This is a genomic window from Streptomyces sp. BRA346 (assembly GCF_052851135.1).
The window spans coordinates 1-56,430 of sequence record NZ_JAIWIH010000015.1; the positions used below are offsets into that span (position 1 = coordinate 1).

Below are 56,430 nucleotides of genomic sequence, written 5' to 3' on the forward strand. Positions count from 1 at the left end.
TCGGCCTCGTAGTGGGCCTACTCGGTCGATTCGGCAACGCCGCAGATGGCCGTGCCAGGGCGGCGAGCGGGGTGAACCTTGGCTGACGCGGCACTAGGTTGGTGGCGCGGTCGACTGACGCACCGACAGATGTACGGGGAGGTCGGCGAGGCCGTCCGGACGGGCCCGGCCCTCGATCCGGGCCAGCAGGACGTCCAGCGCCCGCTCGGCGAGGGCCTGGAAGTCCTGCCGGACGGTGGTGAGCGGCGGGGCCAGATACGCGGCCGCGGGGATGTCGTCGAAGCCGACGACGCTGATGTCGCCGGGCACCGAAAGATCCGCCTCGGAGAACGCCCGCAGCGCCCCGATGGCCATCTCGTCGTTGGCCGCGAACACCGCGGTCACGCCCGGCGTACGGGACAGCCACAGCCCCGCCGCATGACCGGCGGCGGGCGACCAGTCACCCGCGTCGGGCAGCGGCGGCTCGGGCGCCCCGGCCGCCGCCAGCGCCTCCCGCCAGCCGCGCAGCCGGTCCCGGGCGGACCACCAGTTCTGCGGGCCGGGAATGTGCCAGACCGTGCGGTGGCCGAGGGAGAGCAGATATTCGGTGCCCGCCCTGGCCGCCGCCACGCCCTCCTTCCCGACCACGTCGAGGCTGACCACGGGCACGTCGGCGGTGAGGGACGAGGGGGCGCCGTCGTCGATGGGATCGGACAGGACGATGCCGTCCACGCCCTGTTCCAGCAGGGATTCCACGGCCGCGGCGTAGCCGCCGGGATTCTCCAGGGTGCTGGCGAGGGCGAAGGAGTAGCCGGTGCGGCGCGTCGCCTGTTCGAGGGCCATCAGGACCGAGGCGGGTCCGGACAGCGCGCTGCCCAGGGAGACGACGCCGATCCGGTGGTAGGTGCCGCGGATCAGGGCGCGGGCGGCGTTGTTGGGGCGGTAGTCGAGTTCGCGGATGACCCGCAGCACCCGGTCGCGGACCTCCGCGCTGACGTAGGGCTCGCCGTTGACCACCCGGGAGACGGTCTTCTGGGAGACCCCGGCGGCCCGGGCGACCTCGTTCATCCCCGGCCCGCGGCTCCTGCGCATGCGCGTTCTCCCTTCTCGGGCCGCCCGACTGCGTAGTCATGACTACGTAGTCAGGAGTGTTCTCGGGGCCCGTAGCCGACGTCAAGAGATCGCGCAGCCCCTGATGGCCGAATGGGCGAAATGCACCATACTTGGAAAATGAGCCCATATGGGTGTCTCGCTTCAATGGCAGGAGGAGGAGCGATCATGAAGAACAGCCAGGTGGCACTGGCGTTCACCGGCGGCTACCTCTTCGGGCGTGGCCACAGGGTGGGCCTGGCGCTCACCCTCGCCGGGATGGCGGCGGGCCGGCGCCTCGCGTCCGGACACCTCCCGGGCGGCGTGCAGGAACTGGCGTCCTCCGAGATCGGGCGGCTGCGCGGCCAGTTGGTCTCCGCGGGGCGGTCGGCGGCGCTGTCGGCGGCCAGTCACCGTATGGACGCGCTGAGCGACCGGCTGGAGCGGCGCGCCTCGTCGCTGCGTCCGAACGGCCACGGTCCGGACGGGCACGCGGAGGACGACGAGGAGCAGGAGCGGCGCGGGAACGGCGGGCGGTCGCGCGGTGAGACATCCCGCGGCGGACCGTCGCGCGGTGCGTCCCGAGGGGAGTCCCGCGGTGAGTCCCGTGGCGAGTCCTCCCGTGGTGCGTCGTCGCGCGGGGACCGGACGCGTCCCTCGGGAGACCGCGGTCCGGAGCGGCCCCGGAAGCGGGCCGCGTCCGAGGGCGGCCGCGGCGGCGAGACCCGAAGCAGCAGAAGCGACAAGGGCGACAAGGGTGATCGGTGATGGCTGAGGGACCGGACCAGGGGCGCGCGGGCGCCCTCGGCACGCTCGCCAAGGAGCTGCCCACCGAGCGGCTCATGAAGGAAGCGCAGAACCTGCTCACCGCGCTTGGTGAGAAGGCCCTGACGTCGGTGACCCACCTGGGCGACGGCGGGCCCGACATCCCGGTGAAGCCGCTGGTCAAGGCCGGACTGCACCAGGTCAAGGAGCAGACCGTGGACAAGGCCAAGGAAGCCATCCCGGGCCTCGGCGGCGGCAAGGACGGTGGCAAGGACGGCGACAAGGACAAGAAGCTCAAGGTCACCAACATCGTCGAGGAGATCGACATCGGCGCCCCGATCGACCTCACCTACGACCTGTGGACCCAGTTCGAGGACTTCCCCACCTTCATGAAGAAGGTCGAGGACGTCCAGCAGGAGTCCGACACCGAGATGGAGTGGAAGGCCCAGGTCTTCTGGTCGCACCGCAAGTGGCGCGCCGAGATCGTCGAGCAGGTGCCCGAGAAGCGGATCATCTGGAAGTCGCGGGCCGAGAAGGGCCACGTCAACGGCGCGGTCACCTTCCATGAGCTGGGCCCCGAGCTGACCCGCGTCCTCGTCGTCCTCCAGTACTACCCCCAGGGCTTCTTCGAGCGCACCGGAAACATCTGGCGCGCCCAGGGCCGCCGGGTGCGCCTGGAGCTGAAGCACTTCCGCCGCCATGCGATGGCCGAGGTGCTGCTGAACCCCGACGAGATCGAGGGCTGGCGCGGCGAGATCCGCGACGGCGAGGTCGTGGAGGGCGAAGAGCACGAAGAGGAGGCATCCGAGGAGGAATCCGAGGAGGCCCCCGAGGACGAGTACGGCGAGTACGGCGACGAGGACGCCTACGAGGAGGAGTACGAGGAGGACGAGGAGCCGGCGCGGCCTTCGCGGCGCTGACGGGTCCCGCCCCCGGAACAGGTGAGCGTGGTGACCGTAGCAAGCCAGCAGAGTCAGTATCTGGACCGGGCCAGTTCGAGCGCCCTGGTCGACGTGGTCGACCTGATCCTGGACAAGGGACTGGTCATCGACGTGTACGTCCGGGTCTCCCTGGTGGGCATCGAGATCCTGACCATCGACGCCCGCATCGTCGTCGCCAGCGTCGACACCTATCTGCGGTTCGCCGAGGCGACGAACCGCCTCGACCTCGCCCGCAGCAGCACCGAGACCAAGGGGCTGCCCGGCCTCATGGACGAGATCCAGGAGAGCGGCGGGCGGAAGAAGACCAAGGGCGCCCTGGAAGGCGTCAAGGACACCGTCTCCGATCTGCTCCAGGGCGACGAGGAGTCCGACGAGGCCGAGGAGGAGTACGAAGAGGCGGGGGAGCGGCAGGAGACGCGACGACGGGAATCCGGTGACCGGCCCCGGCACCGGCGGAGTGCGAGCAGGGAGCGCGAGCGGTGATGGCGGAAGACGGACGTGCCTGCTACGTATACGGGGTCGTCACCGACGACCGGAGTGACGACGCGGTGAAGGACCTGGGCGCCGTCGGCGATCCGGACGCCGCGGTGACCCTGGTGCGCCACGGCGGCCAGGCCGCCGTGGTCAGCGAGGTGCCCCTCGACAAGCCGCTGGGCACCCCCGAGGACCTGCGCGCCCACGCCCGGGTGCTGGACTCCCTGGCGGCCAGGTCCTCCCCGGTGCTGCCGTTCCGGTTCGGCACGGTGGTGCGCGACACCACCGCGGTGACCGATGAACTGCTCGGCGAGGGGCACGACGACTTCGCGCGCGCCCTCGACCGGCTGCGCGGCCGCGCCCAGTTCACCCTGCGCGCCCGCTATGTGCAGGACGCGGTGCTGCGCGAGGTGCTGGCCGAGCAGCCCGAGGCCGTACGGCTCCGCGAGGAGCTCCAGGGGCTGCCGGAGGAGGCCGGGTACGACCAGCGCGTCCAGCTGGGCCAGCTGGTCATGGACGCCATCGCCGCCAAACGGGCCGTGGACGTGCTCGAAGTGGACCGCAGGCTGGGCCCGCACGCGCTCGCCTCGGTGAGCTCGGAACCGTCCTCCGCCGAGGGGATGGTGAATGCGTCCTTCCTGGTGGAGGACGAGCGGCGGACGGCGTTCGAGCAGGCCGCCGAGGAGCTGGCCAAGCACTGGAACGGCCGGGTCCGGCTGCGTCTGCTCGGGCCCCTCGCCCCGTACGACTTCGTGGCCGACGCGATGAACCCGGCCAAGGAAGGCGAATAGCCATGGGACTGTTCACCGGACTGGTCACCTGGCCGCTGGCCCCGGTGCGCGGCGTCGTCTGGATCGCCGAGCAGCTCCACGACGAGGCCCACCGGCAGCTGTACGACCCCGCGGTGATCCAGCAGCGCCTGGAAGAGGTCGCGGAGCAGCGGGAATCCGGGGAGCTGAGCGAGGAAGAGGCGGCCCGGCGGGAGGACGAGCTGGTCCGCCGGCTGATGGCGGGCGGCCCGCCCGGCGGAGGCCTGGAGGTGTGAGCCGTGGTCCGCGAGGAACGGGACGGACGTGACCACGGCGAGGAGCGGGAGCGGCCCCGGCGCGCCCGGCGCCCCTCCGCCGACGCCCGGCGTCCCGCGTCCGAGGCCCGGCGTCCCGCGTCCGAGGCCCGGCGTTCCGCGACCACCGCCCGGTCCGCCGCCCGCAGCGCCGCCCGCGAGCTGCGGGACCTGACCGGACACGATCCGGAGAGCATCACCTCGGTGGAGCGCCACGAGGACGGCTGGCTCGTCGGTGTCGAAGTGCTGGAGACCCATCGGATCCCGGACTCCACCGACATCCTCGCCGAGTACCGGGTCGAGGTCGACGGCGAGGGCGGACTCGTCTCGTACCACCGCGCCCGGCGCTACTACCGCGGCCGGTCGGAGGAGCGGACATGAGCCAGGGCGCCGACTGGAACGTGCCGAGCCGGCGCATGGGCGCCCCGCCCGAACCGGCCCGCCGGGAGTCGGCCAGCCTGGCCGACATCCTGGAGCGGGTGCTCGACAAGGGCATCGTCATCGCGGGGGACATCCAGATCAACCTGCTGGACATCGAGCTGCTGACCATCAAGATCCGGCTGCTGATCGCCTCCGTGGACCGGGCCAAGGAGATGGGCATCGACTGGTGGGAGCACGACCCCACGCTCTCCTCCGGCGCGCGCGACGTCCTGGACGAGAACGAGCGGCTGCGGCGGCGCGTCGGCGAGCTGGAGTCCGGCCGGGACGCCCAGCGGGAGCGGGGACGGGAGGACGGACCGTGACCGAGGAGGCCCTGGCCACCTGGCTGTACGCGGTGACCGCGGTCCGCGACGAGAGCGGCGCCCCGCCCGGGCTCACCGGCGTGGCGGACGAACCGGTGCGCCTGGTCGAGAACGCCGGACTGGCCGCCGTGGTGGGCTCCGTACCGCTGGCCGACTTCGGCGAGGAGCCGCTGCGCGCCCATCTGGAGGACCTGCCGTGGCTGGAGCGGGCGGCCAGGGCCCACCACCGGGTCATCGGCCGGGCGGCCGGATACGGCCAGGTGATCCCGCTGCGCTTCGCCACGATCTACCACGACGACGACCGGGTCCGCACGATGCTCCGGGAGCGGCGGGACGACCTGACGGACACGCTGGCGCGGGTGGCCGGACGGACCGAGTGGGGCGTCAAGGCGTACGTCGACCCGCGCGCCTTCCTGCCCGACCCGGGCGACGAGGAGCCGTCCGGCGGCGACAGCCCCGGCACCGCCTACCTGCTGCGCCGCCGCGCCCAGCGGGACGACAAGGAGACCGCCCATCTGCGGGCCACCGAGCGGGCGGAGGAGATCCACACCGCCCTCGCCGGGCTGGCCGCGGCGAGTGCCGCGCATCCGCCGCAGGACGCGCGGCTGGCCGCGTACGAGGGCTGGATGGTGCTCAACAACTCCTATCTGGTGCCGGACGACCGGACGGAGGAGTTCACCGCCGCGGTGACCGGGCTGGGGGAGCGGTACCCGGACGTCGACCTGGAGCTGAGCGGGCCGTGGCCGCCGTACTCGTTCACCGCGCCGCCCGAGCGTGAGGAGGCGTCGTGACCCATGCGATCGAGCGGCGCGAGGTGGCCCTGGTCGATCTGCTCGACCGGGTGCTGGCCGGGGGCGTCGTGATCGCCGGGGAGATCACCCTGAGCATCGCCGACATCGATCTGGTGCGCATTTCCCTTCGCGCGCTGATCGCTTCCGTACGGATGGAAGACATGGAAGACGCAGATGAGCATCGAGCGCCGCCCGGACGACCGCCGCCCTGAACACCCCCGCGACCATGCCCGTGACCCTCGTGACCACCGCGACCGCCCCCGCCGTCTCGAGGTGGACGAGGAGTCGGTCCGCAAGAGCCTGGCCGGTCTGGTGCTGACCATCGTGGAACTGCTGCGCCAGCTCATGGAACGGCAGGCGCTGCGCCGCGTCGACCAGGGAGGCGTCAGCGACGAGCAGATCGAGAAGCTCGGGCTCACCCTGATGGCGCTGGAGAAGAACATGGAGGAGCTGCGGGAGCACTTCGGGCTCACCGAGGACGACCTGAACCTGGACCTCGGACCGCTGGGCCCCCTCCTGCCCCGCGACTGACCGACTTCCCCCGCCCGTGTCCGGCGGTACGCTGCGCGGGTGGGGATCACGTTCAACCTCCGGTCAGCGCGCGCCGCCGACGTCCACGTCGGGCGCTCGCCGCTCGCCGAGCTCATGTCGGTGCTGCACATCCTGGCCGAGCCGGACCACCACCCCGAGGCGCAGCGCTGGACGCGCCGCCTCGGCACGACCTTCGACGTGGCGCTCAGACAGGAGATGAGCGCCCTGTCGCCCCTGTGGGCGCGGTTGCGCTGCCGACTGCTGTTCCCGCTGGCCCTGCCGCTGGACCAGTCCTTCGAGGACGAGCTGCGGCTGCTGGAGAAGCTGCCGCTGGAGGAGTTCACGGAGCTGTGCGCGCAGGGGGTGCTGGGCTTCCGGGAGCGGGTGCCCGACGCGCACAGCCTGCTGAACGCCCCGGAGGCCGCCTGTCGCTTCATCACCCAGTGCGAGCGGCGCTCGTTCCGGCGCGGCGAGCTGGCGCACGAGCTGATGGCCTCGCCCGAGGGGACGCGGACCCGGCTGATCGACTTCCTGGAGCGCTGCGGCACCGCGTTCTTCGCCGCCGAGTGGCGCTCGGTGTACGACCGGCTGGAGACGTCCGTGGCGCGGTTCCGCACCGATGTCCGCAGAAGCGGCCTGGCCGAGGTGCTGGCCGGGCTCAGCCCCACCGCGGTCGTCTCCCAGGGCGGTACGCGGGTGCGCTACGACAAGCTGGCCGTCGCCGAGATCGAGATCGGCCCGCGCCCGCTCTTCCTGGTCCCCTCCGTCCATGTCTGGCCGCATCTGACCGTCAAGGACGAGGAGTCCCATCCCGTCGTGCTCCAGTTCGCCGCGCTGGAGGGACAGGCCGACGGGCAGCTCACTCAAGCGGAACTGCGGGCCCGGATGTCCGCGCTGGCGTCGCTGGGCCGGATGGAGCTGTGCCGCCATCTGCTGGGAGAGCCGATCACCACCTCCGAACTGGCCCAGCGGCTGGGCCTGGACGATACGCAGGTCTCGCGCACCCTGCGGCAACTGCGGGACGCCGGGCTCGTGGAGTCCGAGCGCGAGGGCAAGTACGTGTACCACCGGCTGGCCACCGGCACCCTGCTCCGGCTGGGGCAGGACGTGCTGGCCACCATCATGCGCTGACCCCCTGCGTGGTTGTGCGCCGCGCCCGGTCAGCCGGGCCGCGTCCACAGCAGCACCGCCGAGGGGTGCTGCGCGTCCATGTGGACGCGGTTGGTGGCGACCACCTTGCGCCGGGTGACGGCCTCGGGTGCACCGGTGTTGGAATTGACATCGAAGCGCGGGAAATTGCTCGACGAGATGTCCACCCGCAGCCGGTGTCCGGCCCCGAAGCGGTTGGCGGTGTCCGGCGCCGGGATCTCGATCTCGTACACCTCGCCCGCCACCAGCGGCTCGGGCCGCTCGAACGACGCGTGGAAGCGGCACCGGAAGATGCCCTCGGTGAGGTTCATGGCGAACCCGTGCGGATAGTCCTCGTTCGGCGGGTGCACATCGACCAGCTTCACCGTGAAGTCGGTGTCCGGGGCGGTCGAGGAGATGAACAGCCGGGCGGTGACGGGACCCGCCACCTCCAGCGGCTCGTCCAGGGGCAGGGTGACCAGCGAGATCACATCGGGCCGCGCGTTCAGCGGCAGATACGGCTCGCGCGCCCCGTAGAAGCGCTCGTCCGGCACCTGGTCGAAGGCGCCCCCGACCATCACCGGCTCGCCCGAGGTCACTTGTCCGCCCAGGGTCGGCACCGGGTCGCCGGGGTCGAAGTCGTACTCGACCCACGCGTCCCGGTCCGCCGGTCTCTCCCGGCTCAGTTCACCCGAGGTGTGGCAGTAGAACGCCGTCTCCCGGGTCCCGGACGGCGGCCACCGGGTGTCGGTGTGCCACCGGCCGCCGTGCCGCATCCGCCCCGCCGCGTCGCGGCGGCCGTCGCCGCCGCCCATCAGGAAGTACCGCACCCGGGGGATCGCCCCGAGGTCACCGCCGCGCAGCACCGCGTCGAACCAGCGCTGCCGGAAGGTCAGATACGAGGTGTCCACGTTGTCGCTGAACGTGGCGGCGGGCCCGAAGTCCACGTCACCGGCGAAGGTGACACAGCGCGCCCCGTGCGTCCACGGCCCCATCACCAGGTACGCCGGGGACGTCTTGAGCCGCCCCATGGCCGTGAAGTTCTCGATGGTGGAGCGCACATACGGGTCGTACCAGCTCGCCATGTGCAGCGTCGGCACGTCCGGGAAGCGGTCGTAGTGCCCCCGCCCGTAGATCGCGGGCTGCCGCCAGTACGCGCCGAAAGTGTCGTGCCGCCACTGCTCCAGCAGGTACCGCTCGTAGTGGCCGACCTGCGACAGCGGGGAGACGCCGGTGCGCCACGGGAGCACGGAGAACCAGTCCCGCAGATCGGTCCCGGCGAACGCCTTGCGCACCAGCGGGTCCCGCTCCGCCTCCGGGCTCTCCTCGCCGTGCCGGAACGCCCAGGTGACCTGCTTGAGTTCGAAGGCGCCGCCCATCCGCATGCCCGCCTCGTACGCGCTCGCGAAGCCGCCGGAGTCCATGAACATCGCGGCCAGCGGGGCGGGGGACTCGGCCGCGGCCGCCGTCTGGGCGTGCGCCGAGTAGGACACGCCCATCATCGCGACCCGTCCGTCGCACCAGGGCTGCGCGGCGATCCACTCGAGGGTGTCCGCGCCGTCCGGGCCTTCGCCCAGGTACTTCACGAAGGTGCCCCCGGAGTCGCCCCGGCCCCGGCAGTCCTGCCGCACCACGTGGTATCCGGCCCGGACGAAGAACGCGGACGTCTCCTCCGGGGTCGGAACCGGCTCGTCGTGGCGGCAGCGGTCCGACTCGCGGATGTCGCGGCGGCCGTACGGGGTGCGCTCCAGGATCACCGGCCGGGGACCGGGCCGCTCCTCGGGCGCGTACAGGTCCGCGGCGAGGACCACCCCGTCCCGTAGGGGTACGCGCAGCAGGTGCCGCCACACTCCTCCGCCGAGGTGTTCCGCCGCCTCGGTCCGCCCGGTCGGTGCCATGGGGGTGGTGCTCACGTGGCCTGGGACTGCTTCGAGCCGTTGAGGAGCATCTTCGACCGGGTGATGGTGGACAGCGGCATGCCCCAGCCGCCGAACAGCTTCGCGTAGGTGCCCGACTCCTGCATCTCCCGCAGCGCCTTGACGATCACGGCGGCGAGACCGGTGCCCTTCTTGGCCTGGATGCCGTAGATCGCCGTCGCCGCGGGGAGGCTGAGCATGTCCTCCAGCTCCAGCGTCTCGAACGTGTCGTCCGAGTTCTCGCTGACGCTGGTGTTGGAGGCGCTGGGCGCGACCACCGCGTCGATCCGCTTGCTCCGGAGGGCCAGGCTCGCGGCGGCCAGATCCGCGTACGCCTGCGGGGTCACGGCCTTCTTGCCCTTCTTGGCGCACCGCTTGCTGAGGCCCGCGAGGACGTTCTCGGTGCCCGCGCCCTTCTCGACGCCGACCTTGTGTCCGCAGATGCCGATGCCGGACTCCGGGCGGAACCCGCTCTCCTTGTTCACCATCACGGTCACCTGGCTCTGCGCGAAGTCGGCGAAGTCGACCTCCTTCTGGCGCTCGACGAAGTCACCGGAGGGCGCGCTGAGGTCGATCCGGCCGGACTTCAGCCCCGGGATCACCGCGTCGAACGGCGTCCGCACCACCTTGATCTTGATGTCGAGCTGGGAGGCGAGCTGCTTGGTCAGATCCGGGACCAGGCCGGTGATCTTCCCGTCGGAGCCGATGGTCACATACGGGTCGTACTCGCTGACGCCCATCAGCAGGGTCTTCTTCTTGTACGCCGCGGGCACCTCGGCCGCCAGGGCGTCGTCCTTCGGCTCCAGGGCGAGGGTCGGCGTGGGCATGGCCTCGTCGGACTTGCCCTTGTCGTCCGGCGTGTCGTCCACCGAACAGGCGGTGAGGGTGAGCGCGAGGGACATGAGCAGGGCGCACCCGGCGGCGGGAGATCGGTGGCGCATGACTGGGCTCCGTTTCGGTGGGGGGTAAGGGGCGGGGACGGTCAGCGGCCCCAGACGGTCTCGGCGACGCGCCGCACGTTGCCCCCGGCGAGCTTCGCCACGTCCTCGTCGGAGTAGCCGTGGTCGAACAGCCAGCGGATCATGTTGCCGACGGCCTCCGCGGGGTTCTCACAGCCGTGGACGTAGTCGACCGGCTCGTGCGGCGGCGGCTGTGCACTCTGGCCGTCGAGCGCGTCGTCCTTGCCGAACAGCGGGGCGAACGTGTGGTGCCAGGCGGTGTGATCGCCGAAGTTGGTGTCGGGGCCGAAGGCCACATGGTCGATGCCGACCAGGTCCAGACAGCGCTCCACGTGTTCCATCACCGACTCCAGGCTGTGCCGGGGGTGCCGGGTGGTGACGGTGGTGTGCGGGGCCGCCTCGACGCCGATGAATCCGCCGGAGCCCGCGCACGCCCGGATCACATCGTCGGGCTTCATCCGCGGGGTCGGCCACAGCGCCCGCGACCCGGCGTGGGTGATCACCACGGGGTCCGTGGAGCGGCGCACCGCGTCCAGCGCCGTGGCGTCCCCGGAGTGCGACACGTCGACGATGATGCCGAGGTCGTTCATGCGCCGCAGGGCGCGGCGGCCGAGCACCGTCAGCCCGGTGTCGCCGGTGTCCGCGAGCCCGGAGCCGAGCTGGTTGCTCTCGCTGTACACCAGCCCGAGCAGCCGCACGCCCAGCCCGTAGAGCAGATCGAGCCGGTCGACGTCGTTGCCGATGGGGGTCGCGGACTCCAGGGTCAGCACGACGCCCACCTGGTTTCCGGCCCGGGCCCGCTCCGCGTCCTCCAGGGTGCGCACCGGGGCCACCAGGCGCTGATGGGCGAAGTCGGCCTGGCGCATGGCCAGATCGCTCACCGCGTCGTCCCAGTCCCAGGGGGTGTGCGAGCGGATCATGCTGACGGCGGCGGGGCCGCCGTCGAAGAACAGGTCCACGCCCGAGTGGGCGATGCCCTCGTACGGAATGGCCTCCCGGCCCTGGCGGCGGAACGCGGCGAAGTCACCCGGGTCCGCGGGCCGCAGCGACAGGTGGTCGTGCGCGGAGATCACCAGATGGCGTTCCTCGAAGTCCCGCGCCCGGGCCTCGACGTCCTCGCTCCACACCGGTGCCGAGCCGGGCACCCGGCCCACCGCGGGCACCAGCTCGAAGTCCCGGAAGTCCGCGCCCGGCTCCAGGTAGTGGTACGAGCGGTAGCCGTCCCACAGGTCCAGCCGGGCGCGGGTCTTGGCGGGCAGAGGGCGTCCGGTGCTCATGCGCTGACCTTCGACAGGAACGTGCGGGTGCGCTCGTGGGAGGGGGAGCCGAACAGCCGGTCCGGCGGACCCTCCTCGACGATCCGCCCGTCGTCCATGAACACGACGCGGTCGGCGACCTCGGCGGCGAAGCCCATCTCATGGGTGACGACCATCAGCGTCATGCCCTCCCCGGCCAGGTCCCGGATGACGCTCAGCACCTCCTGCACCATCTCGGGGTCCAGGGCGGAGGTCGGCTCGTCGAACAGCATCACCTTCGGCCGCATCGCCAGCGCCCGGGCGATGGCCACGCGCTGCTGCTGGCCGCCGGAGAGCTGCTCGGGGTAGCTGTCCAGCTTGTGGGCGAGCCCGACCCGGCGCATCAGCTCCTCGGCACGGTCCCCGGCCTTCGCCTTCGACAGCCCGAGCACCCGGCACGGCGCCTCCACGATGTTCTCGCGGGCGGTGAGGTGCGGGAACAGATTGAAGCTCTGGAAGACCATGCCCATGACCGCGCGCTGCCCGGCCAGTTCGCGGGGGCCGAGCTGGTGCAGGGAGGTGCCGCGCAGCCGGTAGCCGATGACGTCGCCGTCGACCACGACCAGGCCGTCGTCCGGGACCTCCAGGTGATTGACGCAGCGCAGCAGCGTGCTCTTGCCCGATCCGGACGGGCCGATGACACAGACCGTCTCACCCCGGTGGATATCCAGGGAAATGCCGTGCAGCACCTCGGTGGAGCGGAACGACTTGACGATCCCGCGCAGGGAGACGATGGGCTGCGCTTCCCTTTCCGATGCCACGCTCATACCGAGTGCTCGATCCTCTTCACTTTGGTGACCTTTTCGGCCGGTATCAGGGTGTGCCGCCCCAGACGCCGCTCCAGGCGCTGCTGGAGGAGGGTGATGACGCCGGTGATGATCATGTACCAGATCGCGGCCACGATCAACAGGGGAACGGTCTGGAAGTTCTTCGAGTAAATCAGCTGCACCGAATAGAGCAGATCCGCCAGAGAGATCACGCTGACCAGAGATGTGGCCTTGAGGAGAGATATCAGCTCATTTCCCATCGGCGGAACGATCACGCGCAGCGCCTGGGGGAGGGTGATGCGGAAAAAGATCTGAGTCGGCGTCAAGCCGAGCGCGGCAGCCGCCTGTTGCTGACCCTCCGGTACGGACAGCAGACCGGAACGGATCAACTCCGCCACGTATGCCGTTTCATGCAGGGTCAATCCGATGACCGCGGCGGTAAGCGGACCCAGCAGGGAATTCGCGTCGAAGGTGATGAACTGCGGGCCCCAGGGAATGCCGAGGGACAGGGTGGGAAACAGTGCCGCCAGGTTGTACCAGAAAAGCAGCTGCACCAGCATGGGAATCGACCGGAACACCCAGATGAACATGCCCGCGGCCGCCGACATCAGCCGCGAGGAACCCATCCGCATGAGCGCTACAACGGTGCCGAGTACCAGGGCGAATGCCATGGTCGCGGCGGTCATGCCGAGACTGACACCGATGCCCTTCATGATGCGGATCTCGAAGAAGTATTTCCCGACGGTGTCCCATTCGAAGCGCGGGTTGGTGAATATCGTGGTCACGGCCATGGCGGCGAACAGCACCACCACGGCATTGGCCACCAGCAGTCCTGGGCGCCGTCGCTTCACGCGTTTGAGCCGCGATGGCTCGGGTAGAGCGTCAAGATTCAGGACTTTGCTCATGGAGGGCCCTCGGGCGGTTCGTCGTCACGGCTGCGGAATACCGCATCTTAAAACCGCACTCCGGAACCCCCTCGAACAGTTGACACAGAACCGTCAACCGTCGGTGCCGAGGTGTCCGTAGGTGTCGCGCAGCTCCCGTTTGAGGATTTTGCCGCTGGGGTTCTTCGGCAGGGACGCCGCCACCACCACGTACTTGGGCACCTTGAACCCGGCCAGCCGCTCCCCGCAGTGCGCCACGAGCTCCTCGGCCGACACCCGCTCGCCCGGCCTGGCCACCACCACCGCCGTCACGGCCTCGATCCAGTACGGATGCGCCACCCCGAACACCGCGGCCTCCGCCACCGCCGGGTGCGCGTGCAGGACCTCCTCCACCTCGCGCCCGGACACGTTCTCCCCGCCGCTGTTCACCATGTCCTTCTTGCGGTCGACGACCGTCAGATAGCCCTCCTCGTCCATGACCCCGAGATCGCCGCTGTGGAACCAGCCGCCGCGGAACGCCTCAGCGGTGCGCTCGGGGTCCCGCCAGTAGCCGAGCATGGCGTGCGGGCCGCGGTGCACGATCTCCCCGACCGTGCCCGGCGGTACGGGACGGTCGTCCTCGTCCACCACCCGCGTCTCGACGTTGAGCCCGGCCCGCCCCGCCGACCCGGCCTTGCGCTCCTGGTCGGCCGGGCCCAGGACGGTCACGATCGGCGACATCTCGGTCTGCCCGTAGAGGTTGTACAGCGCGAGCCCCGGCAACCGGCGCCGCAGCTCCGCCAGCACGGTGACCGGCATGGCCGCGGCGCCGTAATACCCCTTCCGCAGCGACGACAGATCGCGCGTCCCGAACTCCGGATGCCGCAGCAGCGCGATCCACACCGTGGGCGGCGCGAACAGCTTGGTCACCCGCTCCGCCTCGATCGTCGCCAGCAGCGCCGCCGGGTCCGGGCCGGGCAGGATGATCGAGGTGGCCCCCAGATACACGTCCGGGGTGAGGAAGACATGCAACTGGCCGCAGTGGTACAGCGGCAGCGCATGGACCTCGATGTCGTCGGCGGCCATTCCGCCGTCCACGATCGTCGTCAGATACTGCGAGATCAGACTGCGGCTCGTCATGATCGCGCCCTTGGGCCGCGACTCCGTCCCCGAGGTGTACATCAGCTGGACCGGGTCGTCGTCCTCCAGCGCGGGGTCGGGCACGGGATGACCGCGCTCCTCGCCCAGCGCGGCGAAGTCCTCCCAGCCGTCCCGCCTCTCCCCGCCGATGGCCGCGCGCAGCACGAGGCGGGGCGGCGCGGCCTCGGCGAGAGCCGCGTCGGCCGCCTCCAGCAGACCGTCGCCCGCGATGACACCGACCGCGCCCGAGTGGGCGAGGAGGTACGCGACCTCCGGGGGCCTCAGCATGAAGTTGACCGGCACCGACACCGCGCCCAGCCGCGCCAGCGCGAAGTACGCCACCACATAGCCGTGCGAGTTGCGCGCGTACAGCACCACCCGGTCGCCCTTGGCGACACCGCGCGCCGCCAGCGCGCCCGCCGTCCGGCTCACCAGCGCGTCCAGTTCCGCGTACGTCTGGCGCAGCGCGCCGTACACCACGGCCGTCTTGCCGGGCAGCCGGGCGGCGCTGCGCGCCAGCAGATCGGCGATGCCATGGCGACGGGCGCGCACGATGTCCACGGGCAGGGAGGGGGATGCGGTCACCAGAAGTCTCCCGAATGGTCGGACGGGCCGGACGGTTCGTCACGCTGACACGGCGTCGGGTGGCGTTCAAGGCCATCCGCGACCCGCGCGTGGCCGGGCGATGCACCTGACCGGGTGGCGCGGCAGGCCGCTCGTGCGGGCCGCCTTGCCCAAAAGTGATCATTTACGTGGAATGACCGGTCAGGGCTCCGGGAAGTCCGGGGCATCCCGCGAGCCTGGAGGTTCCATGATCAGTTCAGCCGTTCGCGGCGCCGTCGCCACCACCGCCCTGACCACCGCCTGTGTGCTGCTCCCCGCCTCCGTCGCGCTGGCGGACGCGGGCGACGAGGACATCGAGCAGGTCACGGTGACCGGTGTGACGGTGGCGGAGAACAGACCCGATGACCGCGCGGCCGGCGACAGCTGGACGACCTACATGAGGCTGTACACCCCCCAGCGGAAGCACGCCGGTGACGGCACCTCCCAGTGCACCGCCGTCAAGGTCACCGCCCGCAAGCGGGTCGTCCAGTGCACCCGCGTCCTGCGGCTGAAGCGGGGCTCGCTGGTCCTCGCCGACCTGATCACCCACCAGGGCCGCGCCACGGTCACCGCGAAGACCGCCATCCTCGGCGGCACCGGCCACTACAACGACGCCGAGGGCCAGGGCACCGTCACCGTGCGGCGGGACCGGATCCGCTTCTCCCTCGCCGTCGACGACTGAGGTTCCCGTACGAACTCGCCCGCCGGTCACATCCCCCACCCCGAGCCTGGAGGTTCCATGATTCCGTCAGCCGTCCGTGGCATCGTCACCACCGCCGCCCTGGCCACCGCCCTGACCCTGCTCCCGCCGTCCGCGGCCGGGGCCGCCGGGGGCGGGGACATCGAGAAGGTCGACCTGCTCGGCGTCACCATGATCAGCACCAAGCCCCGCCACGTCGAGCCCGGTGACAGCTGGAAGACCCGGCTGAACCTGTACACCGAGAAGAAGAAGACGTACGCCGGTAACGGCACCTCGCGGTGCGACACCGTCCGCGTCACCGCCCACAAGCTGGTCGTCCAGTGCACCCGGGTGCTGCGCCTGGAGAAGGGCTCGCTGGTGCTCAGCGACCAGGTCACCCACAAGGGCCATGCGACGGCCACCGCCAAGACGGCGATCGTCGGCGGCACCGGCCGCTACCACTCCGCCTACGGCCAGGGCACCATCACCCTCGCGGGCCCGCTGCACCACTTCGCGCTCAGGGTCGACGAGTAGGCCCGGTATGACGCCCCGTCCGGGAATCCCCCGGGCGGGGCGCCGCCGCCGGTCTAGCCGGTGCACTCCATCGACGCCGGGTCCTCCGCCGCGCGGATCAGGGACCGGTGCGCCTCGCGCAGCCGCTCCACATCGGGCTTGACCTCTCTGCGGTCATAGGTGATGAGCCCGTTCAGCTCGCCCTCCACATCCGTGATCTGCGTGTAGACCGCGCCGCTGTTCCCATGGCAGGCGACCTGCTGCCGCACCTTGTCCAGCAGCTTCAGATACTCGGCCGTGTACTGCTCCTGGTCCACGCCCACATAGGTGTGCTGCACCGGCCACGCGTGCCCCGGTACGGCAAGCCCCAGACCGCCGTACTCCCCGATGACGCCCGCCCGCTGGGCGTCGGGGCGCGGTTCGCCGGGGCCCGGATAGGTGTGGATGTCGGCGAGGTCGCCGTTGCCGGTGTCGTTCCAGCCGCTGGCGCCGTCGATGAGCCGTGACGGGTCCCAGCCCTTGGCGAGCGCGGGCACCTTCGGCCCGCCGTACTGGCCCCACCCCTCGTTGAAAGTGACCCAGATGCCGATCGACGGGCTGCTGACGTGCTGGTCGACCATGGCCTTCATCTCGCGCTCGTACTGGGCCTGCGCCTGCTCCGAGGGTGCGATGGTGTTCATGGCGGGCATGTCCTGCCACACCATCAGCCCGAGCCGGTCGGCCCAGTAGTACCAGCGGTCGGGTTCGACCTTGATGTGCTTGCGCACGGAGTTGAACCCCATCCGCTTGTGCATCTTCAGGTCGTACGCCAGGGCCTGGTCCGTCGGCGCGGTGTGCAGACCGTCCGGCCAGAAGCCCTGGTCGAGGGTGGCCATCGAGAAGAAGGGCTTGCCGTTGAGCACCATGCGCTTCTTGCCGTCGACCTCCTCGACCGCGATGCTGCGCATGCCGAAGTAGCTCGTCACCCGGTCGGCCTTCGCGCCCCGCCCGACGGTCACCTTCAGCCGGTACAGATACGGATCGTCCGGCGACCACAGCCGGGGCGAGGGCACCGGCACGGTCAGCGCCGAGCCGGTGCGCCCGGTCGCCGTGCCGACCGCGCGCTTCCCTTCGTACGCGGTCGCGGTGACCGGCACGCCGTCCCGTACGCCGCGGACCTCCGCGGTGAGCGCCTTGCCCGGCACGTCCGGGGTCAGCTTGAGGCTGTCGGCGTGGTCGGCCGCCACCGGCTCCATCCACACGGTCTGCCAGATGCCGGAGGAGGGGGTGTAGAAGATGCCGCTGGGGTCCAGCCGCTGTTTGCCCATCGGCGGGTTCTCGCCGTCCTCGGCGTCCGTCGGGTCGTACACGCCGACCAGCAGCTCCTGGGTGCGGCCGGGGCGCAGGGCGTCGGTGACGTCGGCGCCGAACCGGTCGTAGCCGCCGCGGTGTTCGGCGACCCGGGTGCCGTTGACATAGACCTGGGCCTGCCAGTCCACGGCGTCGAAGTTCAGCTTCAGCCGCTGCCCGTCGCCGATCTTCCAGCTCGCGGGGACGGTGAAGGTGCGCCGGTACCACATGCGGTCCTCGTGGCGCTCCAGCCCGGACAGGTCGGACTCCACCGGATACGGCACCAGGACGTCTTCCCGCAGCCGCTGCCCGAACGGGGGCGCCTGGCCCTTCTCGGCGGCGGCGAACTGCCAGGTGCCGTTGAGGTTCTTCCACCGCTCGCGGGTCAGCTGCGGGCGCGGGTACTCGGGGTGGGCGTTGTCCGGGCCGACGTCCTTCGCCCAGGGAGTGCTGAGCTGATATGTCGACGTGTTGCCGCCGAAGGCGAGGAACTGCCCGACGGCGCCCTGGTCGTTCGTGAGGCCGCCCTCGCCGTCGTAGCGCACGATCGCCTCGCCGCCGCGGCCCACCACCGGCTCCTTCAGCGTGAGCAGCAGCCGCGAGCGGTCGGCCGGGTCCAGCCGGGCCGGGCCCAGCGGCCAGGCCGCGCCGCCGATGACGGCGGTGAGGTGGCCGGCCAGCCCGGCCGGGGGAGCGGCGAGGGGGCGGGCGAAGTCCATCAGCAGCGTCCGGCCGTCCGGCTGGACGGCGCTGCTCACCGGGCCCTCGTAGCCGAAGTCCGGGGGCAGCCGGAACGCCGACGCCGGAACCGGCTCCTCGGCCTTGCCTGGCGGGGTCCAGGCGAGGTGGAAATTGGAGCCGCCGTAGTGCTCGAAGTACTCGACCTTGATGTCGTACGCGCGGCCCGCGGTCAGCTCGACCGGGCCGGAGACCTGTTCCTTGTCCCAGTCGTCGACCCAGTGGTCGATGACGGGCCGGCCGTCGATCCACAGCCGGAAGCCGTTGTCGCCGGTGATCGAGAAGGTGTGCGTCCCGGAGCGTTCGGGGACGAGTCGGCCGGTCCACCGGACGCTGACGTCGTCGGACCGCCCGGTGGCGGTCTGGAGCCGCGGCTCCAGGTTGTCGAAGTCGAGGGACGAATCGAGGGTGGTCGCCTTGAGTTCGTGGAAGTCGAAGGCGCCCGGGGCGGACTGGAGGTAGTAGTCGCCGCGCAGACCGTTGACGACGGGGTCGGGATCGCGGTCGTCGGACGCGACGGCCGCGGCGGGGCCGGGGCCGGTCAGCAGACCGAGGACGCCGAGCGCCATGACGAGCGCCGCGACCACGGGTCTGGTGAGAGCCGAACGTAAACGCACAGGTCCTCCTTGCCGGAACAGCTGTTGGAACAAGCTGGGGCGCCGATCATTCGGCCATTGCCGACAGAACCTGTCAATACTGAACGCAAGCCAACACCCTTGACGAGAAAGCCCTTTCTGCTTAGCGTGCGGTTCACGCATATGATCGAGATTCAATGATTTGCACGATGGAGGCCGTAATGGGGCGACGGATCGTGGTGTCGGGCGGCGGTACGGGCATCGGTCTTGCGACCGCGGAGTCCTTCGCCGCGGACGGCGACCGCGTCGTCATCGTGGGACGCCGAACCGAGGTGCTGCGCGCCGCGGCCGGCAAACTGAACGCCGCCCATGGCGACGGCCTGGTCACCTGGACCGCCGCCGACCTGAGCGACCCCGGGCAGACCCGCCGCGCCGCCGACGACATCGCCGCCGACGGCCCCGTCGACGTGATCGTCACCAACGCGGGCGGCAATGTCGCGCCCGGCAACGACGGCACCCTGGAAGGCATCGCCGACCAGTACCGGCGCAACTTCGCGGCCAACGTGCTCACGGCCGTCCTGCTGACCGAAGCCCTCATTCCGCATATCGCCCGCCCCGGTGGCCGGATCGTGCACCTTTCCTCGGTGGCGGCGCTGCGCGGCCCCGGTTCGTACGGCGGCACCAAGGCCGCCCTGCACACCTACACCTTCGAACTGGCCAAGCGGCTGGGCGCGGAGGGCGTCACCGCCAACGCGGTGGCGCCCGGCTACGTCGAGGACACCGAGTTCTTCGGCGAGCGCGGCACTCCCGAGTTCATCGCGCAGCAGATCGGGCAGACGCTCACCGGGCAGCCGGGCGTGCCCGCCGAGATAGCCGCCGCCATCCGCTATCTGGCCTCTCCGGAGGCCGCGTATGTCACCGGGCAGGTCCTGCACATCAACGGCGGGGCGCAGTACGGCCGCTGACGCGCCCCGCATCAACCCCGGCGTGCCGCAAGGGCCGGACGGCCCCGGATCAGGGGCCGCGCAGCCCTGCCGCCACGGAGCCCCACGGTCCACTCTGGTTGCCCACACAGGTGGGGGAAAGACGGACGGACGGCCGCACCGAGGGAGTCACCTCGTGACTCCCAAACCATCTCGGGCGCGGCCGTCCGTCCGTCTGTGTGCGCACCACCGCGACACGACGCAAGGGGAGAGACGTCATGTTCCACAACGCTGCCAGGGCCGCCGCCGCGATGGCCGCGGGCTGTGCCATCGCGCTGCTGTATCCCGCGGCGCCCGCCGGAGCCGCGGGCTCCGTGCATCTGCACAAGATCTACTACGACTCTCCCGGTTCGGACACCCGGAGCAACAGCAGCCTCAACGCCGAGTATGTGCAGATCAAGAACTCCACGGCGCGCGGGGTGAGCCTCAAGGGGTGGGTGGTGGTCGACGCCAGCCGCCACGCGTACACCTTCCCGTCGTACACCCTCGGCGCGGGCAAGACCGTGACGGTGCGGACGGGCATCGGCTCGGACACCTCCGCCACCAAGTACCAGGACCGCCGCGCCTACGTCTGGAACAACACCAGCGACAAGGCCACGCTCCGCAAGAGCGGCGGCACCACGGTCGACACCTGCTCGTACAACAGCAGCCGGGCCGACTACACGATGTGCTGAACCCCGGGGGTCCCGGGCCGCGGGCTCAGCCCAAGCCCGGGACCACCATCGCCAGCCAGACGGCGGCGGGGACGACGACCACCATGATGCCGCCGTAGATCATCAGCTGGCGGAAGAACCGGTCCCGGTCGACATCGGGCGCGGCCGCCAGCACCAGCGCGCCGTTGGTCGAGAAGGGGCTGATGTCCACGACCGTCGCCGACACCGTGAGCGCGGCGATCATGCCCACCGCGCCGATCTGCCCCTGGGAGAGGAAGGGGACGGCGAGCGGGATGAGCGCGCCCATGATGCCCACGGACGAGGCGAAGGCGGAGATGATCGCGCCGATGTAGCACAGCAGCAGCGCCGCGAGCAGCGGGACGCCGATGTCGGTGACCGCGTTGCCCGCGTAGGTGATGGTGCCCATCTCGTCCAGCACCCCGACATAGGTGAGGACACCGCAGATCAGCAGCACGGTGGGCCAGGTGACCTCGTTGACGGCCCGCTTGCCGTGGTCCGGCCAGACGACGCTGAGCGCGACCGCGAGGGTGATCGCGGTGAGCCCGGCGTCCTGGTCGAAGGCGAGGACCGCGACCACCAGGGCCACCAGCGCGACCAGGGTCGCGATCCGGGCCGGGGTGAGCCGGGTGTCCGCGTCCGACGCCGCCGCCTCGGCTTCCTCCTCCGAAGCGGCCGCGGCCGCGGTGTCGGTGCGGGGCAGCTTCAGCCCGCCGCAGACGACGAACACGACGGCCGCGATGAGCAGGTTGACGACGAGGCTGGCCAGGAACAGGGTGACCTCGTTGCCGGGCAGCTTCTCCCGCTCCACGATGCCGTTGACGATCGAGCCGTAGATGCTGATGGGGGAGAAGCCGCCGCCCTGGGCGCCGTGCACCACCATGGCCCCCATCAGCAGCGGGCTGATCCGGTAGCGCGCCGCGAAGCTCAGCGCGAGGGGCGCCACGATCGCGACCGCCGCCGGGCTCACCGCACCGATCGCGGTCAGCACGCCGCTGATCGCGAACATCACCCAGGGGATCAGCGCGACCCGCCCGCCCACCAGCCGGATCGCGGCGTGCACCAGCCAGTCGGTGGTCCCGTTGGCCCGCGCGAGCGCGAACAGGTACGTCACGCCCACCAGCACCACGAACAGATCGCCCGGGAACCCGGCGAAGATCTGTTCCGCGTCGAAACCGGCGACCAGTTCCCCCACGGCGAAGGCGGCGGCGAAGGAAAGCGCGCCCATGTTGATCGATCTGGTGGTGGCGATCACGAAGACCACCACCAGCACGAGTATCGAGATCAGTTCGTCGGACATCGAGCGCGCTCCCGTCGCAAGTGGCCCAGCCGCGACTCACGTTGCGGGCGTGATGGTTCAACAGTCAATACATGCGTGGCACATTGGCTGAGCCAATCGACCATCAGGTGCTACGCTGCGAATCGGACCGGTCACCAACCGCAGCAGCCAGCCGCAGCAGGGGGGGAGCCCGCATGGCCGACGACGCACTGCGCCCGATGACCCGTCAGCGCCTGTACGAGCAGGTGCTGGAGCGGCTGCGCGCCTACGTCGAGGAGGGCGGGCTGCGCGCGGGCGACCGGCTGCCCACCGAGCGGGAACTCGCCGAGCGGCTCGGCATCAGCCGCGCCTCCGTCAAGCAGGCCATCGTCGTCCTGGAGGTGCAGGGCCTGGTCGAGGTGCGCCAGGGCGGCGGCATGCGGCTGCTCCGCGACAGCCTCGACACCGAGCCCGTGGAGCGCCTGGTGGAGCGGCGGCGCCGGCTGCCCGATGTGCTGGACGCCCGGGAGGCGCTGGAGACCAAGCTCGCCGAACTCGCCGCCGAGCGCCGCACCGACGACGACCTCGCCGCCCTGGAGCAGGCGCTCCACTGGATGGAGGACGAGATCGCGACGGGCCGCCACGGCATCGAGGGCGACCGCCGCTTCCACGCCGCGGTCACCGCGGCCGCCCACAGCCCGCTGCTGGCCGAGTTCATGCGCTCCATCTCCGAGCAGATCGCGGAGAGCCGTGCGGAGTCGCTGCGTCAGCCGGGCCGCCCCAAGCGGTCGTTCGCGCAGCACCGGAAGATCCTGGACGCCATCGCCGAGGGCCGCTCCAAGGCCGCGGCCGCGGCCATGCGCCGCCATGTCCGCACCGTCGCCCAGGTGCGCTTGCTGAACTGGGACCCGGACGAATCCCCCTGAGTGCGGGCCGTCTTCACACGGCGTCCGCGGCGCCTCCCCGACCGGAATCGGTCGCTCAGCCGTGTTTTCCGGCCTATGGCGCACCACGCGACGCGCACGGCACAACACCCGCCCATAGCATCAACGCGGCTCTCGGGAGCCCCCGAGAGCATGAGGCAGGGAGACGTTTCTATGCGCGTCAAGAGAGCCATTGGTGTCGTCGCCCCCGCACTACTGGGCATGATCCTCGCCTTCCCCGGAAGCGCGTCCGCCGCCGACTCGGGCGTGCGCGCCAACCCGTTCAGCGGGTTCGTCCTCCACACCGGCACGCCCCTCCACGAGACCGACGACACGTTCGCGAGCCTGACCGCCGACTGGGACCGCGACGGCCGTCCGGANCTNNTCGNGNTCAAGANGAGCAACACGGGTACGAACTCGACCGAGGTGCANATTCTNTCGGGTGCGAGTAATTTCCAGCGGTTCATTGTGCAGACGGGTACGGCGCTGCATGAGACGGATGGGTCGTTCGATTTCGCGGTGACGGACTGGGACCAGCGGTTCATTGTGCAGACGGGTACGGCGCTGCATGAGACGGATGGGTCGTTCGATTTCGCGGTGACGGACTGGGANCGCGACGGCCGTCCGGACCTGGNCGCNATCAAGAAGAGCGCCACCGGCACCAACTCGACCGAGGTGCACATCCTCTCCGGCGCCAGCACCTTCCAGCGGTTCGTGCTCCAGACCGGTACGGCGCTGCACGAGACCGATGCCACCTTCGACTTCGGCGTGGCGGACTGGGACAAGGACGGCCGTCAGGACCTCGTGGCCATCAAGAAGAGCAACACCGGGACGAACTCCACCGAGGTCCACGTGCTGTCGGCCGCGAGCACGTTCCAGCGGTTCGTGCTCCAGACCGGTACGGCGCTGCACGAGACCGACGCCACCTTCGACTTCGGCCTGGCGGACTGGAACCGCGACGGCACCTCCGACCTGGTCGCGGTGAAGAAGAGCAACACCGGCACCAACTCCACCGAAGTGCACGTCCTCGGCGGCTGACGCACCGGCGCGCGAGCGATGACCCGCGGCTATGACCCGCAGCTATGACCCGCGCCCCGCGGTCAGATGGTGCGGGTCGTAGCCCGGGATCGTGCCGTCGGGCTTGGCGACCAGGAAGAGTCCCGCCATCCCCATGTCGGAGTGGCTCTGGACGTGGCAGTGGTACATCCACGCGCCCGCGCCGGTGTTCTCCCCGGCGATCACCTGGAAGCCGAACGAGTCGGCCGGGCCGGTGATCTTGTTGTCGATGACCCGGCTCGGGTCGTCCGGCCCCTCCAGGATGCCCGTGCGGTTGTCCGCCCAGCGATGACCGTGCATATGGAAGGTGTGGTAGTACTCGCCGTGCGTGATCATGATGATCTCGACGCGTTCGCCCACCGTCGCCCTGAACTCGGGCGCGTCATGGCCTGACTTGTTGTTGATCGTCATGTCGTTGAAGACGATGGTGAACTGCTTCTGCGGCAGGACGTCCCCCGCACGGCGCACCACCACCGGCCCGTACAGCCCCTTGCGGAGGCCACCGGTGCCGTGCGGGGTGCCGACCGCGTGGTCGTGGTAGTGCCAGTAGCCCGCGCTGCCCGGCCGCCAGGTGCCGTCCGCGCGGATGCCCGGGGCGTGGGTGCGCCAGGTGTACGTACGCGTCCCGCCCGGTTCCACGGTGCTCCGGTTGAGCTGGGTGCCGTCGCTGGCGGTGTCGTAGTCCAGACCGTGCACATGGAGGCTGGCGGTGACGTCCATGGTGTTCTCGAACTCGATGTGCAGGGTGTCGCCCTCGGTCAGCTCGATCAGCGGGCCGGGGATGGACGCCTTGCCCTTCTCCAGGCCGTAGCCCATCTGCCCGTCCGGCAGCTTCTCCGCGTACATCGTGATGCGGCGGACAGCGCCACCGGCCGCCGCCGTGGCCACCCGGCGCTTCGCGCCCTCGGAAGGCGCGGCAGACGTGGCGGAGGCGGCGGGGGAGGCGAGGGGCAGCGGGCCGCCGATCGCGGCGGCGGCCGCGCCACCGGCGAGAAGCCGGCGGCTGAAGCCGCGTCTGGGCATGGTGCCGGGTGCGTCGCTCATCGCTCTCCCAACTCGGTGCGGCCGTCTCGATGGTGCCGATGCGCACGTGCCCCGGGGATGGCATCACGGTAGCCGGAGGACGCCCGTTCATCCACACTCAGGACAAAGTTCGTCGAGTTGCGGTCATAGCTATTGGCGGAGCGCGAAAAGGCGTCTAGCTTCCTTCAGCGGTGTATCCGGTACCGGAGAGGGATGGGTTACTCATGCGGGATGAACCGTACCAAAAGCCCTCGGAAAGGCATCGGCTGACGAAGCGTCGGCCGCGGAGGAGACGCGCGGCGTTGGCGGCACTGCTGTTCGGGGCCGTCACCGCGACCATGCTCGGCGGCACCCCGGCCGCCGCCCGCCCCGAGGAGCGCCCCCGGCTGACGCTGCCGTCCCCGCCGGGCGGCGACGACGTCAAGGTGCTGGTCTTCCACGGCTCGGCCGGGGACGAGGCGCCGACCGTGGACGCCGGTATCGAGGCCATCGAACGCATCGGCAACCAGGGCCCGGCGGCCACCCGCTTCACGGTCGACGCCACCGCCGACGCCTCGGTTTTCACGCGCTCGACGCTCGGCACGTACAACGCGGTCGTCTTCCTGACCGGCGCGGGCGATGTGCTCGACCCGGAGCAGGAAGCCGGGCTGGAGACGTACATGGAGGCGGGCGGCGGCTTCCTCGGCATCCATGACGCGGCCCGCAACGAGCCGTACTCGGACTGGTTCACCGGTCTGATCGGCGCCCGCCCCACCACCGGCCCCGCCACCGTGCAGCGGGCCGTCGTCGAGGTCGGCGACCGCGGTCATCCGGCCACCAGGGATCTGCCGCTGGAGTGGAAGCGCCCCGACACCTGGCTCAACTGGAAGACGAACCCCTCCGGCCAGGTGCACACCGTCGCCCGGGTCCGGGAGAGCAGCTACCAGCCCGGTACGGGGGCCAACGGCTGGGACCACCCCATCTCCTGGTGCCGTGACTACGACGGCGGCCGGTCCTTCTACACCGGCATGGGCGGCACGGCGGCCGGTTTCCGGGAGACGGACTTCCGCGCCCATCTGCGCGGCGCGCTGTTGTGGACCACCCGGCTCGCCCGCGCCGACTGCCAGGCCACCATCACCGCCAACTACAAGGCCGAGCGGGTCACCAAGCCCAACCAGCCCGGCCAGGCGGACCAGATCGGCGAGCCGCACGGCCTGGTCACCGCCCCGGACGGCCGGGTGCTGTACATCGGCCGCGGCGGCAGCGACAACAGCGCGCCCGTCGTGACCGACTGGAACGACCCCGACATCGGCAAGGGCCAGGGCCAGATCCACGTCTACGACCCCAAGACCGGCAAGGTGACGCTCGCCGGTGCGCTCACCGTGTTCGGCAACAAGGGCGGCGGCGATGAGCTGATCAAGAACGAGGAGGGGCTGCTCGGCATCGAGCTGGACCCGGACTTCCTCACCAACGGGTGGGTGTATCTGCACTACACCCCGCACTCCAGGATCAACCGTGACACGCGCATGGCCGAGCGCCGGGTCTCCCGCTTCACCCTGAACCTCAAGACCGACAAGCTCGACCTCGGCTCGGAGAAGGTCCTGCTGTCCTGGCCGGTGCAGATCCACAGCTGCTGCCACGCGGGCGGCGGCATGGCCTGGGACTCGAAGCGCAACCTCTACATCGCCACCGGCGACAACAACTCCTCCCAGTTCAGCGACGGCTACTCGGGCAACAACCCGCAGCCGAACTACAAGGGCGTGTCGTTCGCCGACGCCCGCCGCACCGCCGGGAACACCAACAACCTCAACGGCAAGATCCTGCGGATCCACCCCGAGGCCGACGGCACGTACACCCTCCCCGAGGGCAATCTGTTCACCGGCAAGGAGCCCGATGAGGGCGGCGGCAAGACCCGTGGCGAGATCTATGTGATGGGCGTGCGCAACCCGGCCCGGATCTTCGTCGACAAGAAGACCGACATCCTCTACGCGGGCTGGGTCGGCCCCGACGCGGGCGAGCCCAGCACCACCTGGGGCCCCGCCAAGTACGACACGTTCGCCGCCATCACCAAGGCGGGCAACCACGGCTGGCCGTTCTGCATGGGCAACAAGCAGCCGTACCGCGACCGCAACCTGCCGGACCCGAGCAAGCCGCTGGGCTGGTACGACTGCGACGCCCCCAAGAACGAGTCGCCCAACAACAACGGCCTGGTGAACCTGCCGCCGGTCACCGGGAACACCATCTGGTACTCGCCCCAGGGCGGCGCCCCCGACTATCCGCGCAACGCCGACGGCATCCCCAGCTACAAGGCGTCGGAGGCGAAGTTCCTGCTGCCGTGGCTCAGGGGCGGCGGCCAGGCCACCATGAACGGCCCCGTGTACCGGTACGACGACACCAGCAACAGCGCCACCAAGTGGCCCGCGTACTGGGACGGCAAGTGGTTCGTCGGCGACTTCTACGACGCCGACCAGCCGCGCCACGCCGTGGTGACCGACCCGAAGACGATCGGCAAGGGCGGGCTGCCCGTGCACGCCGAATCCCTCAAGAAGATCATCCCGGTGGGCGCCGACGGCATCCGCAACCTCATGGACTGGAAGTTCGCCCCGGACGGCTCGCTCTACGTCCTCGACTACGGGCGCGGCTTCTTCACCTCCGACGCCAAGTCGGCGCTGTGGCACATCACCTACAAGGGCGGCGAGCCCACCCCGCTCGCCAAGGACGTGGCCAGGAAGGCGGAGCAGCGGTGAGACGACGCCAGAAACCCCGCAGACCGCTGACGGCGCTGCTCGCCGCGCTGCTCATGGTGCTCGGGCTGACCTCGGGACTGTCCACGGCCACGGCCGCGTCCGGCAAGGACACCGGCAAGCGGGCGGCCCAGCAGACCCTGACCTGGACCGCGGGCGACGACATCACCAAGTACGTCTCGGCACCCAAGACGGCGGTCGCCGGGAAGACCACCATCGTCTTCGAGAACAGCACCGCCACCGGCAACACCATGGGCATGCCGCACACCCTCACGTTCGACGTGTCGGATCCCGAGTACAACAACGACGTCCCGCTGAACATCCTCGCCAACCCCGCGGACGACAGCGGCGGCAAGCACTCCGTCGAGGTCACCCTCGCCCCGGGCCGCTACCGCTACTACTGCACCATCCCCGGCCACGGCCAGATGCAGGGCATCCTCGTGGTCACCGAGGACGGCGGGGGCGAGGACACCGCCGCGCCCGAGACCTCGGCGAAGGTCGAGGGCGAGCGGGACGCGGACGGCGCGTACATCGGCATGGCCACGGTCACGGTGTCCGCCACCGACGCGGGCTCGGGCGTGGACAAGATCGAGTACGCGGTGGGCGACGGGGCGTTCCAGCCGTACACCGCCCCGGTGATGGTGCACGAGGTGGGCACCCACACCATCCGCTACCGGGCCACCGACAAGGCGGGGAACACCTCCGCGGTGAAGTCGGCGGACTTCCGCGTGGTGGCCCCGCCGACGGACGACAAGACACCACCCGAGACCTCCGCCACGGTGTCCGGCAAGCAGGGACCGAACGGTGACTACTACGACACGGCCACCGTCACCCTCACGGCCTCCGACACCGGGTCCGGCGTCAACACCATCGAATACGCCCTGGACCAAGGCGACTTCACGAAGTACACCGCACCGGTGGGGGTGACCGCGCACGGTTCCCACACGGTGCGCTACCGCGCGACCGACCGGGCCGGGAACACCTCCGAGGTGAAATCGGTGGCGTTCTCCGTGGTCGCGCCGCCGAGCACCGACACCACCCCGCCCGAGACCGCCGCGAAGGCGGAGGGCACCAGGAACTCGGACGGCAACTACCTCGGCAGCGCCAAGGTGACCATCACCGCCACCGACGCCGACTCGGGTGTGGCGAAGACCGAGTACTCCCTCGACGGCGGCCCGTACCTCGCGTACACCACCCCCGTCGTCGTGGACCGGGTCGGCCGCCACACCGTCGCCCACCGCGCCACCGACAAGGCGGGCAACACCTCGTCGGCCAAGAAGCTCGCGTTCACCGTGGACGAGGGCGGCGGCGTGCCCGCCCCCGCGTGCCCCGAGTGGGACGAGCGGCTCACCGTGATCGTCGGTACGGTCGACACCGGCGTCCCCAACCGCATCACCCGCAGCCGCTGCACCATCAACGAGCTGATCGAGGACGAGAAGGACTGGTCCTCGCACGCCCTCTTCCTCAAGCACGTCACCTCGGTGACCGGCAGGCTGCTCTCCGACGGCGTCATCGACCAGCGCGAGAACGAGGCCATCAACAAGGCCGCCGACGAGTCCGGAATCGGCAAGCCCGGCCAGAGCGAGGGCTACCGCGACCTCTTCGACGGGACGAAGAAGTCGTTCGACGCGTGGCAGCACGTGGGCGGCGGCGCCTTCGGGCTGAACGGCGACGGCACCATGACCAGCAGCTCCACCGTCGACGGCATGGGCATGCTGTGGTTCCCGCGGCGCACCTACGACGACTTCTCGCTGAAGCTCCAGTTCCGTGACGACGCCCCGGGGACGGGCAACGCCAACAGCGGCGTCTTCGTCCGCTTCCCCGATGTCAACGACCACCCCGAGGAGTCCCGCCCGGAGTGGGTCGCCATCAAGTACGGGCACGAGGTGCAGATCAACGACCGCCCGGACGGCGACATGTACAAGACGGGCTCGATCTACGGCTTCGACCGGGTCGGCCTGGGCGGTGCGGGGGTGACGCCCAAGGGCAGCTGGAACGACTACGAGATCCGGGTGGTCGGCCAGCACTACTCGATCTACCGCAACGGTGTGCTGATCAATGAGTTCGAGAACGCCGGGGGCCAGGACTTCACCCCGCCGCGCGCGGACGACCCGGGCACCGACGGCCGCCGGTTCGCCTCCGGATACATCGGTCTCCAGACCCACAGCACCAGCGATGTGGTCTCGTACCGCAACATCCGGATCCAGGAGCTGTAGAGACAGGAGCTGTAGAGAGGCGAGTGAGTGGCCGCCGGAGTACCCCAGTCCCCGGCGGCCACCGTCACCCACGAGGTTACCCGAGGTAATACTCGGCGGTAACCCCTCTGCGCACCACATGCCAAAGCCCCGCCCCGACCAGCGGAGCGGGGCTTCGGCGCCCGCCGTCAGGACGCCAGCGTGTCCAGGATCTGCTGCCCGTACTTGACCAGCTTGTTCTCGCCGACCCCGCTCACCGCGCCCAGCTCGTCCAGCGTCGAGGGGACGACGGTCGCGATCTCGCGCAGCGTCGCGTCGTGGAAGATCACGTACGCGGGCACACCCTGCTCCTTCGCGGTCGCCGCGCGCCAGGCGCGCAGCCGCTCGAAGACCGGCACCGCCTCCTCCGGCAGGTCGGCCGCGGCCTTGCGGGACTTCGACGACGACCCGGACGCGCCCGACTTCGCCGACTTCCCGGCGCGCACCTTCTCGGGCTCGCGCCGCAGCCTCACCTCGCGCTGCCGCCCCAGCACCTCGGCGCTCGCGTCGGTGAGCACCAGCGTGCCGTAGTCGCCCTCGACGCCCAGCAGCCCCTGGGCCAGCAACTGCCGCACCACGCCACGCCATTCGGCCTCGCGCAGCTCGGTGCCGATGCCGAACACCGACAGCGCGTCATGGTCGAACTGGATGACCTTGGCCGTCTTCTTGCCGAGCAGGATGTCGATCACCTGTCCGGCACCGAACTTCTGGTTCCGCTCCCGCTTGAGCCGGACCACCGTCGACAGCAGCTTCTGCGCGGGCACGGTGCCGTCCCAGGACTCCGGGGGCGTCAGGCACGTATCGCAGTTGCCGCACGCGGTGCTCTGCTGGCCGAAGTACGCGAGCAGCTGGACCCGGCGGCATTCGACGGTCTCGCACAGGGCCAGCATCGCCTCCAGGTGCGCACCCAGCTTGCGCCGGTGGGCGTCGTCCCCCTCGGAGGTGTCGATCATCTTCCGCTGCTGGATGACGTCCTGGAGCCCGTACGCCAGCCACGCGGTGGACGGCAGCCCGTCCCGCCCGGCGCGGCCCGTCTCCTGGTAGTAGCCCTCGACGGACTTCGGCAGATCCAGATGGGCCACGAACCGTACGTCCGGCTTGTCGATGCCCATGCCGAACGCGATCGTCGCCACCACGACCAGCCCGTCCTCCCGCAGGAAGCGCGCCTGGTGCTCGGCGCGGACCGGGGCGTCGAGGCCCGCGTGGTACGGCACCGCGTCGATCCCGTTGCTCACCAGGAACTCGGCCGTCTTCTCGACCGAGGCGCGGGACAGGCAGTAGACGATTCCGGCGTCGCCCGGGTGCTCGGTGCGCAGCAGCTCCAGCAGCTGCTTCTTCGGCTCGTTCTTCGGGGCGATCCGGTACTGGATGTTGGGGCGGTCGAAGCTCGCCACGAAGTGGTGGGCGTCCTGGAGCTTCAGCCGGGACGCGATCTCCGCGTGGGTGGCCTCGGTGGCGGTCGCGGTCAGCGCGATCCGGGGCACGGTGGGCCAGCGCTCGTGCAGCTCGGACAGGGCCAGGTAGTCGGGCCGGAAGTCGTGCCCCCACTGGGCCACGCAGTGCGCCTCGTCGATGGCGAACAGCGAGACCGTGCCGCGGTCCAGCAGCCGCAGCGTGGACTCCACGCGCAGCCGCTCGGGGGCGAGGTAGAGCAGATCCAGCTCGCCCGCGAGGAACTCGGCCTCCACCATCCGCCGCTCGTCCAGATCCTGGGTGGAGTTGAGGAACCCGGCCCGCACCCCGAGGTTCCGCAGCGCGTCGACCTGGTCCTGCATCAGCGCGATCAGCGGCGAGATGACGACCCCGACGCCCTTCCGCACGAGCGCGGGAATCTGGTAGCACAGCGACTTGCCGCCGCCGGTCGGCATGAGGACCAGCGCGTCACCACCGGTTATGACATGCTCGATGATCTCCTGCTGGCCTCCCCGGAACGCGTCATAGCCGAAGATGCGGTGCAGCACGCGCAGGGCTTCGCTGCCATCGGGGCCGCCTGCGACATCGGGTCCGTTTTCGGGAAGAGCCATCCGCCGATTCTAGAGGTCCCGCGAGGTGCCCTGGTCAACGACGGGTGAACCGTGCGGTGACGGTCATCGCGGCGGCGCCCGTCATCATCCCCAGCCGGTTCCAGGTCATGCCGAAGCCGGTGCGGTCGATCTCGACATCGGCGGTGAGCGTGGCGGCGTCGGCGGTGGCCTCGGTGAGCCGCGCCGTGAAGGACAGGGGCCGGGTGCGGCCGAGGACGGTCAGCTCGCCGTCGACCGCGACGGTGGCGCCCTCGTCGGGCACCGCGCCCGAGACCGCGACCGTGATCTCGGGGTGGCGGTCCGTATCGAGGAAGTCCACGCCGCGCAGATGGGCGTCGCGCTTGGGGTTCCGGGTGTCCAGCGAGGCGGCGTCGATGACCAGGGAGCCCCGCGCGGAGCCGTCCGGCAGCACCTCGCCCTCCCCGCTGACGGCCGTGAAGTGGCCGCTGACGGTGGCCAGCCCCCAGAACGTCTTGTGCCGGACGCGGACCGCGGATCCGGCCGGGTCCAGGATCCAGCGGCCCGCCTCTGCCGCGGACGGCGAGACGGGGGTACGGGCGGGGTCGGCGGCGTCCGCCATGGCGATCACGTCCTCGTCGGCGTGGGATACGTTCCCCGGCAGCTTAGGGAGACCCGGTGTGATGTGGGGAGAGGAGAGCGGGTTGGATGGAGGCGGACGTGGGCACAGTGGCCGTTGGAACATGACGGTTCGTCATGTGCGCGTCCAGATGGATCCTTTCCCCACGAGGAGGCCGATGTGACATCCAGCAGACTCGTCCGCGCACTACCGGTCGCGATCGCGGCGGTCCTCGCCCTGGCGGGTGGTCAGGCGGTGGCGGCACCGGCACCGGCACCCGATGCCGCCGCGCGCGTGGTCACGTATGACGCCAGCGGGGCCGCCGAGTTCAAGGACGCGGTGACCAAGGGCGCGGCGGTCTGGAACCAGAGCGTGAAGAACGTACAGCTCAAGCCGGTCACCTCCGGCCAGCGGGCCAACCTCCGCGTCGTCGCGGACAACGGCTGGCCCCGTGCCCAGGTCACCGCGCTCGGCAGCGGCACGATCTACTTCGGACGGCAGGCCGTGGACGAGGGCCACAACACCGTACGGATCGCTTCGCACGAGATGGGCCACATCCTGGGCCTGCCCGATGTGAAGCCGGGCCCCTGCTCCAGCCTGATGTCCGGGGCCAGCGCCGGTACGTCCTGCACCAACGCCAGCCCCAACGCGGCGGAGAAGGCCGAGGTCGAGGACGCCTTCGCGCTGCTCGAGTCGTCCACCGCGACGACGGCCGCGTACAAGGACTGACCGGGGCTCACCGGAAGAGAGGCGGGCGGGCCGGGGGAGACTCCCGGCCCGCCCGCCTCCGTTCTCACACCGTGATGACCTCGGTGTCGGGGAGGGCGCGGAACGGTGCGAGCCGGTCCTCGGTGGCGCCGCTGTCGGTGACCAGCGTCCACGGCCGGTCCAGCGGGGCCCACGCGGTGAAGGGGGACTCGCCGAGCTTGCTGCTGTCGGCCAGCACGAACACCTCCCGGCCGCGGTCGGCCATCATCTCCTTCAGCGAGGTCTGCTGAAGGCTGGCCTCACAGATGCCGCGCCGCGCGTCGATCCCGTCGGCGCCCAGGAAGACCTTGTCCGCGGTGAGCCGGGACAGGGTGAGTTCGGCGAGCGGACCGACGAAGCCCTGGCTGACGTGGCGCAGCGTCCCGGCGAGCGTGATCAGCTCGATGCCGTCCACCTCGGCCAGTGCGCGCAGCGCGGTCAATCCACTGGTGATCACGGTGAGTTCGGTGCGGACGCGCAGATGGTGGGCCACTCGGCCGGTGGTGGTGCCCGCGTCCAGGATGACGGTGTCGCCCTGCGCGATCCGCGCGGCCGCCCACCGTCCGATGCGGTCCTTCTCCGCGACGGCGAGCCCGCTGCGCTGCCCGAGCGTCGGCTCGGGGGTGTGCCCCGCGCTCATCGCGCCGCCGTAGGTACGGGCGATGGCGCCCTGCTCGGTGAGCAGGGCGAGGTCCCGGCGGATGGTGGAGGGGGTCACCTCCAGCGAGCGCGCCAGCTCCTCGACGACCACCGCGCCATCGGTCCGGATCGTGCGGGCGATCAGGTCCCGGCGGTCAGCGGCGCGCAGTCGCCGCTGACCTTCCCCGTTGGATGTCATCTGCGCCTGCCATCCTCTCCGCGACTCTTCCGCGACTCTTCCGAGACTCTTTCGCGACTCTGCGTGACTGGGAGAGAACACTATCTTCCGTGCGCCCCCTCCGTATGCCGCCCATCGACCCGACGAGAGAAAACGAGAGAAGCTGGGGAGCATGAACACTTCCCCCGCCGACTTCGCGTCCCGGCTCCGCGCCCGCCGGCGGAGCCTCGGCTACTGGGTCGTCCTCGACAACCCCGTCGGCACCGAGCGGCTGGCCGGGCTGGGGTACGACTACATCTGCGTCGACGCCCAGCACGGTCTGCTCGACTACAAGGGCACCCTCGCCGCGATGACCGCCGTCGACGCCCGCGGCAGGGCCGCCGGAATGGTGCGCGTCCCCGCCAATGACGACTTCCGGATCGGCCAGGCCCTGGACGCGGGCGCCCGTGGCGTCATCGTTCCGCTGGTCAACACCGCCGAGCAGGCGGCCGGCGCGGTGAGCGCCTGCCGCTATCCCCCGCTCGGCGTCCGCAGCTACGGGCCGATGCGCTCCGGCCTGCGCGTCGGCCCCACCCCTGCCGAGGCGAACGAGCAGGTCGCCTGCATCGTGATGATCGAAACGGCGGAGGCGCTGGGCAACACGGCGGAGATCTGCGCGACGGAGGGACTGGACGGCGTCTACATCGGCCCGTCCGACCTCACGATCGCCCTCGGCGGACGGACGTCCACGGACCCGTCGGTGGCGGAGCGGTTCGACGCGGCCCTGACGAAGGTCGCGCAGGCCGCGGAGGCGGCCGGGATCGCGGCCGGGATCCACTGCCCGGACGGCGCCACGGCCGCCGAACGGCTGGCCCGGGGCTTCACGTTCGCCACGGTCAGCAGCGACCTGGTCCACCTGGAGCAGGCCGCGGCGGCCCACCTGCGCGACGCCAACGCCTGAGCCTTCCCCACCCCGCCCGGATAGCGGTCGCGCTCCACGACGGTGACCGTGTCCACGTGGCCCAGGAGCGCGGCCGCCGCCAGCGTCCCCGCGAGTCCGCCGCCCGCCACTACCGCGCTGCCCCTGCCCCAGCCCGCCGCCTCCCGCTCACCGTGATCGCAACGGCCCAAGCCTGGTGGTGCCAGACCTGGGCCGTCAACCACACACGGTTACGGCTCGACCACGATCTTGCGGCCCTGGCCGGACCGGAACTGCTCCAGTGCCTCGGGATATTCGGCGAGCGGCATCCGGTGGCTGATGAAGATCTTCGAGTCCAGGACACCGGAGGCGAACAGCCCGGCGGCGCGCTCGTAGCTGTGCAGGACCGCCATGGAGCCGGTGATGGTGATCTCCTGGTTGTAGATCTTGTACGGCTCGATGGTGGCCCGGGTCGCGTAGTCGGAGACCCCGAACTGGAGGAAGGTGCCCGCCTTGGCGACCCGGCCGAGACCGTCCTGGATGGCGGCCTGGTTCCCGGTGGCGTCGATGACCACGTCCCAGCCGCGCGGCTGGTCGAGTTCGTCGGCCGAGCCCGCGGCCCGGGAGCAGCCGAGAGTCTTGGCGGTGGACAGCCGCTCGGGGTTGACGTCGAGGACGTCGACGCTGGTGGCGCCGGTCCGCTTGGCCAGCTCCAGCATCATCAGCCCCATGGTGCCGGAGCCGTAGATGAGCACTTCGGCGCCCAGGTTGCCGTTGAGCACGTCGTAGCCGCGCACCGCGCAGGACAGCGGCTCGATCAGGGCCGCGTCGCCCACGTCCACGTGCTCGGGGAGCTTGACGCAGTTGGCCACCGGCGCGACGGCGAACTCGGCCGCGCCGCCGGGGACGCTGACCCCGATGGCGTTCCAGTTGTCGCACAGGTTGCCCCGGCCGATGCGGCAGTAGCGGCATTCGTGGCAGTGCAGGGAGGGGTCGACCGCGACCCGGTCGCCGATCGCCACCTCGGTGACGTCCTTGCCGACGCCCACGACCTCCCCGGCGAACTCATGGCCGGGCACGATCGGCAGGGTGGGCGCGAACTCGCCCTGGAGGATGTGCAGATCGGTTCCGCACAGCCCGCAGGCCGCCACGTCGACGACGACCTCACGGGGCCCCGGGGCCGGGTCCGCGACCGTGGCGACGGTGACCTTGCCGGGTGCTTCGATGACGGCGGCCCTCATTTGACTGCTCCTAGCGACAGGCCCTGGACGAGTTTGTCCTGGGCGGCGAACCCCGCGGCGAGCACCGGCAGGGAGATGACGATCGACGCGGCGCACACCTGGGCCAGGAACAGCCCCTGGCTGGTGACGAAGCCGGTCAGGAAGGCCGGTGCGGTCTGGGCGACCACGCCGGTGAGCACCTGCGCGAACAGCATTTCGTTCCAGCTGAAGATGAAGCAGATCAGCGAGGTGGCGGCGATACCGGGACCGGCGATCGGGGCGACGACCCGCCACAGGATGGTCGTCAGCCGCGCCCCGTCCATCTGGGCGGCCTCGATGATGGACACGGGGATGTCGGCGAGGAAGGACTGCATCATCCATACGGCGATCGGCAGGTTCATCGACGTGTAGAGGATGACGAGCAGCCAGACGTTGTCCAGGAAGCCGATGTCCTTCGCGAACAGGTACACCGGCAGCAGCCCGGCCACCACCGGCAGCATCTTGGTGGACAGGAAGAAGAACATCACGTCGGTCCACTTGCGCACCCGCCGGATCGACAGCGCGTACGCGGCCGGGAGCGCCAGCACCAGCACGAAGAGGGTGGAGAAGAGGGACGTGCCCATCGAGTTGAGCAGCGCGGGCCAGGGGCTGGCCCCGCCGTCCACGCCGAAGAACGCCTTGTAGCCGTCGAGGGTCAACGGGGCGGCCAGGGAGGGCGGGTTGGTGGCGGCGTCGCTCTCGGAGTGGAACGAGGTGAGCAGCATCCACAGCACCGGCAGGACGAACAGGATGCCGATGGACCAGGCCAGCAGGCCGAGCGCGGCACCGCGGCGCTTGGCCCGCCGGGCGGTCGGGGGAACAGCGGTCACGGCAGGAGCGGTCAGGGAGGTCATGCGCGGGACGCCTCCTCACGGAAGAGGGACGACACCACGCGCAGCGCGAAGGTGGCGATGATGATCGTGCCGATCACGACCAGCACACCCGCCGCCGATGCCAGCCCGTACTCGTGGGCGTTGTAGAAGGTTTCGTAGATGGTGTAGGGGAGGTTGGCGGTGTCGAGGCCGCCACGGGTGAGGGTGAACACCGCGTCGAAGTTCTGCACGATGTAGATCGACCCCAGCAGGGTCCCCAGCTCCAGATAGCGCCGCAGATGGGGCAGCGTCAGGAAGCGGAAGATCTGCCAGTTGCCCGCGCCGTCCAGCCGGGCCGCCTCGATCATGTCCAGCGGCCGGCTCTGGAGCCCGGCCAGCAGGATGAGCATCATGAACGGTGTCCACTGCCAGATCAGCGACGCCTCCACGGCCATCAGCGGCATGTCGCTGAGCCATTCCGGCTGGGGTCCGCCCAGCCAGTTGAGGACGCCGTTGAACAGCCCGTACTCGGGGTTGTAGAGCGCATGCTTCCACAGCAGCGCCGAGGCCACCGGCACCAGCAGGAACGGCGCGATGAGCATCGTACGGACGAGCCCCCGGCCGCGGAACTTGCGGTCCAGCAGCAGCGCCAGCGCCAGCCCCAGCACCACGCTGATGATGACCACGGTGGCGGTCAGCAGCACGGTGGTGAGGATCGACTCGCGCAGCGCCGGGTCGCTCGCGACGGTCGTGTAGTTCTCCAGCCCCGCGAATTCACGGTTGTCGGGGCGGAACGAGTTCCAGTCGAAGAGGGAGATCACCAGCGTCGCCACGAACGGCAGCTGGGTGACCACGATCAGGAAGATCAGGGCGGGCATCAGCGGTGCCCGGGTGGCCCACTCCCGTGCCCGGTTCCTCGGCGGCCGGGAGGTGTTCCTGGAGGCGGCGGCCACGGTCGGCGGGCGCTTGCCGCGGACGGGGACCGCGGTTGTCGGATTACTCATCTCGGTACTCCTCGCCCACCTTCTCGGCCAGCTTCTGCGATGTCTTCAATGCCTGCTCGACGGACTGTTTCCCGGCGATGGCGGCGCTGATCTCCTGGGCGACCTTGGTGCCGAGATCGGCGAATTCGGGGATGTCGACGAACTGGATGCCGATGGTCGGCCGTTCCTGTACGCCGGGATCGCGCGGCTTGGCGCTGGTGATGGCCTTTCGGGTGACCTCGGAGAACGCGCCCGCGGACTTGCGGTAGTCCTGGTTGGCGTAGGTGGAGGCCCGCTTGCCCGCGGGCACGTTGGACCAGCCGAAGGTCTTGCCGACCAGCTTCTCGTACTCCTTGCTGGAGGCCCAGGAGATGAACTTCCACGCCTTGTCGGAATTGCGCGAGGCCTTCTGGATGCCCCAGGCCCAGGTGTAGAGCCAGCCCGAGCTGTCGGTCTTCTCCACCGGCGCCTGGACATAGCCGATCTTGCCCTTGACGGGGGACTTGGCGGCCTCCAGCGAACCGGCTGCCGATGTGGCGTCGTACCACATGGCGCTCTTGCCCTGGGTGAGGTTGTTGAGGCACTCGGCGAAGCCGGACTGGGAGGCACCGGCCTCGCCGTGCTTGCGCACCAAGTCGACATAGAACTTGGTCGCCTTGACGAACTCGGGCGAGGTCAGCTGCGCCTTCCAGTCCTTGGTGAACCAGGTGCCGCCGAAGGTGTTGACGACCGTGGTGAGCGGGGCCATCAGCTCGCCCCAGCCGGGCAGCCCGCGCAGACAGATGCCCTTCATCCCCTTGCGGGCGCCGTCGGCCTTGGCCGCCAGATCCGCCACCTGGTTCCAGGTGGGCCGCTCGGGCATCTTCAGGTTCTTCTCGGCGAAGACGTCCTTGCGGTACATCAGAAACGACGACTCGCCGTAGAAGGGCTCCGCGTACAGCTGTCCGTCACCGGCGGTCAGCGACTGACGCATCGGCGGAAGAATGTCCTTCTGGTCGAATGCCTTGTCCTTGGCGACATGCTCGTCCAGCGGCATCAGCCAGCTGTTCTCGGCGTAGAACGGCACCTCGAAATTACTGATGGTGGCGACGTCGTACTGCCCGGCCTGATTGGAGAAGTCCTGACTGATCTTGTCGCGGACATCGTTCTCCGGCAGCACCGTGAACTTGACCTTGATGCCCGTCTCCTTGGTGAAATGCTTCGCGGTCAGCTTCTGCAATTCCATCATCTGCGGGTTGTTCACCATCAGCACGTTGATGGTGTTGCCACCGGAGCTGCCGCCGCCCATACCGGCGCACCCCGCGAGGAGCGCGCCCGCGGTCAGGGCCACGACCGGTATCCGGGCAGCACGAAGTGTCAGGACTGGCATAACGGGTCCAATCGGAGGGGCGTGGGGAAGGGAGGGGGATGTGGGGGAGGGAGAGGAGGGGACGGTGGGGTCAGACCCGGAGGATCTGCGGGCCCAGCAGCGAATACCGATGGGCTTCGGTCACGGGGAGCCCGGTGTCGGTCACGATCGTTTCGAAGTCGGACACGTCCGCGAACCGGCAGAAGCTGACGGCCCCGAACTTGGTGTGCACCCCGGAGAACACCTTGCGCCGGGACACTCGCACCACCTGCGCCTTGACCTCGCTGACCGCCGGGTCGGGCGTGGTGAGCCCGTACTGCCGGGAGACGCCGTTGGCGCCGATGAACGCCAGGTCGATGACGAAGCCGGAGAGCATGTGGGTGGCCCAGTGGTCGACGGTGGCCATCGTGCCGCCGCGGACCCGGCCGCCCAGCAGCAGCACCGTGGTGTTCTCACGCCCGGCGAGCCCGCTCGCGGTCGCGAGGGACGCGGTGATCACGGTGAGCGGCCGGTCCCGGGGCAGCGCCTCGGCGATCAGCTGCGGGGTGAAGCCCTCGTCGATGTAGACCGTCTCGGCGTCGCCCAGCAGCTCGGCGGCCGCGGTCGCGATCCGCGACTTCTCCGGGACGTGCATGGTGGTGCGGAAGGCGAGGGTGGTCTCGAAACCGGCGCTCTCCACGGGGTACGCGCCGCCGTGGGTGCGCCGGACCAGACCGTGCTGCTCCAGCACCCGCAGATCGCGGCGCACCGTTTCCCTGGACACCCCGAGGTCCGCGGCGAGCTTGCCGACGTCGACGACCCCGGCACGCCGCGCCATGTCGAGGATCTCCCGACGGCGTTCCTCCGCGTCCACACCGCATCACCTGCTTCTCTTCGGGCTTGGCGAGAAGTTTTACAAGCACGCAACCGGAGTGGCCAGGCTTGGCACGGGACAGATCATGACCGGATGTGCCCGTTTCACGAACGTTATCTCAGCAGGTCAGGATCGGTCAGTGGAAGCGCTGCGAGGATCGCGGACGCCCGGGGTGGCGAGGTGTGTGCCCGTATCGTGCCCGCTTCCGAAAAGCCGGCCGAAAAGCAGCCCGTTCGGGCGTGATCAAGGTCTAGGGAAAGCCCGTTCGGACATGTGCTACCGCCGGTAGCCCGCGGCGTCGAGGATGCGGCCCGCCACGTTGACCGAGTCCACCAGCGGATGCAGCGCGAGGGCGCGCAGGGCCGCGCTCCGGGCGGCGCCACCGGCCCCGGCGATTTCGGCAGCCCCGGCCGCCTCGATCGTCGAGCGTTCCACCGCCTTCAGCGACAGCATCAGCCCGAGCTGGTCCGGGGCCACCGCACCGGTGGCCATGGGGCGCGCCCCGCCCGCGTCCACCAGGCAGGGCACCTCCACCACCGCGTCCTCGTCCAGCCCGGGGACGGCCGTGCGGTTGCCGACGTTGAGGATCAGCGTGGTGCGCTCGTCGCGGGCGATGGCCCGCATGATGGCCAGCGCGATCCGGTCGTAGCCGCCGCCGTCCAGATCGCAGGAGTCGCGCTCCCAGCCGCCGCTGGCCTCCCGGCTCGCGGCCATGTACGTGGTCTCGCGCTCCAGCCGGGTCCGCTCCCAGGCCGCGAGCGCCCCGCCGTCGGCGGCGCGGGCCGTCTCGTAGAACCGGGCCTGCTGCTCCCGCAGGAACTCCCCCCGGGTGGCCGTGGCCTGCCGGATGGCGGCCACCGCCTCGCGGTTGAAGTAGTAGTAGTGCAGATATTCGTTGGGCAGCGCGCCCAGGCTCCGGAGCCACTCCGCCCCGAACAGCTTGCCCTCCTCGAAGGACTCCAGCGCCCCGGCGTCGGCCAGCAGCTCGGGCATCCGGTCCCGGCCGTCCACCACCACGCGCCGCAGCCAGCCGAGGTGGTTGAGGCCCACGTAGTCGTAGACCGCCCGGTCCGGGTCCGCGCCCAGCGCCCGCGCCGCACGGCGGCACAGCCCGACCGGCGAGTCACAGATGCCGATCACCCGGTCGCCCAGCACCCGCCGCATGGCCTCGGTGACCATGCCCGCGGGGTTGGTGAAGTTGATGACCCAGGCGTCCGGGGCCACGGCGGCGATCCGCTCGGCGATCCGCGTCGCCACCGGCAGGGTGCGCAGCCCGTACAGCACCCCGCCCGCGCCGACCGTCTCCTGCCCGAGGACGCCCTCGCCGAGCGGGATCCGCTCATCGCTCGCACGGCCGTCCAGACCGCCGACCCGGATCGCCGAGAACACGAAGTCGGTGCCGCGCAGCGCGTCGTCCAGGTCGGTGGTGGCCCGCACCGAGGGCGCGGCGGGCAGGCCCGCGGGGCGGTCCTTCGCCTGCTCGGCCAGGACCGCGCCGATCGCGTCCAGCCGGTGCCGGTCGGTGTCGTACAGCATCAGCTCGGTGCAGCGCCCGGCGTCGTCCCCGGCGTCCTCCAGCAGGGCCCGGTACACCAGCGGCATACGGAAACCGCCGCCCCCCAGCACGGTCAGCCTCATACGGTCACTACCTCCACATCGGCCTCACGGAACACATCGAGCGTCGCGGGATCGGACGTCTTGTTGGTGATCAGGGTGTCGATCTCCAGGGGGCCGCAGATCCGGGCCAGCCCGGTGTCGCCCGGGAACTTGCCCGCGGTGACCAGCAGCACCACCTGCCGGGCCGAGGCGAGCATGGCCCGCTTGACGGGCACCTCCACATGCGTGCTGTCCAGCACGCTGCCGTCGGACAGCACCCCGCTCGCGCCGAGGAAGAGCCGCCCCACCCGCAGCTGGCGGATGTTGGACTCGGTGAGGAAGCCGACCACGGAACGGTAGTTGGCGCGCACCTGCCCGCCGAGCAGGATCAGCGTCACTTCGGGGTCGTCGCGCAGCTCGTCGTAGATCGCCAGATTGCTGGTCACGATGGTGACCGGACGGCCGCGCAGCAGCCGGGCGAGGTGGAGCGTGGTGGTGCCGATGTCCAGCAGCAGCACATCGCCGTCCGTGACCAGCTCCGCCGCGCGCCGGGCCACGTCCGCCTTCTCCTCCGGCTCGTCCACCGCCACCTCGCCGAACGGCCGCTCCTCGTCCGGGGTGGGGGCCGCCACCGCGCCGCCGTAGACCCGCGTCAGCCGACCGGCCCGGCCCAGCTCGGCGAGGTCCCGGCGGGCCGTGGCCTCGCTGATCTCCAGGCGCTTGGCGATCTCCCCGATCGGCAGCACGCCCTCCGCACCGAGGATGCTCAGCAGCTTCGCGTGGCGGGTCTCTCGCAGCATGGGGGCAACGTACTCCACCTGAGCGACTCTGCGCGACTATGACCGACCTCTTGCACAATGCCCCTCCGAGGTGCATGGTGTCGCTCATCCGACGTCATGACGAACGAGGAGAGGCGCGCCGGTGAGCCCCATGTCCGCAGCCCCCGGTCCGATACAGCCCATCGACCCGCTCGCCGCGCTGCGCACCCCCGCCGACCCCGAGCACGACGTCTACCTCACCGGCACCGTCTTCCTGGACATCATCTTCACCGGCCTCGACCACGCCCCGGTGCGCGGCACCGAGTCCTGGGCGCGCGGCATGGGCTCCAGCCCCGGCGGCATCGCCAACATGGCCACCGCCCTCGCCCGGCTCGGCCTGCACACCACCCTCGCCGCGGCCTTCGGTGCCGACGTCTACGGGGACTACTGCTGGGAGAGCCTGGCGCACCACGAGGGCGTCGACCTCACCCACTCCCGGCGCGTCCCCGGCTGGCACTCACCGGTCACCGTGTCCATGGCGTACGAGGGCGAACGCACCATGGTCACGCACGAGCACCCCGCCCCGCCGCCCGCCACCCGCCCCGCGCCGCCCCGCTCCCGGGCCTGTGTGACCGCCTACGAGCCGGGCCGCCAGGAGGACTGGGTGCGCCAGGCCCGCGCCCAGGGAGCCAAGATCTTCGCCGATGTGGGCTGGGACGAGTCCGGCCGCTGGGACCTGGCCACCCTCCCCGACCTGCCGTACGCCCACGCCTTCCTGCCCAACGCCACCGAGGCGCAGCGCTACACCCGCACCGACACGCCCGAGCGGGCGGTGCGTGCCCTGGCCGAGCTGGTGCCGATCGTGGTGGTCACCCGGGGTGCCGAGGGCGCCATCGGCATCGACTCCCACACCGGGGAGAGCGCCGAGGTGCCGGGCCTCGCCGTGGAGGCGCTCGACCCCACCGGGGCGGGCGACGTGTTCGTCGCCGGTTTCATGACCGGAACGCTCGCGGGCTGGCCGCTCGGCGACCGGCTCGCGTTCGCCAACCTCACCGCCGCCCTCTCCGTCCAGCACTTCGGCGGCGCGCTCGCCGCGCCCGGCTGGGCCGAGGTGGCCGCGTGGTGGGACCGTACGGCCCGCTCCGGGGACCGCGAGCTGGTGGCGCGCCACCGCTTCCTGGACGGCCTGATCCCGGCCGGGGCGCGCGACTGGCCGCGGCTGCGGGCCCTGCCCACCATCGGCTTCCGGGCCGCCGACGCCCGCGGGGCCTGACGACCGCAGTAAGGGCCTGGCGCCCGCAGTAAGGGCCTGGCACCCGCAGAAGAGGCCTGGCGCCCGCAGAAGACGCCTGATGCCCGCAGAAAAGGGAGAACCGCATGGGATGTCCCCGCCGCGCCTTACCGGCCGTCCTCGCCCTCGGCGCCACCCTGCTCGCCGCGGGCTGTGTGCCCGGCACCGACGGCTCGGGGGCCGCCGGATCCGGGACCGGCGTGTCCACCGCCGTACCGGACCCGAAAGCGGCCGGAAAGACCACGCTGACCGTGTGGGACCAGGAGATCCGCGGTGGCACGAACGGCGAAATCGCCCAGCTGAACCGGGAGTTCGAGCGGAAGTACCCCAATGTGCGGATCAAGCGGGTGGCGCGGAGCTTCACCGACCTGAAGACCACGCTCAAGCTCGCCGTCTCCGGCAACAACCCGCCCGACGTCATCCAGGCCAACCAGGGCTACCCGGACATGGTCTCCTTCGTCCGGGCCGGGCTGCTCGCCCCGCTCGACAACTACGCCGGGATCTACGACTGGAACACCCGCTACCCGAACACGCTCCTCAATCTGAACCGGGTCTCCACCGACGGCACCGACTTCGGCCGCGGACGGCTCTACGGCATCTCCCAGACCGGCGAGTTCGTCGGCCTCTACTACAACAAGGACCTGCTGCGGAAGGCGGGCCTGGAACCACCCGGGACCTGGGGCGAGTTCACCGCGGGGCTCGCCCGCCTGAAGGAGCGCGGCGAACTCCCCGTCCAGTTCGGCAACCTCGACAAGTACCCGGCGATCCACACCTTCGGGGTGCTCCAGGACCAGTACGCGGCCGCCGCGACCCGGAACACCGTCCTCGGCCGCGGTTCGGGCTTCGACACCGCGGCCACCAAGGACGCCGCCGCGACCCTCACCGGCTGGATGAAGCGCGGCTATCTGCCGAAGGGCGCGGGCGGCCTCGGATACGACGACGCGGCCAAGAAGTTCGCCTCCGGCGACGGCGCGTACCTGATGACCGGCACCTGGCTGCTGGCCGACCTCAAGAAGACGATGGGCGACAAGCTCGGCCTCATGCCTCCGCCGCCCGCGAAGCCCGGCGGTGCCCCCGTCACCACCGGTGGCCAGGGGCTCGCGTGGTCCATCACCTCCCGCTCCCGCCACCCCGAAGTGGCCGCCGCCTACCTCGACTTCCTCACCAGCGCCCACGCCTCGGACGTCATGACCCGGCACGGAGTGCTGCCCGCCGTCCCCGGCCCGGCCGCGGCCCGGGTCGCCCCGGACACGGTGGACGGCCAGATGGTCGACGGCTGGAAGCGGCTCAGCGCCGCCGACGGCCTCGTCCCCTACCTCGACTACGCCACCCCCACCTTCTACGACACCCTCTCGGCCGCCCTCCAGGGCGTCGTCAGCGGCAAGACCTCCCCGGACGAGCTGGCCGCCACCCTGCAACAGGACTACGGCACCTTCCTGCGCACCCAGCGGCAGCGCCACGCCGCGACGGAGCCGCGATGAGGCCCACCGCCCCGATCAGGGCATACCGCCGCCGGGCCCCCGGTGAGCCGCGTGCCGTCGGCTATCTCTACATCCTGCCCGCGCTGCTCGTGTACGCGGTGTTCCTGCTGTACCCCTTCGGGCAGTCGGTGTGGCTGTCGTCTCTCCACTGGGACGGGCTGACCGCCGCCACCCCGGCCGGGTTCGACAACTACCGCGACCTGTTCGGCGACCCCGCGCTGCGCGCCCCGTTCGCCCACGCCCTGCTGCTGCTCGTGTTCTACGCGGCCCTGCCGGTGGCCATCGGGCTGCTGCTGGCGGCCGCGATGTCCCGGGTCCGGATCCACGGCATGACCTTCTTCCGCACCGTCCTGTTCCTGCCGCAGGTCCTGGCGCTCATCGTGGTCGCCGTCGCCTGGCGGTCCATCCTCGCCCCCGACGGACTGCTCAACGACACCCTGCGCGCGGTCGGCCTCGGCTCCCTCGCCCGCCCCTGGCTCGGCGACTACACCTGGGCGCTGCCCGCCGTCGGGGTCATCGGCACGTGGGTGGGCACCGGGCTGTGCATGGTCCTCTTCCTCGCCGGGGTGCAGCGCATCCCGCGCGAGCTGTACGAGGCGGCGCGGATCGACGGCGCCGGGCCGGTCCGGGAGTTCCTCGCCGTCACCCTCCCGGCCTTGAGGCCGCACATCGCGGTGGCGCTGACGCTGACCATCGTGGCGGGCCTGCGCAACTTCGACCTGATCTACGTCACGACCAGCGGCGGCCCCGGGAACGCCACCTCCGTACCCGCTTACGAGGTGTACCACCGGGCCTTCGAGACCAACCAGGTCGGCTCGGCCGCCGCCGTCGGCGTGGCCCTCACGGTCCTGATCTTCGCCCTGACCGTCACGGTCTCCCGGCTCGTGGAAGGGCGGCGCACATGACCACACGCCTGGAACGCGGCGTCACCTACGCCCTCCTCACCCTGTTCGCCGTCCTCTCGCTCATCCCGGTCGTCGGCATCCTGTCCACCGCGTTCGGCTCGCAGGGATCCCTGGACACCGGGTTTTCGCTGCCGCGCGGCGGGCTGCACTGGGGCAACTTCGCCGACGCCTGGAGCCGTGGCCACTTCGGCACCTACCTCGGCAACTCGGTCCTGGTCACCACGGTCGTGGTCGTGGCCACCACCGTGCTGGCCGTGCTCGCCGCGTACGCCTTCGGGGTGATGCGCTTCCCCGGCTCCACCGTGCTGTTCTACCTCTTCGTGATCGGGCTGACCCTGCCCCAGGAGGCCCTGGTCGTCCCGCTCTACTTCGACCTGCGGTACGCCGGACTCACCGACACCTACTGGGCGTTGATCCTTCCGCAGACCGCCCAGTCGCTGGCGTTCGGCGTGTTCTGGATGCGGACGTACTTCCGGGGCAGCGCCCGGGCGGTGATCGAGGCGGCCCGGCTCGACGGGGCGAACAGCTGGACCACGCTGTGGCGGGTGCTGGTCCCGATGGGCCGTCCGGCGATCTCCACGATGGTCGTCATCACCTTCATGTGGACGTGGAACGAGTTCCTGATGGCGCTGGTGATGGTCAGCGACGAGGCCCATCGCACCGTCCCCCTCGGCCTCGCCTTCTTCCAGGGGCAGCACAGCTCGGACGCGGCGCTGCTCGCGGCGGCGTCGGTGCTGATCGCGCTGCCGGTGGTGATCGTCTACGTGGCGCTCCAGCGCCGCTTCATCGAGGGCATGCTGGGCGGCGCGGTCAAGGAGTAGCCGCCGCGCTCACAGCGCGGGCGTACGGCTGACCGTGCGGCCCAGCCGGGCGACGGCACGGGCGAAGACGACGGCGTCGTGGACCGCCGCCCCGCCCGTGTCGTTGTTGAAGTACGCGTAGACGTCGGCCTCGCCCGGCCAGGTGTCATGCACCCGGCGTGCCCAGGTGGCGAGCGCCTGGCGGCCGTAGCGCGGCGCGGGCGAGGCGCGGCCGCCGTGGAACCGTACGTATCCCCACCCGGCGGTCCGCCACAGCGGGGCGGCCGGGCGCGAGCCCACGTCCGCCCAGCACAGCGCGGCGCCGTGGTCCTCCAGCAGCGTCCGGATCTCCGCGGTCCACCAGGAGTCATGGCGCGGCTCGACCGCCACCCGGGCACCGGCCGGGAAGCAGGCCAGACAGGTGTCCAGCAGCCCGGGATCGGCCCGCAGCGTCGGCGGGAGCTGGAGCAGGACCGGGCCCAGCCGGTCGCCGAGCCCTTCCGCGTGGGACATCAGCCGCGCCACCGGCTCCTTCGGGTCGCGCAGCCGCTTGATGTGGGTGAGATAGCGGCTGGCCTTGAGCGCCATCACGAACCCGCCGGGCGTCCGGTCCCGCCAGACGGCGAACTGATCGCGCTCGGGAAGCCGATAGAACGCGTTATTGCTCTCGACCGTGGTGAAGCCCCTGGCGTACTCCTCCAGCCACAGCCGCTGCGGGCAGTCGGCGGGGTAGAGGACACCGCGCCAGTCCTTGTACTGCCATCCCGAGGTGCCGACCAGGACGCCCATACGCGCTCATGCCTCGCCCGGGTGCCACCGCGGCCACTGCCCGGGCCGGTCGGCCCAGTGGACCTGATCCGGGTCGTCGAGGTCGATGTCGGGGAAGACCTGCCGGACGCGCGGCGCGAACTCCTCCTTTTCGAGGGGTTCGCACCCCACCCCCCGAAGCCGCACCCGCCGGTAACGGCTGTCGGAATCGAATGATTCGACGTAGACGGGGTAACCGGAATCGTCCCGGTTTGTGGCGTGCTCCATACCTCCAGGGTGCCGGAGCCGCCGCCGGTTCGCGGCCGGTTTGCGGACCGGGGAGATGTCGGCTTGATTCGAAGGAGACGAATGCGTGCCGGGGGTGAGCGATGATCTTCACTGACCGGGTGGACGCCGGACGGCGTCTCGCCGAGCGGCTGATGCCGCTGGCCGAGGAGAAGCCCGTGGTGCTGGGGCTGCCACGGGGCGGGGTGCCGGTGGCCTTCGAGGTGGCCCGGGCGCTGAACGCGCCGCTGGACGTGATCATCGTCCGTAAGCTCGGCGTCCCCTTCCACCGGGAACTGGGCTTCGGCGCCATCGGCGAGGGCGGGGTCCGGGTCGTCCACGAGGCGATCATCCGGATGAGCCGGGCGGACGAGGAGGAGATCGCCGAGGTGGAGCGGACCGAGCAGGCCGAGCTGACCCGCCAGGCGCGGCGCTTCCGCGGCGACCGGCCGCGGATCCCGGTGGAGGGCCGTACGGCCATCATCGTGGACGACGGCATCGCGACCGGTGCCACGGCCCGGGCCGCCTGTCGGGTCGCCCGGGCCCAGGGAGCGGCCCGCTCCGTCCTGGCCGTCCCGGTGGCGCCGCCCGACGCGGTCGCCTCACTGCGCGAGGACGCGGACGAGGTGGTGTGCCTGTCCGCGCCCGCGGACTTCTCCGCGGTCGGCGAGTGGTACGAGGACTTCTCCCAGACCGGCGACGCCGAGGTGATGGACCTGCTGACCAGGTCGACCGGACAGCAGGGGGAGGCGCATCCTGGAAGGTGACGCAGGAGGTGATCGTGATGGAGACGATCGTGGGATGCGACATCCAGATGGAATTCCGTGAGATCGGTCCGCTGACCGAAGCGGTCGTGCGGCTGCGGATGCACGACGGCACCGAGATGCTCGCCCAGGGCCGCGCGAACCGCAACCCCGAGGACCCGGCACAGCCGCGGGTCGGCGAGGAGATCGCGGCGGCGAGGGCACTGAGCAACCTGGCCCACCGGCTGATCGGCAAGGCGGGCGGCGACATCGAGGAAGTCACCCACAGCAAGGCACACCTGGTGATGTGACCGGCGGCCCCGGTGGCTCCCGGGTCACCGGGGACGGGGAATTTCCGTATGAGGAATTGCCGGGGTATGCGATCAATGTTCCCGGAGACATAAGGGCGTCCATGCGGGGAAGGGGGAGCCGAAAGAGAGCGGACACGACCCCGGGAGGTCGCTATGGCGCAACGGAACGACACCACGACGCCCAGGCCCCGGCGGTCCCGGCGATGGCGCTTATGCGCGCTGCTCGTCGGCGCGCTGGCCCTGGTGACGGCCTGCGGTGCCGACGCCGGGGACCAGTCCGCGCCGCCCGGCGCGTCCGGTGCGTCGGACGGCGGTGACGCGGCCGCCTCGTCCGTCACACGGTCGGCGGCGCACACCGGGCGCACGGTGCCGCCCGCATCGCACCCCGCGTCCTCGCGCTCCGCGACGCACCCCGTCACCCACTCCGCGACCGCGTCCGTCTCCTCCTCCGCCACGGCGGCGCACACCACCGCGTCGCGGTCCGGCGCCCGGCGCGTCTGCTCCACCGAGCAGCTGCGCCTCTCCCTCGGCCGCAAGGACGTGGGCGCGGGCAACGTCTACATGCCGCTGGTGCTCACCAACAAGTCCACCGGCACCTGCACACTCACCGGTTTCCCCGGGGTCTCGCTGCTGGACTCCGCGGGCTCCGCCATCGGCGACCCCGCCACCCGGCGCGGCCCGTCCCGCTCCACGGTCACCCTGCCGCCGGGCGCCAGCGCCTCCGCGATGCTGCACACCCTCAACGAGGGCACCACGGACAAGCCGTGCCGACGCGCCCCCGCCCGCATCCGGGCCTACCCGCCGGACTCCTTCTCCTCCATGACCGTCCCGGCGCGCTCCTTCCGGGTCTGCGGCGGTGTGTTCGAGGTCGAGTCGGTCCAGTCCGGAAAGGGCGCCTGAGGGTCCGGAAAGCGTTCCGGGTGTGTCCGAAATCTTGACAAGCCGGGCGCCCGCTGGCCGTGTTCACCCTTTCGCAATCAATAGGGGTGGGTCACCATAGGGATGCCTCACGTGAGTCGGTGTGGAACGTCCGGAGGAGGGCGGTGTCATGGAGCGAGTCGCGACCGAGGTCGAGACGGAGCTGCTGGACCTTTCGGGAGCGACACTGGAAGACCTCGACCGGGATGAAGGGGCGATCGAGGTGGCGCTGCGCCTGATCCGCGCCGTCCGCAACCCGGCGACGTCTGCCAGCTCCTCCGATGCCCAGCAGGGTTGCATTAGTTGACGGACTCCCGCCATCACTTATCGGCGCTGTGCTTCACCGAGCTGGCCGCGGGTTCGGGAAGCGCGTCATCCGTCGCCGAGCTGAGATCGGGTCAGCGCAGCCGCGCGATGCTGCTGTTGCGGGCGCTGGTCGAGGTGGCCGCCGCGCACCCCGCCCTGCCCGGCCCGCTGCCGCCCGCCGCGGAGGCCTGGCGGCTGCTGATACGCGCCGAGCGCCGTTCCCCGGCCGCCGTGGAGCGGCTGTTGCTGCATCCGCAGACGGGGGTGTGGCTCAGCAGGTGTCTGCGGCAGCTGCGCGGCCAGGAACCGGCGGACGTGCCGCTGTGGAGCGAGACCGGCTATCTGTACGCGATGGCGGCCTCGGCCGCCCTCCTCGCGGGCATCGACTTCCGTATCGCGGTCGTGGTGCGCGACGGCGGGGTGATGCTGCCCGCGCTGGGCTTCGCCCTCGTACCGGACCACGCCACGGACCGCGCCGAGGTCGTGCGCACGGCGCAGGGGGCGGCGGTGGTGGCCGGGCCGCATGCGGTGCCGCTGCCCGCATCCGGCTTCACGGAGGACGCCCCCGGGTGGCTCGGGCTCAGACGGCTGCACGGTGACCATCGGGGGCACCTCTGCTCGCCGTTCCTCGACGATGTCGACCCCTATCGCGACTTCTTCCGCCGCAGACCGCCGGACCGGCTCACCGACGACGCGTGGAAGCACTGGCAGGAACGTTTCGAGGGCGCCTGGCGGCTGGTCGCCGCGCAGCGCACCGTGGACCCGTCGGGGATCGCCGCCTGCGTCGCCTCCGTGGTCCCCGTACCGTACGAGGCCCACCCCGAACCGTTCAGCGCCTCGTCCCCGGAGGCGTACGGCTGCGTCCTGATGAACGGCCCCGTGGACGAGCCGGACCTGGCCGCAGCGCTGGTGCACGAGGCCCAGCACATCAAGCTCAGCGCCCTGATGGATCTCGTGCCCCTGATCGAAGGGGGACGGGAGGAGGTCCACCACGCGCCGTGGCGGCTGGATCCGAGGCCGCTGCGGGGGCTGCTGCAAGGGGTGTACGCGTTCCTGGGCGTGACCGGCTTCTGGCAGGACCGCCTGCACCGGACGGACCACGGGCCCGCGGGGGACACCGCCGCGTTCGAGTTCGCCCTCCGGCGGGAGCAGACCGCCCACGGGCTGGAGACGCTGCGCACCCACGCCGAACTGACGCCCCTGGGAAGGAGCTTCCTCGATCAGGTGGCGGAGCGGCTGGCCGACTGGCTCGCGGAGCCCGTCCCGCCCGTACCCCGGCGGCTGGCGGCGGATCTGGTCGTCGACCACCGGCTCGTGTACCGCATGCGCCATCTGCGTCCCGAACCCGCGGGGGTCGCCCGGTGGGTGCGGGCCTGGCGGGTGCGCGGTACGCCTCCCCGGGAGCTGCCCCCCGCCTCGGTCGAGCCCGCCGCGGCGGAGACCGTGCCGCGGACGGCGCTCGCCAGGCTCCGGTTCACCGCACCGGAGCGGCTGCGGGCCGGGGAGGGCGGCGGTGACGGCGCCCCTGACGGAGCCGATCTCGCCTGGGCCAGGGGCGACCGGCCGGCCGCGCTGCGCGGCTACCGCGGCCGACTGGCCCAGGACCCGGCCGATGTCGCGGCCTGGGCGGGCCTTGCCCTCACCCTGCCGGACGGAGCGGCCAGGACGGCGCTGCTCCGCGCGCCCGAGACCGTCCTCGCCGTCCACCGCGCGCTGCGGGACGACGGCGGCGCGGTGCCCGACCCGGTCGCGCTGGCGACCTGGACCGGGGACTCCTTCTGACGACGGAGTGGTGTCAGAAGGCGATCGCCTCCACGTCGCAGTCGGCGCGGATGCCCCGGGCCGCCGCGACCGTGGCCGGGTGATTCGGGCTCAGGACGGCGCGCATCCGGGCGAGGGAGTCGTTGTGCAGCTCCTCGGCGGACCGGCCCTCACCGAGCGCGCGCAGATCCCCGGAGAGATTGACCGCGCAGGCCAGTGTGGTGGGGTGGTCCTCGCCCAGCCGTGACCGGCAGGCCGCGAGCGTCTCGGTGTCCAGCTCCCGGGCCTCCTGGTAGTCGGCCAGCGTGTAGTGGTCGCTGGCCAGATTGATCGCGCAGGCCAGGGCGATCGGATGGTCCGCTCCCAGCTGCTCGACCTGCATCGGCAGCGTCTCCTTGTTGAGCGCGAGCGCCGCCTCGGTCTCTCCCAGCAGCCGCAGGGTGACGGCCAGGTCGATGGCCGCGCTCAGCGTCACCGGGTGCCGAGGCCCGAGCGCGGAGCGCATGTCGTCCAGGCACTTACGGCCCAGGTCGCGGGCGCCGTCGAGGTCGGCGGTCTGGCGCAGGTCCATGGACAGGTTGAGCGAGGTCGCTGTGATGTGGAGATTGGGCTCGCCGTAGCGCAGCCGGTACCGCTCCAGAACCTCCCGGGTGACCTCCAGCGCCCCCTCGTGGTCGCCCGCCTTGCGGCGGGCCACGGCGAGGTTGCGCAGGGCGAAGACGCCGATCGGCGCGTTCTGCGGAAGCAGTCGGCGGACCCGGGCGCAGGTCTGCTCCATCATGGTGCGGGCGGTGATGTAGTCGCCGCTCTCCCGGACGTCGATCGAGAGATTGGCCTCCAGCAGGATCGTCAGCAGCGAGTCCTCGCCCAGGACGACCTTGGCGACGTTGTGGGCGCTCTCGTCCACCTCGCGGGCGCGCGCGTAGTCACCGACCGAGCGCAGCGCCAGGGCGTAGTCGTTCGCGGCGGCGATGGTGTACGGGTCCTCGTCGCCGAACAGCCGGATGGTCCGCCGCCAGCGGTCCTCCTCCAGCTCCACGGAGCGCGCGTAGTCACCCTGGTAGCGGGCGTCTTTGGCGACCGCCCCGATGGTGACCAGCGTGTTCTCGTGGTCGTCGCCGTCACCGGCGCGCGTCAGCTCGAGCGTCCGGCTGTTCAGCTCGCTGGCCTGCCTGAACTGGCCGAGCAGGGTGAGGACATGGCCGAGCGTGCGGGAGATGGCGAGCGTCTCCGGGTTGTCCTCGCCGAGCGAGTCCTGCCACTTGTCCCGTACCCGGCTGCCGAGTTCGAGCGCGCCCCCGTGGTCGCCCCAGACATGGAGGAACCGGACCAGGTTGCGCACCATCTGCCGCACCCACTTGTCGTCGCAGTCCATCGCGCGGGACGCCCGGACATGGGACAGCAGGTCCGCGTAGCGGCTCCAGTTGGCGGGCGAGACGTCGTTGGGGTCGCCGTAGGCCAGCAGCACATGGGCGCTGTGCCGCATGTCGGCCTGCTGCTGTGGGGACATCTGGCCGATCAGCACCGCCTGCACCAGCCGGTGCAGTTCGATGGTGTTGCTCCGGTGATTGATCTTGATCAGGGCGTAGCGGTTGATCTCCCGGATCGCATGGCCGAGCTTGATCGGATCCTGGAGTACTTCCGACAGTTCGGGGGAGAGGGAGACACCCCGGATGCCCGAGAAGAGCCGCCGGGAGATCGGCTCGGGAGCGAAGAAGGAGCACATCTGGAGCAGTTGCAGCGCACCCGGGTGGTGCTCCGCGAGGCGGCGCAGCGACATGTTCCAGGCGGCGGCGACCGGTTCGGGATAGTCGACCGGAACCCCGGCCGCCAGCAGCTCGTTGCGGCGGGTGCTGACGTCGGCCCGCTCATCCTCGAAGACCTGGAGATATTCGTCGACCGGCATCCCCGTCTCGGTCAGCCACGCCGCCGCCTGCTCGATCGCCAGCGGCAGGTCGCCCAGGGTCTCGGCGATCCGGTCGGCCTGCTCGTGCGGCAGCTCCGGCCCCCGCCGCAGCAGCAGTTGGATGCTCTCCTCGCGCTCGAAGACATCCACCTCGACGGTACGGGCGGCCCGTGACCACTGGGCGTTCCGCGACGTCACCAGGATCCGGCCGGGCCCGCCCGCGGGGAAGAACGGCCGGACCGTCTCCAGCTCCTCCGCGTTGTCGAAGACCAGCAGCCAGTTGCGGCAGGGGCGCCCGGTGCGCAGCGCGTCGAGCACGGTGGGCACCGCCGTGTTCGCCTCCATGCCCGCCTGGAGCCCGAGCCGGTCGGCGAGCTGCACCAGCGCCTGGCGGATCTGCTCCGGGCGCTCCGCCGGGATCCACCACACCGCGTCGTAGTCCGCGGAATGCGCATGCACGTATTCCAGGGCGATCTGGGACTTTCCGACCCCGCCGAGACCGTGCAGTGCTTCGGGGAGCACGGCGGCCGTACCCTCGCTGCGCAGCCGCTCGTGAAGGGTGTCGAGCAGCGCTCGCCGTCCGGTGAAGTTGTTGTTCCGGGGCGGCACATTGCCCCAGATGGACGGGGGATCCCCGGCGCGGCGCTCCTCCACGGCGGGCAGGGACCGGGCAGCGGTCACGGACACGAAGGTTCCTCTCGAATGCTCCCCCGCCGTACCCGGCGTGCCGTGCGCCGGCGGGGATGGTGAATCGTCGGCTTGGGACGACGGACGGGATCGGGGAGTCAGGGAGTCAGTCACGGCAACCTCAGGGACCACATTTCCCCAATGGGGTACGTCTTCAAAGGGATCCGGACGGCTTTCGCCCGTGCGGGGGAGCGCTTGGCGCGCGAGGACAAGGGCGCGAAAGGAGCGCGCGCCTTCGAGATAGGGCCCGGAGAGCGCCTGGTAGACCTGTTCCTGGAGGCGGATGTAGGGCATCAGGCGGTCGGTGTCGGGCAGGTCCCGCACCGGCCCTGAGGGATGGTTGAGCAGATCGCGCAGCAGATGCAGCGGCTTCCAGCGGCGGCCGAGCCGGTCCAGGACGCTGCGCAGGGTGTACAGCGACTCGTCCCGTAATCCGGCGGACAGCAGCAGTTCCCGTACCCCGTCGTGGAACTCGTAGCCGATTCCGGTCTCGTCCAGCGGATCTGCGGTGCCGACCTTGCGTAACAGCCCGCCCAGCAGGATTTCGGCCAGATCGCCGGGGCTGCCCTCCGGCTGGTGGATCCCCTGGACGAACTCCATCACGGGAATGTTCAGCGGCGCCGCCGCCAGCCGCGCCGCCAGCCGGAAGGCGCTCGGCGATGCGGTGGAGCGGAAGCGGAAGACCCGGTCCCAGGCGCTGGGTTCCGGTTCCGGATCCCAGGGCTCGGGCGCCACCCCGGGCAGCAGCGCCAGCGTGTGATGGCCGCGGTCCGACGGACGGCCCACCAGCCGCGCCCAGTTGCCCAGCCAGCGCGCGTCCAGCTCCAGCACCGGCACCGGTGGTTCGCCGCCCGGCCAGGAGCCGCCGTCGCCCCGCCGCCAGGCGCCGTTGGGCGCGCCGGGCTCGGGGACCCGCACCCGGACCCGCTCCGGCGCGATCCCCGTGTGCTGCCAGCGGCCCTGACGCAGAACGTGGAGCACGGCGACCGACGCGCGCCGGGCCCAGCGCCCCAGCGCGCGCTGCGCGCTCTCGTCGCCCCAGGCCGCGCCGATGCCGTCGGTGAGCACCAGCACCGCCCGCTTCCCGCGCGGCGCCATGCCGTCCACCGGCGAGTCGTGGCGGTCCGCGGGCAACGGGTGATCGGTGTTCATCCGGTGCACCCGGACGTCCCGGAAGGCACCCGTCCGCTCCAGCACGGTGACCAGCCGCGCCGCCGTACGCCGCCACACCACCATGGAGCTGCCGCAGTCCAGCACCAGGACCGCGTCCATCCAGCGCTCCTGGACGGGCGCGCACTCCGGCACCCACAGCCCCTCGCGCGCCGCGCGCTCGGCCGTGGCCTCCTCGTCGACCTCCAGCTCGACCGGCGAGGGCGCGGTGCGCTTGAGGGGGCGCAGCGCCCGGGAGACGGCGCGCTCGGCGACCAGCGGTCCGGCGGCGGTCGGCCGGGGCGCGGGCACCATGACGTCGGTGACCAGCGCCGGTTCCGTCCCGGCCGGGTCCTCCGGCGCCTCGGGTACGGCGACGAGTTCCACGGGCTGCGGTGCCGAGACGGCCGGTTCGGGCGCGGGCCCGGGCCGCTGCCCGCCGTCGTCCTCCGGCGGCGGTTCGGGGAGCCGGTCGCCGGTGGGCGGCGGGGCGTCGGCGCCCGGGGGCTCGGGGAGCGGGCCGGGCGCCGGGCGGCCGGGTCCGCGGTTCGTTTCGGCCTTGCAGACGGCCAGCCAGAAGGCATCGGCGATCTGCTGCCAGTCGAGGTCCCGCGGGCCGTGCTCGCCGGACCTGCCGCCTGGGTCCTGTGTCATGTCGAGCCTGCGGCGTCAAGGCGGTGCCAGACGGCGCGCAGTAGCTCCTCCCACTCGGGCCC

52 protein-coding genes and 1 pseudogene (1 of these 53 only partly in view) are annotated in these 56,430 nt (G+C 71.0%); 29 read left to right on the forward strand and 24 right to left on the reverse strand.

Translation table 11 applies throughout. The annotated features are described in order from the left end of the window. Positions 1-93: 93 nt before the first annotated feature. Positions 94-1,071, reverse strand: a complete 978-nt coding sequence (locus LCH29_RS19285) for a LacI family DNA-binding transcriptional regulator (RefSeq protein ID WP_446462969.1) — start codon at positions 1,069-1,071, stop codon at positions 94-96. A 186-nt stretch (positions 1,072-1,257) separates the two neighbouring features. On the opposite strand from LCH29_RS19285, the gene LCH29_RS19290 reads away from it, so the two are divergent. The 11 genes from LCH29_RS19290 to LCH29_RS19340 are packed head-to-tail and all read left to right on the forward strand — an operon-like array spanning position 1,258 to position 7,507. Beyond that, positions 1,258-1,836: a hypothetical protein gene (locus LCH29_RS19290; RefSeq protein WP_446462970.1), complete on the forward strand. Its 579-nt coding sequence runs from the start codon at positions 1,258-1,260 to the stop codon at positions 1,834-1,836. Next, positions 1,836-2,753, forward strand: coding sequence for an SRPBCC family protein (locus LCH29_RS19295; protein ID WP_446462971.1), 918 nt, complete (start codon positions 1,836-1,838; stop codon positions 2,751-2,753). Before LCH29_RS19290 ends, LCH29_RS19295 begins: the two co-directional genes overlap by 1 nt. A gap of 30 nt (positions 2,754-2,783) precedes the next feature. Further along, positions 2,784-3,257 carry a gas vesicle protein GvpJ gene (gvpJ, locus tag LCH29_RS19300; protein ID WP_446462972.1) on the forward strand — a complete coding sequence of 158 codons (474 nt, stop codon included), beginning with the start codon at positions 2,784-2,786 and terminating at the stop codon, positions 3,255-3,257. Beyond that, entirely contained in the window at positions 3,257-4,039 is a 783-nt protein-coding gene (locus LCH29_RS19305; protein WP_446462973.1) for a GvpL/GvpF family gas vesicle protein, read from the forward strand. Before gvpJ ends, LCH29_RS19305 begins: the two co-directional genes overlap by 1 nt. A 2-nt stretch (positions 4,040-4,041) precedes the next feature. Then, entirely contained in the window at positions 4,042-4,293 is a 252-nt protein-coding gene (locus LCH29_RS19310) for a gas vesicle protein GvpG (protein ID WP_446462974.1), read from the forward strand. A 3-nt stretch (positions 4,294-4,296) separates the two neighbouring features. Further along, positions 4,297-4,692 (forward strand): gas vesicle protein GvpO, encoded by a 396-nt coding sequence (gvpO, locus tag LCH29_RS19315; protein WP_446462975.1) that lies wholly within the window; start codon positions 4,297-4,299, stop codon positions 4,690-4,692. Continuing rightward, positions 4,689-5,054 carry a gas vesicle protein gene (locus LCH29_RS19320; protein WP_446462976.1) on the forward strand — a complete coding sequence of 122 codons (366 nt, stop codon included), beginning with the start codon at positions 4,689-4,691 and terminating at the stop codon, positions 5,052-5,054. The genes gvpO and LCH29_RS19320 overlap by 4 nt, the downstream gene beginning before the upstream one ends. Next, complete coding sequence (locus tag LCH29_RS19325) at positions 5,051-5,845, forward strand: GvpL/GvpF family gas vesicle protein (RefSeq protein ID WP_446462977.1); 795 nt, start codon at positions 5,051-5,053, stop codon at positions 5,843-5,845. The genes LCH29_RS19320 and LCH29_RS19325 overlap by 4 nt, the downstream gene beginning before the upstream one ends. After that, a complete protein-coding gene (locus tag LCH29_RS19330) occupies positions 5,842-6,057 on the forward strand; it encodes a gas vesicle protein (RefSeq protein ID WP_446462978.1) in 216 nt (71 codons plus the stop codon). Before LCH29_RS19325 ends, LCH29_RS19330 begins: the two co-directional genes overlap by 4 nt. Next, a complete protein-coding gene (locus LCH29_RS19335) occupies positions 6,020-6,376 on the forward strand; it encodes a gas vesicle protein K (protein WP_446462979.1) in 357 nt (118 codons plus the stop codon). The genes LCH29_RS19330 and LCH29_RS19335 overlap by 38 nt, the downstream gene beginning before the upstream one ends. 39 nt (positions 6,377-6,415) lie before the next feature. After that, a complete protein-coding gene (locus tag LCH29_RS19340; RefSeq protein ID WP_446462980.1) occupies positions 6,416-7,507 on the forward strand; it encodes a DUF5937 family protein in 1,092 nt (363 codons plus the stop codon). A gap of 29 nt (positions 7,508-7,536) precedes the next feature. Here the strand turns inward: LCH29_RS19340 and LCH29_RS19345 are convergent, their stop codons facing one another. The 6 genes from LCH29_RS19345 to LCH29_RS19370 form a co-directional block, all read right to left on the reverse strand. Then, on the reverse strand, positions 7,537-9,417 hold the full coding sequence (locus tag LCH29_RS19345) for a CocE/NonD family hydrolase (protein ID WP_446462981.1): 1,881 nt from the start codon (positions 9,415-9,417) through the stop codon (positions 7,537-7,539). Then, on the reverse strand, positions 9,414-10,361 hold the full coding sequence (locus LCH29_RS19350; protein ID WP_446462982.1) for a transporter substrate-binding domain-containing protein: 948 nt from the start codon (positions 10,359-10,361) through the stop codon (positions 9,414-9,416). Before LCH29_RS19350 ends, LCH29_RS19345 begins: the two co-directional genes overlap by 4 nt. 41 nt (positions 10,362-10,402) lie before the next feature. Further along, entirely contained in the window at positions 10,403-11,656 is a 1,254-nt protein-coding gene (locus LCH29_RS19355; RefSeq protein WP_446462983.1) for a dipeptidase, read from the reverse strand. Then, the gene (locus LCH29_RS19360) at positions 11,653-12,441 is read right to left on the reverse strand and encodes an amino acid ABC transporter ATP-binding protein (protein WP_446462984.1); all 789 of its coding nucleotides are present in this window, start codon (positions 12,439-12,441) and stop codon (positions 11,653-11,655) included. The genes LCH29_RS19355 and LCH29_RS19360 overlap by 4 nt, the downstream gene beginning before the upstream one ends. Continuing rightward, positions 12,438-13,346, reverse strand: coding sequence for an amino acid ABC transporter permease (locus tag LCH29_RS19365; RefSeq protein WP_446462985.1), 909 nt, complete (start codon positions 13,344-13,346; stop codon positions 12,438-12,440). Before LCH29_RS19365 ends, LCH29_RS19360 begins: the two co-directional genes overlap by 4 nt. Positions 13,347-13,439: 93 nt before the next feature. Continuing rightward, complete coding sequence (locus LCH29_RS19370) at positions 13,440-15,029, reverse strand: acyl-CoA synthetase (protein WP_446462986.1); 1,590 nt, start codon at positions 15,027-15,029, stop codon at positions 13,440-13,442. A gap of 226 nt (positions 15,030-15,255) precedes the next feature. Here LCH29_RS19370 and LCH29_RS19375 point away from each other — a divergent pair, with 226 nt between their 5' ends. Further along, entirely contained in the window at positions 15,256-15,729 is a 474-nt protein-coding gene (locus LCH29_RS19375) for a hypothetical protein (protein ID WP_446462987.1), read from the forward strand. A gap of 57 nt (positions 15,730-15,786) precedes the next feature. Then, on the forward strand, positions 15,787-16,260 hold the full coding sequence (locus LCH29_RS19380; RefSeq protein WP_446462988.1) for a hypothetical protein: 474 nt from the start codon (positions 15,787-15,789) through the stop codon (positions 16,258-16,260). 53 nt (positions 16,261-16,313) lie between these two features. Here LCH29_RS19380 and LCH29_RS19385 read toward each other — a convergent pair whose 3' ends face one another. Next, positions 16,314-18,875, reverse strand: coding sequence for a PA14 domain-containing protein (locus LCH29_RS19385; protein ID WP_446463105.1), 2,562 nt, complete (start codon positions 18,873-18,875; stop codon positions 16,314-16,316). Between the two features lie 227 nt (positions 18,876-19,102). Between LCH29_RS19385 and LCH29_RS19390 the strand changes: the two genes are divergently transcribed. Beyond that, positions 19,103-19,846, forward strand: coding sequence for an SDR family NAD(P)-dependent oxidoreductase (locus tag LCH29_RS19390; RefSeq protein WP_446462989.1), 744 nt, complete (start codon positions 19,103-19,105; stop codon positions 19,844-19,846). A gap of 236 nt (positions 19,847-20,082) precedes the next feature. Then, positions 20,083-20,538, forward strand: coding sequence for a lamin tail domain-containing protein (locus tag LCH29_RS19395; RefSeq protein ID WP_446462990.1), 456 nt, complete (start codon positions 20,083-20,085; stop codon positions 20,536-20,538). Positions 20,539-20,563: 25 nt separating this feature from the next. On the opposite strand, the gene LCH29_RS19400 is transcribed toward LCH29_RS19395, so the two are convergent. Beyond that, positions 20,564-21,835, reverse strand: coding sequence for an SLC13 family permease (locus LCH29_RS19400; protein ID WP_446462991.1), 1,272 nt, complete (start codon positions 21,833-21,835; stop codon positions 20,564-20,566). A gap of 173 nt (positions 21,836-22,008) precedes the next feature. Between LCH29_RS19400 and LCH29_RS19405 the strand changes: the two genes are divergently transcribed. Beyond that, on the forward strand, positions 22,009-22,719 hold the full coding sequence (locus LCH29_RS19405) for a FadR/GntR family transcriptional regulator (protein ID WP_446462992.1): 711 nt from the start codon (positions 22,009-22,011) through the stop codon (positions 22,717-22,719). Between the two features lie 1,077 nt (positions 22,720-23,796). On the opposite strand, the gene LCH29_RS19410 is transcribed toward LCH29_RS19405, so the two are convergent. Continuing rightward, positions 23,797-24,795, reverse strand: a complete 999-nt coding sequence (locus tag LCH29_RS19410) for a multicopper oxidase domain-containing protein (RefSeq protein ID WP_446463106.1) — start codon at positions 24,793-24,795, stop codon at positions 23,797-23,799. Between the two features lie 338 nt (positions 24,796-25,133). Here LCH29_RS19410 and LCH29_RS19415 point away from each other — a divergent pair, with 338 nt between their 5' ends. Continuing rightward, positions 25,134-27,521, forward strand: a complete 2,388-nt coding sequence (locus LCH29_RS19415) for a ThuA domain-containing protein (protein WP_446463107.1) — start codon at positions 25,134-25,136, stop codon at positions 27,519-27,521. Between the two features lie 53 nt (positions 27,522-27,574). Further along, positions 27,575-29,734 (forward strand): OmpL47-type beta-barrel domain-containing protein, encoded by a 2,160-nt coding sequence (locus LCH29_RS19420; protein WP_446463108.1) that lies wholly within the window; start codon positions 27,575-27,577, stop codon positions 29,732-29,734. Positions 29,735-29,901: 167 nt separating this feature from the next. Here the strand turns inward: LCH29_RS19420 and recQ are convergent, their stop codons facing one another. Continuing rightward, positions 29,902-31,776, reverse strand: coding sequence for a DNA helicase RecQ (gene recQ, locus LCH29_RS19425; protein WP_446462993.1), 1,875 nt, complete (start codon positions 31,774-31,776; stop codon positions 29,902-29,904). Positions 31,777-31,810: 34 nt separating this feature from the next. Then, a complete protein-coding gene (locus LCH29_RS19430) occupies positions 31,811-32,356 on the reverse strand; it encodes a YceI family protein (RefSeq protein WP_446462994.1) in 546 nt (181 codons plus the stop codon). A gap of 177 nt (positions 32,357-32,533) precedes the next feature. Between LCH29_RS19430 and LCH29_RS19435 the strand changes: the two genes are divergently transcribed. Next, positions 32,534-33,082: a snapalysin family zinc-dependent metalloprotease gene (locus tag LCH29_RS19435; protein ID WP_446462995.1), complete on the forward strand. Its 549-nt coding sequence runs from the start codon at positions 32,534-32,536 to the stop codon at positions 33,080-33,082. A 64-nt stretch (positions 33,083-33,146) separates the two neighbouring features. On the opposite strand, the gene LCH29_RS19440 is transcribed toward LCH29_RS19435, so the two are convergent. Beyond that, positions 33,147-33,938, reverse strand: a complete 792-nt coding sequence (locus LCH29_RS19440; RefSeq protein WP_446462996.1) for a DeoR/GlpR family DNA-binding transcription regulator — start codon at positions 33,936-33,938, stop codon at positions 33,147-33,149. 151 nt (positions 33,939-34,089) lie between these two features. Between LCH29_RS19440 and LCH29_RS19445 the strand changes: the two genes are divergently transcribed. Continuing rightward, positions 34,090-34,857 carry an HpcH/HpaI aldolase family protein gene (locus LCH29_RS19445; protein ID WP_446462997.1) on the forward strand — a complete coding sequence of 256 codons (768 nt, stop codon included), beginning with the start codon at positions 34,090-34,092 and terminating at the stop codon, positions 34,855-34,857. A gap of 209 nt (positions 34,858-35,066) precedes the next feature. Here the strand turns inward: LCH29_RS19445 and LCH29_RS19450 are convergent, their stop codons facing one another. The 7 genes from LCH29_RS19450 to LCH29_RS19480 form a co-directional block, all read right to left on the reverse strand. Beyond that, complete coding sequence (locus LCH29_RS19450; protein WP_446462998.1) at positions 35,067-36,056, reverse strand: zinc-dependent alcohol dehydrogenase family protein; 990 nt, start codon at positions 36,054-36,056, stop codon at positions 35,067-35,069. Next, entirely contained in the window at positions 36,053-36,928 is an 876-nt protein-coding gene (locus LCH29_RS19455; protein ID WP_398296775.1) for a carbohydrate ABC transporter permease, read from the reverse strand. Before LCH29_RS19455 ends, LCH29_RS19450 begins: the two co-directional genes overlap by 4 nt. Next, a complete protein-coding gene (locus LCH29_RS19460) occupies positions 36,925-37,890 on the reverse strand; it encodes a carbohydrate ABC transporter permease (RefSeq protein ID WP_446462999.1) in 966 nt (321 codons plus the stop codon). Before LCH29_RS19460 ends, LCH29_RS19455 begins: the two co-directional genes overlap by 4 nt. Further along, complete coding sequence (locus LCH29_RS19465; protein WP_446463000.1) at positions 37,883-39,238, reverse strand: ABC transporter substrate-binding protein; 1,356 nt, start codon at positions 39,236-39,238, stop codon at positions 37,883-37,885. Before LCH29_RS19465 ends, LCH29_RS19460 begins: the two co-directional genes overlap by 8 nt. Positions 39,239-39,308: 70 nt before the next feature. After that, positions 39,309-40,070, reverse strand: a complete 762-nt coding sequence (locus LCH29_RS19470; RefSeq protein ID WP_446463001.1) for a DeoR/GlpR family DNA-binding transcription regulator — start codon at positions 40,068-40,070, stop codon at positions 39,309-39,311. Positions 40,071-40,346: 276 nt separating this feature from the next. Continuing rightward, positions 40,347-41,708, reverse strand: a complete 1,362-nt coding sequence (locus LCH29_RS19475; RefSeq protein WP_446463002.1) for a 6-phospho-beta-glucosidase — start codon at positions 41,706-41,708, stop codon at positions 40,347-40,349. Then, entirely contained in the window at positions 41,705-42,466 is a 762-nt protein-coding gene (locus LCH29_RS19480; protein ID WP_446463003.1) for a DeoR/GlpR family DNA-binding transcription regulator, read from the reverse strand. Before LCH29_RS19480 ends, LCH29_RS19475 begins: the two co-directional genes overlap by 4 nt. 130 nt (positions 42,467-42,596) lie before the next feature. Here LCH29_RS19480 and LCH29_RS19485 point away from each other — a divergent pair, with 130 nt between their 5' ends. The 4 genes from LCH29_RS19485 to LCH29_RS19500 all read left to right on the forward strand — a co-directional run bounded on the left by LCH29_RS19485 (position 42,597) and on the right by LCH29_RS19500 (position 46,922). Next, on the forward strand, positions 42,597-43,697 hold the full coding sequence (locus tag LCH29_RS19485) for a carbohydrate kinase family protein (RefSeq protein ID WP_446463109.1): 1,101 nt from the start codon (positions 42,597-42,599) through the stop codon (positions 43,695-43,697). 104 nt (positions 43,698-43,801) lie between these two features. Then, on the forward strand, positions 43,802-45,196 hold the full coding sequence (locus tag LCH29_RS19490; protein ID WP_446463004.1) for an extracellular solute-binding protein: 1,395 nt from the start codon (positions 43,802-43,804) through the stop codon (positions 45,194-45,196). After that, complete coding sequence (locus LCH29_RS19495; RefSeq protein WP_446463005.1) at positions 45,193-46,101, forward strand: carbohydrate ABC transporter permease; 909 nt, start codon at positions 45,193-45,195, stop codon at positions 46,099-46,101. Before LCH29_RS19490 ends, LCH29_RS19495 begins: the two co-directional genes overlap by 4 nt. Then, complete coding sequence (locus LCH29_RS19500) at positions 46,098-46,922, forward strand: carbohydrate ABC transporter permease (protein WP_446463006.1); 825 nt, start codon at positions 46,098-46,100, stop codon at positions 46,920-46,922. The genes LCH29_RS19495 and LCH29_RS19500 overlap by 4 nt, the downstream gene beginning before the upstream one ends. Positions 46,923-46,931: 9 nt before the next feature. On the opposite strand, the gene LCH29_RS19505 is transcribed toward LCH29_RS19500, so the two are convergent. Both LCH29_RS19505 and LCH29_RS19510 read right to left on the reverse strand, forming a co-directional pair. Continuing rightward, entirely contained in the window at positions 46,932-47,690 is a 759-nt protein-coding gene (locus LCH29_RS19505; RefSeq protein ID WP_446463007.1) for a DUF72 domain-containing protein, read from the reverse strand. 6 nt (positions 47,691-47,696) lie between these two features. Continuing rightward, positions 47,697-47,936 carry a hypothetical protein gene (locus LCH29_RS19510; RefSeq protein ID WP_446463008.1) on the reverse strand — a complete coding sequence of 80 codons (240 nt, stop codon included), beginning with the start codon at positions 47,934-47,936 and terminating at the stop codon, positions 47,697-47,699. A gap of 101 nt (positions 47,937-48,037) precedes the next feature. Here LCH29_RS19510 and LCH29_RS19515 point away from each other — a divergent pair. The 5 genes and pseudogenes from LCH29_RS19515 to LCH29_RS19535 all read left to right on the forward strand — a co-directional run. Next, positions 48,038-48,679: pseudogene (locus LCH29_RS19515) on the forward strand (phosphoribosyltransferase); the annotation flags it as partial. A gap of 38 nt (positions 48,680-48,717) precedes the next feature. After that, positions 48,718-48,987 carry a DUF1876 domain-containing protein gene (locus LCH29_RS19520; protein ID WP_123098052.1) on the forward strand — a complete coding sequence of 90 codons (270 nt, stop codon included), beginning with the start codon at positions 48,718-48,720 and terminating at the stop codon, positions 48,985-48,987. 153 nt (positions 48,988-49,140) lie between these two features. Next, the gene (locus tag LCH29_RS19525) at positions 49,141-49,887 is read left to right on the forward strand and encodes a DUF4232 domain-containing protein (RefSeq protein ID WP_446463009.1); all 747 of its coding nucleotides are present in this window, start codon (positions 49,141-49,143) and stop codon (positions 49,885-49,887) included. Positions 49,888-50,035: 148 nt separating this feature from the next. After that, positions 50,036-50,212 carry a hypothetical protein gene (locus tag LCH29_RS19530; protein ID WP_446463010.1) on the forward strand — a complete coding sequence of 59 codons (177 nt, stop codon included), beginning with the start codon at positions 50,036-50,038 and terminating at the stop codon, positions 50,210-50,212. Continuing rightward, positions 50,209-51,993, forward strand: a complete 1,785-nt coding sequence (locus tag LCH29_RS19535) for an HEXXH motif domain-containing protein (protein ID WP_446463011.1) — start codon at positions 50,209-50,211, stop codon at positions 51,991-51,993. The genes LCH29_RS19530 and LCH29_RS19535 overlap by 4 nt, the downstream gene beginning before the upstream one ends. A 13-nt stretch (positions 51,994-52,006) precedes the next feature. Here the strand turns inward: LCH29_RS19535 and fxsT are convergent, their stop codons facing one another. Together fxsT and LCH29_RS19545 are read right to left on the reverse strand one after the other, a co-directional pair. Continuing rightward, positions 52,007-56,368 carry an FxSxx-COOH system tetratricopeptide repeat protein gene (fxsT, locus tag LCH29_RS19540; RefSeq protein WP_446463012.1) on the reverse strand — a complete coding sequence of 1,454 codons (4,362 nt, stop codon included), beginning with the start codon at positions 56,366-56,368 and terminating at the stop codon, positions 52,007-52,009. Further along, positions 56,365-56,430, reverse strand: partial view of an AAA family ATPase gene (locus LCH29_RS19545; RefSeq protein ID WP_446463013.1) — the final stretch only. The gene runs 1,113 nt beyond the window's last position; 66 of the gene's 1,179 nt are visible here — the last part of the coding sequence; its start codon lies beyond the right edge, outside the window; the stop codon is at positions 56,365-56,367. The genes fxsT and LCH29_RS19545 overlap by 4 nt, the downstream gene beginning before the upstream one ends.

Bases quoted from the DNA above. Each gene is read 5' to 3' on its own strand.
- LCH29_RS19420 (WP_446463108.1), top strand. From the start codon at position 27,575: ATGGTGCTCGGGCTGACCTCGGGACTGTCCACGGCCACGGCCGCGTCC.
- LCH29_RS19350 (WP_446462982.1), bottom strand. From the start codon at position 10,361: ATGCGCCACCGATCTCCCGCCGCCGGGTGCGCCCTGCTCATGTCCCTC.
- LCH29_RS19310 (WP_446462974.1), top strand. From the start codon at position 4,042: ATGGGACTGTTCACCGGACTGGTCACCTGGCCGCTGGCCCCGGTGCGC.
- LCH29_RS19360 (WP_446462984.1), bottom strand. From the start codon at position 12,441: ATGAGCGTGGCATCGGAAAGGGAAGCGCAGCCCATCGTCTCCCTGCGC.
- recQ (WP_446462993.1), bottom strand. From the start codon at position 31,776: ATGGCTCTTCCCGAAAACGGACCCGATGTCGCAGGCGGCCCCGATGGC.
- LCH29_RS19430 (WP_446462994.1), bottom strand. From the start codon at position 32,356: ATGGCGGACGCCGCCGACCCCGCCCGTACCCCCGTCTCGCCGTCCGCG.
- LCH29_RS19440 (WP_446462996.1), bottom strand. From the start codon at position 33,938: ATGACATCCAACGGGGAAGGTCAGCGGCGACTGCGCGCCGCTGACCGC.
- LCH29_RS19355 (WP_446462983.1), bottom strand. From the start codon at position 11,656: ATGAGCACCGGACGCCCTCTGCCCGCCAAGACCCGCGCCCGGCTGGAC.
- LCH29_RS19295 (WP_446462971.1), top strand. From the start codon at position 1,836: ATGGCTGAGGGACCGGACCAGGGGCGCGCGGGCGCCCTCGGCACGCTC.
- LCH29_RS19465 (WP_446463000.1), bottom strand. From the start codon at position 39,238: ATGCCAGTCCTGACACTTCGTGCTGCCCGGATACCGGTCGTGGCCCTG.
- LCH29_RS19505 (WP_446463007.1), bottom strand. From the start codon at position 47,690: ATGGGCGTCCTGGTCGGCACCTCGGGATGGCAGTACAAGGACTGGCGC.
- LCH29_RS19335 (WP_446462979.1), top strand. From the start codon at position 6,020: ATGAGCATCGAGCGCCGCCCGGACGACCGCCGCCCTGAACACCCCCGC.
- LCH29_RS19365 (WP_446462985.1), bottom strand. From the start codon at position 13,346: ATGAGCAAAGTCCTGAATCTTGACGCTCTACCCGAGCCATCGCGGCTC.
- LCH29_RS19490 (WP_446463004.1), top strand. From the start codon at position 43,802: ATGGGATGTCCCCGCCGCGCCTTACCGGCCGTCCTCGCCCTCGGCGCC.
- LCH29_RS19495 (WP_446463005.1), top strand. From the start codon at position 45,193: ATGAGGCCCACCGCCCCGATCAGGGCATACCGCCGCCGGGCCCCCGGT.
- LCH29_RS19375 (WP_446462987.1), top strand. From the start codon at position 15,256: ATGATCAGTTCAGCCGTTCGCGGCGCCGTCGCCACCACCGCCCTGACC.
- LCH29_RS19510 (WP_446463008.1), bottom strand. From the start codon at position 47,936: ATGGAGCACGCCACAAACCGGGACGATTCCGGTTACCCCGTCTACGTC.
- LCH29_RS19405 (WP_446462992.1), top strand. From the start codon at position 22,009: ATGGCCGACGACGCACTGCGCCCGATGACCCGTCAGCGCCTGTACGAG.
- LCH29_RS19410 (WP_446463106.1), bottom strand. From the start codon at position 24,795: ATGCCCAGACGCGGCTTCAGCCGCCGGCTTCTCGCCGGTGGCGCGGCC.
- LCH29_RS19480 (WP_446463003.1), bottom strand. From the start codon at position 42,466: ATGCTGCGAGAGACCCGCCACGCGAAGCTGCTGAGCATCCTCGGTGCG.
- LCH29_RS19305 (WP_446462973.1), top strand. From the start codon at position 3,257: ATGGCGGAAGACGGACGTGCCTGCTACGTATACGGGGTCGTCACCGAC.
- LCH29_RS19485 (WP_446463109.1), top strand. From the start codon at position 42,597: ATGTCCGCAGCCCCCGGTCCGATACAGCCCATCGACCCGCTCGCCGCG.
- LCH29_RS19455 (WP_398296775.1), bottom strand. From the start codon at position 36,928: ATGACCTCCCTGACCGCTCCTGCCGTGACCGCTGTTCCCCCGACCGCC.
- fxsT (WP_446463012.1), bottom strand. From the start codon at position 56,368: ATGACACAGGACCCAGGCGGCAGGTCCGGCGAGCACGGCCCGCGGGAC.
- LCH29_RS19380 (WP_446462988.1), top strand. From the start codon at position 15,787: ATGATTCCGTCAGCCGTCCGTGGCATCGTCACCACCGCCGCCCTGGCC.
- LCH29_RS19450 (WP_446462998.1), bottom strand. From the start codon at position 36,056: ATGAGGGCCGCCGTCATCGAAGCACCCGGCAAGGTCACCGTCGCCACG.
- LCH29_RS19525 (WP_446463009.1), top strand. From the start codon at position 49,141: ATGGCGCAACGGAACGACACCACGACGCCCAGGCCCCGGCGGTCCCGG.
- LCH29_RS19400 (WP_446462991.1), bottom strand. From the start codon at position 21,835: ATGTCCGACGAACTGATCTCGATACTCGTGCTGGTGGTGGTCTTCGTG.
- LCH29_RS19460 (WP_446462999.1), bottom strand. From the start codon at position 37,890: ATGAGTAATCCGACAACCGCGGTCCCCGTCCGCGGCAAGCGCCCGCCG.
- LCH29_RS19390 (WP_446462989.1), top strand. From the start codon at position 19,103: ATGGGGCGACGGATCGTGGTGTCGGGCGGCGGTACGGGCATCGGTCTT.
- LCH29_RS19290 (WP_446462970.1), top strand. From the start codon at position 1,258: ATGAAGAACAGCCAGGTGGCACTGGCGTTCACCGGCGGCTACCTCTTC.
- LCH29_RS19500 (WP_446463006.1), top strand. From the start codon at position 46,098: ATGACCACACGCCTGGAACGCGGCGTCACCTACGCCCTCCTCACCCTG.
- LCH29_RS19285 (WP_446462969.1), bottom strand. From the start codon at position 1,071: ATGCGCAGGAGCCGCGGGCCGGGGATGAACGAGGTCGCCCGGGCCGCC.
- LCH29_RS19475 (WP_446463002.1), bottom strand. From the start codon at position 41,708: ATGAGGCTGACCGTGCTGGGGGGCGGCGGTTTCCGTATGCCGCTGGTG.
- LCH29_RS19385 (WP_446463105.1), bottom strand. From the start codon at position 18,875: ATGGCGCTCGGCGTCCTCGGTCTGCTGACCGGCCCCGGCCCCGCCGCG.
- LCH29_RS19520 (WP_123098052.1), top strand. From the start codon at position 48,718: ATGGAGACGATCGTGGGATGCGACATCCAGATGGAATTCCGTGAGATC.
- LCH29_RS19395 (WP_446462990.1), top strand. From the start codon at position 20,083: ATGTTCCACAACGCTGCCAGGGCCGCCGCCGCGATGGCCGCGGGCTGT.
- LCH29_RS19320 (WP_446462976.1), top strand. From the start codon at position 4,689: ATGAGCCAGGGCGCCGACTGGAACGTGCCGAGCCGGCGCATGGGCGCC.
- LCH29_RS19445 (WP_446462997.1), top strand. From the start codon at position 34,090: ATGAACACTTCCCCCGCCGACTTCGCGTCCCGGCTCCGCGCCCGCCGG.
- LCH29_RS19415 (WP_446463107.1), top strand. From the start codon at position 25,134: ATGCTCGGCGGCACCCCGGCCGCCGCCCGCCCCGAGGAGCGCCCCCGG.
- LCH29_RS19530 (WP_446463010.1), top strand. From the start codon at position 50,036: ATGGAGCGAGTCGCGACCGAGGTCGAGACGGAGCTGCTGGACCTTTCG.